The 54,335-nt window shown below is 65.5% G+C and carries 60 protein-coding genes (2 of these 60 cut by a window edge); 26 read left to right on the top strand and 34 right to left on the bottom strand.

Annotated elements, in window-relative coordinates; genetic code table 11:
- The 6 genes from OSH05_RS02865 to lpxK form a co-directional block, all read left to right on the top strand.
- Positions 1-321, top strand: the final stretch of a protein-coding gene (locus OSH05_RS02865) for a TldD/PmbA family protein (protein ID WP_104218748.1). 1,017 nt of this gene lie to the left of the window's left edge; only the last 321 of its 1,338 coding nucleotides appear in the window; its start codon lies beyond the left edge, outside the window; it ends in the stop codon at positions 319-321.
- On the top strand, positions 308-1,156 hold the full coding sequence (locus OSH05_RS02860; protein ID WP_104218747.1) for a 3'(2'),5'-bisphosphate nucleotidase CysQ: 849 nt from the start codon (positions 308-310) through the stop codon (positions 1,154-1,156). Before OSH05_RS02865 ends, OSH05_RS02860 begins: the two co-directional genes overlap by 14 nt.
- An 18-nt stretch (positions 1,157-1,174) precedes the next feature.
- Positions 1,175-1,414: a DUF4170 domain-containing protein gene (locus OSH05_RS02855; RefSeq protein ID WP_104218746.1), complete on the top strand. Its 240-nt coding sequence runs from the start codon at positions 1,175-1,177 to the stop codon at positions 1,412-1,414.
- 64 nt (positions 1,415-1,478) lie between these two features.
- Positions 1,479-2,213, top strand: a complete 735-nt coding sequence (locus OSH05_RS02850; RefSeq protein ID WP_323181348.1) for a lysophospholipid acyltransferase family protein — start codon at positions 1,479-1,481, stop codon at positions 2,211-2,213.
- The gene (locus OSH05_RS02845; protein ID WP_104218745.1) at positions 2,206-3,522 is read left to right on the top strand and encodes a 3-deoxy-D-manno-octulosonic acid transferase; all 1,317 of its coding nucleotides are present in this window, start codon (positions 2,206-2,208) and stop codon (positions 3,520-3,522) included. Before OSH05_RS02850 ends, OSH05_RS02845 begins: the two co-directional genes overlap by 8 nt.
- Positions 3,519-4,592, top strand: a complete 1,074-nt coding sequence (gene lpxK, locus OSH05_RS02840) for a tetraacyldisaccharide 4'-kinase (protein WP_104218744.1) — start codon at positions 3,519-3,521, stop codon at positions 4,590-4,592. Before OSH05_RS02845 ends, lpxK begins: the two co-directional genes overlap by 4 nt.
- Before the next feature lie 14 nt (positions 4,593-4,606).
- On the opposite strand, the gene OSH05_RS02835 is transcribed toward lpxK, so the two are convergent.
- From OSH05_RS02835 to OSH05_RS02805, 9 genes are all read right to left on the bottom strand, one after another.
- Positions 4,607-4,837 carry a DUF2093 domain-containing protein gene (locus OSH05_RS02835; protein ID WP_104218743.1) on the bottom strand — a complete coding sequence of 77 codons (231 nt, stop codon included), beginning with the start codon at positions 4,835-4,837 and terminating at the stop codon, positions 4,607-4,609.
- Positions 4,838-4,878: 41 nt separating this feature from the next.
- The gene (gene mutL / locus OSH05_RS02830; RefSeq protein ID WP_104218742.1) at positions 4,879-6,690 is read right to left on the bottom strand and encodes a DNA mismatch repair endonuclease MutL; all 1,812 of its coding nucleotides are present in this window, start codon (positions 6,688-6,690) and stop codon (positions 4,879-4,881) included.
- Positions 6,691-6,849: 159 nt separating this feature from the next.
- Entirely contained in the window at positions 6,850-8,118 is a 1,269-nt protein-coding gene (gene purD, locus OSH05_RS02825) for a phosphoribosylamine--glycine ligase (protein ID WP_104218840.1), read from the bottom strand.
- Positions 8,119-8,375: 257 nt separating this feature from the next.
- On the bottom strand, positions 8,376-8,855 hold the full coding sequence (locus OSH05_RS25165; RefSeq protein WP_104218741.1) for a toll/interleukin-1 receptor domain-containing protein: 480 nt from the start codon (positions 8,853-8,855) through the stop codon (positions 8,376-8,378).
- A complete protein-coding gene (locus OSH05_RS02820; protein WP_104218740.1) occupies positions 8,852-9,799 on the bottom strand; it encodes a caspase family protein in 948 nt (315 codons plus the stop codon). Before OSH05_RS02820 ends, OSH05_RS25165 begins: the two co-directional genes overlap by 4 nt.
- A gap of 18 nt (positions 9,800-9,817) precedes the next feature.
- The gene (locus OSH05_RS25160) at positions 9,818-10,222 is read right to left on the bottom strand and encodes a TIR domain-containing protein (RefSeq protein WP_104218839.1); all 405 of its coding nucleotides are present in this window, start codon (positions 10,220-10,222) and stop codon (positions 9,818-9,820) included.
- A gap of 1,136 nt (positions 10,223-11,358) precedes the next feature.
- Positions 11,359-11,745 (bottom strand): hypothetical protein, encoded by a 387-nt coding sequence (locus tag OSH05_RS02815; protein ID WP_133163096.1) that lies wholly within the window; start codon positions 11,743-11,745, stop codon positions 11,359-11,361.
- A gap of 42 nt (positions 11,746-11,787) precedes the next feature.
- Positions 11,788-12,072 (bottom strand): hypothetical protein, encoded by a 285-nt coding sequence (locus OSH05_RS02810; RefSeq protein WP_165801553.1) that lies wholly within the window; start codon positions 12,070-12,072, stop codon positions 11,788-11,790.
- 183 nt (positions 12,073-12,255) lie between these two features.
- Complete coding sequence (locus OSH05_RS02805; protein WP_104218737.1) at positions 12,256-13,659, bottom strand: hypothetical protein; 1,404 nt, start codon at positions 13,657-13,659, stop codon at positions 12,256-12,258.
- 336 nt (positions 13,660-13,995) lie between these two features.
- Here OSH05_RS02805 and OSH05_RS02800 point away from each other — a divergent pair, with 336 nt between their 5' ends.
- The 4 genes from OSH05_RS02800 (at position 13,996) to OSH05_RS02785 (ending at position 17,801) form a co-directional block, all read left to right on the top strand.
- Positions 13,996-14,466 (top strand): DUF2231 domain-containing protein, encoded by a 471-nt coding sequence (locus OSH05_RS02800; RefSeq protein WP_104218736.1) that lies wholly within the window; start codon positions 13,996-13,998, stop codon positions 14,464-14,466.
- A 94-nt stretch (positions 14,467-14,560) separates the two neighbouring features.
- Positions 14,561-15,436 carry a GNAT family N-acetyltransferase gene (locus OSH05_RS02795; protein WP_104218735.1) on the top strand — a complete coding sequence of 292 codons (876 nt, stop codon included), beginning with the start codon at positions 14,561-14,563 and terminating at the stop codon, positions 15,434-15,436.
- A gap of 59 nt (positions 15,437-15,495) precedes the next feature.
- The gene (locus tag OSH05_RS02790; RefSeq protein ID WP_104218734.1) at positions 15,496-16,266 is read left to right on the top strand and encodes an SDR family NAD(P)-dependent oxidoreductase; all 771 of its coding nucleotides are present in this window, start codon (positions 15,496-15,498) and stop codon (positions 16,264-16,266) included.
- Between the two features lie 173 nt (positions 16,267-16,439).
- Positions 16,440-17,801 carry an MFS transporter gene (locus tag OSH05_RS02785; protein ID WP_104218733.1) on the top strand — a complete coding sequence of 454 codons (1,362 nt, stop codon included), beginning with the start codon at positions 16,440-16,442 and terminating at the stop codon, positions 17,799-17,801.
- A gap of 6 nt (positions 17,802-17,807) precedes the next feature.
- Here the strand turns inward: OSH05_RS02785 and OSH05_RS02780 are convergent, their stop codons facing one another.
- Complete coding sequence (locus OSH05_RS02780) at positions 17,808-19,514, bottom strand: BTAD domain-containing putative transcriptional regulator (protein ID WP_104218732.1); 1,707 nt, start codon at positions 19,512-19,514, stop codon at positions 17,808-17,810.
- Positions 19,515-19,674: 160 nt separating this feature from the next.
- Between OSH05_RS02780 and OSH05_RS02775 the strand changes: the two genes are divergently transcribed.
- The 3 genes from OSH05_RS02775 (at position 19,675) to ubiA (ending at position 21,579) form a co-directional block, all read left to right on the top strand.
- Complete coding sequence (locus OSH05_RS02775; protein ID WP_104218731.1) at positions 19,675-19,947, top strand: DUF4242 domain-containing protein; 273 nt, start codon at positions 19,675-19,677, stop codon at positions 19,945-19,947.
- Positions 19,948-20,053: 106 nt separating this feature from the next.
- Entirely contained in the window at positions 20,054-20,560 is a 507-nt protein-coding gene (locus tag OSH05_RS02770) for a hypothetical protein (protein WP_165801552.1), read from the top strand.
- A gap of 98 nt (positions 20,561-20,658) precedes the next feature.
- Positions 20,659-21,579 (top strand): 4-hydroxybenzoate octaprenyltransferase, encoded by a 921-nt coding sequence (gene ubiA / locus OSH05_RS02765; RefSeq protein WP_104218730.1) that lies wholly within the window; start codon positions 20,659-20,661, stop codon positions 21,577-21,579.
- 4 nt (positions 21,580-21,583) lie between these two features.
- Here the strand turns inward: ubiA and OSH05_RS02760 are convergent, their stop codons facing one another.
- The 4 genes from OSH05_RS02760 to OSH05_RS02745 form a co-directional block, all read right to left on the bottom strand.
- Complete coding sequence (locus OSH05_RS02760) at positions 21,584-22,159, bottom strand: DUF6101 family protein (protein ID WP_104218729.1); 576 nt, start codon at positions 22,157-22,159, stop codon at positions 21,584-21,586.
- 183 nt (positions 22,160-22,342) lie between these two features.
- A complete protein-coding gene (locus OSH05_RS02755) occupies positions 22,343-23,518 on the bottom strand; it encodes an ATP-binding protein (protein WP_104218728.1) in 1,176 nt (391 codons plus the stop codon).
- Positions 23,519-23,624: 106 nt separating this feature from the next.
- A complete protein-coding gene (locus OSH05_RS02750) occupies positions 23,625-24,107 on the bottom strand; it encodes a hypothetical protein (protein ID WP_266352029.1) in 483 nt (160 codons plus the stop codon).
- Positions 24,108-24,239: 132 nt separating this feature from the next.
- Entirely contained in the window at positions 24,240-25,661 is a 1,422-nt protein-coding gene (locus OSH05_RS02745) for an FAD-binding oxidoreductase (protein WP_104218726.1), read from the bottom strand.
- A 182-nt stretch (positions 25,662-25,843) separates the two neighbouring features.
- Here OSH05_RS02745 and fabI point away from each other — a divergent pair, with 182 nt between their 5' ends.
- Together fabI and OSH05_RS02735 are read left to right on the top strand one after the other, a co-directional pair.
- On the top strand, positions 25,844-26,662 hold the full coding sequence (gene fabI / locus OSH05_RS02740; protein WP_104218725.1) for an enoyl-ACP reductase FabI: 819 nt from the start codon (positions 25,844-25,846) through the stop codon (positions 26,660-26,662).
- A 71-nt stretch (positions 26,663-26,733) separates the two neighbouring features.
- Positions 26,734-27,312 carry a histidine phosphatase family protein gene (locus OSH05_RS02735; RefSeq protein WP_104218724.1) on the top strand — a complete coding sequence of 193 codons (579 nt, stop codon included), beginning with the start codon at positions 26,734-26,736 and terminating at the stop codon, positions 27,310-27,312.
- Positions 27,313-27,398: 86 nt separating this feature from the next.
- Here the strand turns inward: OSH05_RS02735 and OSH05_RS02730 are convergent, their stop codons facing one another.
- Entirely contained in the window at positions 27,399-27,677 is a 279-nt protein-coding gene (locus OSH05_RS02730; protein WP_133163094.1) for a hypothetical protein, read from the bottom strand.
- 385 nt (positions 27,678-28,062) lie between these two features.
- Here OSH05_RS02730 and aroC point away from each other — a divergent pair, with 385 nt between their 5' ends.
- The gene (gene aroC, locus OSH05_RS02725; RefSeq protein ID WP_104218722.1) at positions 28,063-29,148 is read left to right on the top strand and encodes a chorismate synthase; all 1,086 of its coding nucleotides are present in this window, start codon (positions 28,063-28,065) and stop codon (positions 29,146-29,148) included.
- Between the two features lie 30 nt (positions 29,149-29,178).
- A complete protein-coding gene (locus OSH05_RS02720; protein ID WP_104218721.1) occupies positions 29,179-30,288 on the top strand; it encodes a DUF1176 domain-containing protein in 1,110 nt (369 codons plus the stop codon).
- 7 nt (positions 30,289-30,295) lie between these two features.
- Here OSH05_RS02720 and OSH05_RS02715 read toward each other — a convergent pair whose 3' ends face one another.
- Positions 30,296-30,904 carry a LysE family translocator gene (locus OSH05_RS02715; protein WP_104218720.1) on the bottom strand — a complete coding sequence of 203 codons (609 nt, stop codon included), beginning with the start codon at positions 30,902-30,904 and terminating at the stop codon, positions 30,296-30,298.
- 256 nt (positions 30,905-31,160) lie between these two features.
- Between OSH05_RS02715 and OSH05_RS02710 the strand changes: the two genes are divergently transcribed.
- A complete protein-coding gene (locus OSH05_RS02710; protein ID WP_104218719.1) occupies positions 31,161-31,631 on the top strand; it encodes a nucleoside deaminase in 471 nt (156 codons plus the stop codon).
- A 12-nt stretch (positions 31,632-31,643) separates the two neighbouring features.
- Here OSH05_RS02710 and OSH05_RS02705 read toward each other — a convergent pair whose 3' ends face one another.
- Both OSH05_RS02705 and OSH05_RS02700 read right to left on the bottom strand, forming a co-directional pair.
- Positions 31,644-32,873, bottom strand: a complete 1,230-nt coding sequence (locus tag OSH05_RS02705; protein ID WP_104218718.1) for a class I SAM-dependent RNA methyltransferase — start codon at positions 32,871-32,873, stop codon at positions 31,644-31,646.
- Positions 32,870-33,631 carry a TlyA family RNA methyltransferase gene (locus tag OSH05_RS02700; RefSeq protein WP_104218717.1) on the bottom strand — a complete coding sequence of 254 codons (762 nt, stop codon included), beginning with the start codon at positions 33,629-33,631 and terminating at the stop codon, positions 32,870-32,872. The genes OSH05_RS02705 and OSH05_RS02700 overlap by 4 nt, the downstream gene beginning before the upstream one ends.
- Positions 33,632-33,759: 128 nt before the next feature.
- Between OSH05_RS02700 and OSH05_RS02695 the strand changes: the two genes are divergently transcribed.
- Positions 33,760-34,134, top strand: a complete 375-nt coding sequence (locus OSH05_RS02695; protein ID WP_104218716.1) for a VOC family protein — start codon at positions 33,760-33,762, stop codon at positions 34,132-34,134.
- An 18-nt stretch (positions 34,135-34,152) separates the two neighbouring features.
- On the opposite strand, the gene OSH05_RS02690 is transcribed toward OSH05_RS02695, so the two are convergent.
- The 4 genes from OSH05_RS02690 to OSH05_RS02675 all read right to left on the bottom strand — a co-directional run bounded on the left by OSH05_RS02690 (position 34,153) and on the right by OSH05_RS02675 (position 36,756).
- Entirely contained in the window at positions 34,153-34,851 is a 699-nt protein-coding gene (locus tag OSH05_RS02690) for a YoaK family protein (protein WP_104218715.1), read from the bottom strand.
- Between the two features lie 95 nt (positions 34,852-34,946).
- Positions 34,947-35,885 carry a CDF family Co(II)/Ni(II) efflux transporter DmeF gene (gene dmeF, locus OSH05_RS02685; RefSeq protein ID WP_104218714.1) on the bottom strand — a complete coding sequence of 313 codons (939 nt, stop codon included), beginning with the start codon at positions 35,883-35,885 and terminating at the stop codon, positions 34,947-34,949.
- A gap of 65 nt (positions 35,886-35,950) precedes the next feature.
- Positions 35,951-36,217, bottom strand: a complete 267-nt coding sequence (locus OSH05_RS02680) for a metal-sensing transcriptional repressor (RefSeq protein WP_104218713.1) — start codon at positions 36,215-36,217, stop codon at positions 35,951-35,953.
- 137 nt (positions 36,218-36,354) lie between these two features.
- Complete coding sequence (locus OSH05_RS02675) at positions 36,355-36,756, bottom strand: hypothetical protein (protein ID WP_133163093.1); 402 nt, start codon at positions 36,754-36,756, stop codon at positions 36,355-36,357.
- Between the two features lie 235 nt (positions 36,757-36,991).
- Here OSH05_RS02675 and OSH05_RS02670 point away from each other — a divergent pair, with 235 nt between their 5' ends.
- Positions 36,992-37,894, top strand: a complete 903-nt coding sequence (locus tag OSH05_RS02670; RefSeq protein ID WP_165801551.1) for a c-type cytochrome — start codon at positions 36,992-36,994, stop codon at positions 37,892-37,894.
- Positions 37,895-38,026: 132 nt separating this feature from the next.
- On the opposite strand, the gene OSH05_RS02665 is transcribed toward OSH05_RS02670, so the two are convergent.
- The 3 genes from OSH05_RS02665 to dxs form a co-directional block, all read right to left on the bottom strand.
- Positions 38,027-38,548 (bottom strand): hypothetical protein, encoded by a 522-nt coding sequence (locus OSH05_RS02665; RefSeq protein WP_104218710.1) that lies wholly within the window; start codon positions 38,546-38,548, stop codon positions 38,027-38,029.
- Positions 38,549-38,617: 69 nt separating this feature from the next.
- Complete coding sequence (locus tag OSH05_RS02660) at positions 38,618-39,238, bottom strand: SCO family protein (RefSeq protein WP_104218709.1); 621 nt, start codon at positions 39,236-39,238, stop codon at positions 38,618-38,620.
- 140 nt (positions 39,239-39,378) lie between these two features.
- Entirely contained in the window at positions 39,379-41,301 is a 1,923-nt protein-coding gene (gene dxs / locus OSH05_RS02655; RefSeq protein ID WP_104218708.1) for a 1-deoxy-D-xylulose-5-phosphate synthase, read from the bottom strand.
- 120 nt (positions 41,302-41,421) lie between these two features.
- Between dxs and OSH05_RS02650 the strand changes: the two genes are divergently transcribed.
- Positions 41,422-41,712 (top strand): Dabb family protein, encoded by a 291-nt coding sequence (locus OSH05_RS02650; protein WP_104218707.1) that lies wholly within the window; start codon positions 41,422-41,424, stop codon positions 41,710-41,712.
- Between the two features lie 27 nt (positions 41,713-41,739).
- The gene (locus OSH05_RS02645; RefSeq protein ID WP_266352028.1) at positions 41,740-43,023 is read left to right on the top strand and encodes a chloride channel protein; all 1,284 of its coding nucleotides are present in this window, start codon (positions 41,740-41,742) and stop codon (positions 43,021-43,023) included.
- Positions 43,024-43,059: 36 nt separating this feature from the next.
- Here OSH05_RS02645 and OSH05_RS02640 read toward each other — a convergent pair whose 3' ends face one another.
- Positions 43,060-43,974, bottom strand: a complete 915-nt coding sequence (locus tag OSH05_RS02640) for a LysR family transcriptional regulator (RefSeq protein WP_104218705.1) — start codon at positions 43,972-43,974, stop codon at positions 43,060-43,062.
- Between the two features lie 198 nt (positions 43,975-44,172).
- Between OSH05_RS02640 and OSH05_RS02635 the strand changes: the two genes are divergently transcribed.
- Positions 44,173-45,480 carry an MFS transporter gene (locus tag OSH05_RS02635; protein WP_266352332.1) on the top strand — a complete coding sequence of 436 codons (1,308 nt, stop codon included), beginning with the start codon at positions 44,173-44,175 and terminating at the stop codon, positions 45,478-45,480.
- A gap of 10 nt (positions 45,481-45,490) precedes the next feature.
- Here OSH05_RS02635 and OSH05_RS02630 read toward each other — a convergent pair whose 3' ends face one another.
- From OSH05_RS02630 to OSH05_RS02620, 3 genes are all read right to left on the bottom strand, one after another.
- Complete coding sequence (locus tag OSH05_RS02630; RefSeq protein ID WP_104218703.1) at positions 45,491-46,570, bottom strand: aromatic ring-hydroxylating dioxygenase subunit alpha; 1,080 nt, start codon at positions 46,568-46,570, stop codon at positions 45,491-45,493.
- A gap of 125 nt (positions 46,571-46,695) precedes the next feature.
- A complete protein-coding gene (locus OSH05_RS02625) occupies positions 46,696-47,616 on the bottom strand; it encodes a pirin family protein (RefSeq protein ID WP_104218702.1) in 921 nt (306 codons plus the stop codon).
- 87 nt (positions 47,617-47,703) lie between these two features.
- Positions 47,704-47,949 carry an exodeoxyribonuclease VII small subunit gene (locus OSH05_RS02620; protein ID WP_104218701.1) on the bottom strand — a complete coding sequence of 82 codons (246 nt, stop codon included), beginning with the start codon at positions 47,947-47,949 and terminating at the stop codon, positions 47,704-47,706.
- A gap of 184 nt (positions 47,950-48,133) precedes the next feature.
- Here OSH05_RS02620 and OSH05_RS02615 point away from each other — a divergent pair, with 184 nt between their 5' ends.
- Positions 48,134-48,580 carry a baeRF12 domain-containing protein gene (locus OSH05_RS02615; protein WP_104218700.1) on the top strand — a complete coding sequence of 149 codons (447 nt, stop codon included), beginning with the start codon at positions 48,134-48,136 and terminating at the stop codon, positions 48,578-48,580.
- Here the strand turns inward: OSH05_RS02615 and OSH05_RS02610 are convergent, their stop codons facing one another.
- On the bottom strand, positions 48,581-49,516 hold the full coding sequence (locus tag OSH05_RS02610) for a histone deacetylase family protein (protein WP_104218699.1): 936 nt from the start codon (positions 49,514-49,516) through the stop codon (positions 48,581-48,583).
- Positions 49,517-49,573: 57 nt separating this feature from the next.
- Complete coding sequence (locus OSH05_RS02605; protein WP_104218698.1) at positions 49,574-50,323, bottom strand: enoyl-CoA hydratase-related protein; 750 nt, start codon at positions 50,321-50,323, stop codon at positions 49,574-49,576.
- 233 nt (positions 50,324-50,556) lie between these two features.
- On the opposite strand from OSH05_RS02605, the gene OSH05_RS02600 reads away from it, so the two are divergent.
- Positions 50,557-51,513 carry an L-threonylcarbamoyladenylate synthase gene (locus OSH05_RS02600; protein ID WP_104218697.1) on the top strand — a complete coding sequence of 319 codons (957 nt, stop codon included), beginning with the start codon at positions 50,557-50,559 and terminating at the stop codon, positions 51,511-51,513.
- Between the two features lie 5 nt (positions 51,514-51,518).
- On the opposite strand, the gene OSH05_RS02595 is transcribed toward OSH05_RS02600, so the two are convergent.
- Both OSH05_RS02595 and OSH05_RS02590 read right to left on the bottom strand, forming a co-directional pair.
- Positions 51,519-52,517, bottom strand: coding sequence for a DnaJ C-terminal domain-containing protein (locus tag OSH05_RS02595; protein WP_104218696.1), 999 nt, complete (start codon positions 52,515-52,517; stop codon positions 51,519-51,521).
- 140 nt (positions 52,518-52,657) lie between these two features.
- Positions 52,658-53,152 carry an RT0821/Lpp0805 family surface protein gene (locus tag OSH05_RS02590; protein WP_104218695.1) on the bottom strand — a complete coding sequence of 165 codons (495 nt, stop codon included), beginning with the start codon at positions 53,150-53,152 and terminating at the stop codon, positions 52,658-52,660.
- A 112-nt stretch (positions 53,153-53,264) separates the two neighbouring features.
- On the opposite strand from OSH05_RS02590, the gene pdxH reads away from it, so the two are divergent.
- Positions 53,265-53,867, top strand: coding sequence for a pyridoxamine 5'-phosphate oxidase (gene pdxH / locus OSH05_RS02585; RefSeq protein WP_104218694.1), 603 nt, complete (start codon positions 53,265-53,267; stop codon positions 53,865-53,867).
- A 61-nt stretch (positions 53,868-53,928) separates the two neighbouring features.
- Here the strand turns inward: pdxH and OSH05_RS02580 are convergent, their stop codons facing one another.
- Positions 53,929-54,335, bottom strand: the 3' portion of a protein-coding gene (locus OSH05_RS02580; protein ID WP_104218693.1) for a DUF308 domain-containing protein. 175 nt of this gene lie beyond the right edge of the window; 407 of the gene's 582 nt are visible here — the last part of the coding sequence; its start codon lies off the right edge, out of view; its stop codon occupies positions 53,929-53,931.

The raw sequence follows: 54,335 nt of genomic DNA, 5'->3' as shown, positions 1-54,335 counted from the left end.
GGCAGCCCGCATGCGACGAATCTGACCCTTCTGCCCGGCTCGATCAGTCGTGACGCGCTGTTGGCGCAGGTCGGTGACGGGCTCTATGTGACGGAGTTGATCGGCCACGGCGTGAACGGCGTCACGGGCGACTACAGCCGCGGCGCCGGCGGCTATCGCATCGTGAACGGGGAACTCGCCGAACCTGTCTCGGAAATCACCATCGCGGGCAATCTGCGCGACATGTTTGCTCGGCTCGTCGCGGCTGACGATCTGGAATATCGACATTCGGTCAATTCGCCGACGCTGGCGATCGAGGGATTGATGATTGCCGGTTCCTGAGCCGTCCGAGGATCGCCAAGCCGATCTTGCCCTTGTGGTGGACGCGGCGCGAGCCGCTGGGGAGATCGCGCTCGGCTATTTTCGCCGGTCGCCAAAGGCCTGGATGAAACGCGGCGATTCCCCGGTAACGGAAGCCGATATCGAAGCGGATCGCTTCCTGTTCGAACGCCTCCGGTCGGCGCGACCCGACTATGGCTGGCTTTCCGAAGAGACGACCGACACGCCGGAGCGCCTTGCGAAGCGGCGCGTTTTCGTCGTCGATCCGATTGACGGGACGCGCGGCTTCATCGAGGGCAATGCCGATTGGTGCGTCTCCGTGGCGATCGTCGAGGACGGCGTGCCCGTGGCTGCGGCGCTCGCGGTTCCGGCCCGGGAAGAATGGTTCGAGGCGACGGCCGGCTGTGGGGCGCTCCTGAATGGGGCTCGGCTCTTCGTTGCCGAGGCGGATCGAAGCCATCTGCGCTTTGCGGGTCCCGCCCGCTATATGCGGGCGCTGGCCGGGGCAGGGATCGACGTCGCCGATCGGCGTGTCACGCCCTCGCTCGCCTACCGCATCGCGCTGGTCGCAGCGGGACGGATCGACATAGCGACGGCAACTCCCAACGCCAATGACTGGGATCTTGCGGCAGCCGACCTTTTGGTGCACGAAGCTGGCGGAACGTTGTGCGCTGCAATGGGCGGGGCGATCCGCTACAATCGGACCGAACTCCGGCACCCCGCCTTGATTGCCGGAACGAGCGCGCTGGTTGCGGCAGCCGGGCCGGTCGTGGCAGCGGCCGAGAAGCGTTGGTGCGACGAGCGGTCGGCCATCGCCTCCAGTGGCGGGAACGGCTAGCGAAGAAGGGGCCGAAGATTGGCTGAAGCGAAGAAGCAATTGCTGCATCTGGTGTTCGGCGGCGAGCTCAGCGCCGTTGGTTCGGCGGAATTCGCGGATCTGTCCGCGCTCGACATTGTCGGGATCTATCCGGACTACAAGACCGCCTACGACGCCTGGAAGACGAAGGCACAGGGCACCGTCGACCACGCGCAGACGCGCTACTTCATCGTTCACCTTCACCGCCTGCTCGATCCGGACGCAACGCCGGCCGCATGACGAACGCGGATTCCGGCGGGCTTCGCCGGGAATGTGGCGAAGATGACGGGAATGACGATCGATCGTGACGAATGTGAAGAAGCCTCGGAGAATCAAGGATCTCCTGAAGCGGCTTGGTAACTCCGACCGGGTAATCCGGTTCGTAGGCCTCTCCGCGGTCGGCTATCTGCGTCTGGTTCGCTCGACCAGCCGCATCGTGTTCGAGCCCGAAAGCGTCGCCAAGGCCTTTGGCGACGTCCTGCCCGGCATCATGACGATGTGGCACGGCCAGCACCTCATGGCTCCGTTCGTCCCCAACAAGGGGATCGACCTGAAGGTGATGGTCTCGCGCCATCGGGACGGCGAGATCAACGCGATCGTGGCGGAGAAATTCGGCTTTGGCACGATCAGGGCGTCGGCGGCGCGCGATCCCAGTCGCGTCATCGAAAAGGGCGGCCTTCGCGGCTTCCTGGAGATGAAGGCAGCCCTCGCCGAGGGGACGACGGTCGCGATGACGGCAGACCTCTCCAATATGCAGTCGCGGCGTGCGGGCCTTGGCATCATCATGCTCGCCCAGAATTCCGGTCGCCCCATCCTCCCGGTCGCGCTGGCGACGAGCCGCCGCATCCGTCTTTCCAATTGGGACCGCACGACGTTCAATCTGCCGTTCAGCCGCGGCGCCTGCATCTTCGGCAACCCGATCTTCGTGCCGGCCGGCGCCGACGACGAGACGCGGGAGGCCAAGCGGCGCGAACTGGAGGACGAACTCAATCGCGTCAATGCCATCGCCTATGAGCGCATCGGCCTGAAAGATGACTGATCGGCTGCGCAGCCCGCTGCTGACGGCCTATGGCCTCGCGGGCCGCGCGCTGATGCCCTTCATCCCCATGCTGCTCTCCTACCGGACGGGCAAGGGCAAGGAGGATCCGGCACGCCGCCGCGAGCGCTATGGCTATGCATCGCGGCAGCGACCCGATGGCCCGCTCGTGTGGGTCCACGCCGCCAGTGTTGGCGAGACGAATGCTGTGCTGCCGCTGGTGCGGCGCATCGTCGGCGAGGGGGTAACCGTTCTGGTGACCACCGTCACGGTGACGAGCGCGGCGATCGCCGCCGCGGGCCTGCCGCGCGGCGCGTTTCATCAATATGCGCCGCTCGACATCGTGCCCTATGTCGATCGCTTTCTCGATAATTGGAAACCCGGTCTCGCTCTGTTCGTGGAATCCGAACTCTGGCCGACCATGATGGCGCGCCTCTCGGCCCGCGGCATTCCGGAGATCCGTATCAATGCCCGCATGTCGCCGCGGTCTTTCGGCCGCTGGCAGAGCTTCGGCGCCGCGACCCGTCCGCTGTTCGGCAGTGTCGAGATGGCGCTCGCGCAGTCGGAAGGCGATGCCGAACGGCTCCGGGCGCTCGGTCTTCACAAGGCTCGCTCGGTCGGCAATCTGAAGTTCGATGTCCCTGCGCCCGGAGTCGAGCCGCAGAAGCTCGAGGCCTTTGTCGTCATGGCTGCGGGCCGCGAGATCTTCGTTGCCGCCAGCACGCATGAGGGCGAGGAAACCATCGTCGCGGAAGCGCACCGCCAGGCACGGGCCGGTCGCCCGGCGCTTCTCACCGTCATCGTGCCACGCCACCCCGTGCGCGGGCCGGCGCTGCGCGATGCGTTGGTCGCGGCGGGATACTCGGTCGCTTTGCGCAGCCAAGGCGAAGCCGTAACGCCGACGACCGATCTCTATATCGCCGATACGCTTGGCGAACTGGGCCTCTTTTATCGCGCCGCCCCGGTAGCCCTGATCGGTGGCACGTTGGTTCCGGTCGGCGGTCACAATCCGATCGAGGCGGCCTTGCTCGATACGGCGATCCTTCATGGCCCGCATGTCCAGAATGCCGCCGAGATCTATGCCGCCCTCGATCGCGGCACCGGCACAGGCGCGATCGCCGACGCAACGGGCCTTGCCGCGGCCGTCGAAACGCTGTTGGCCAGCCCATCGGACGCGACGCAGCAGGCACGCCGCGCCGCCGCTTCGCTGGCGCCCTTTGCCGGTGCCCTGGAGGCCACCATCGAGGCGCTGGGGCCGTATCTCAAGCCGCTGGCAGCGCGGGCCGGCCAGCCCGGAGGGCCGCGAGCGTGATCGCCCCGCCGCATTTCTGGTGGCGCCCCCGCGCTTCGGCGATTGCGTTGCTGCTTTCGCCGTTTTCCCTCGTCTATGGCGCACTATCGGGCGCGCGGATGCGGCGGCCGCCCGTAGCGCGCGCCGAGGTGCCGGTGGTCTGCATCGGCAATTATGTCGTCGGCGGTGCCGGCAAGACGCCGACCGCGCTGGCGGTGGCGCGCATCGCGATCGCTCTCGGCCGGCGCCCCGGCTTCCTGACGCGGGGCTATGGCGGCAAGGTCCCAACCCCGGTTCTCGTCGATCCGCTCCGGCATGGCGCCGCCGAGGTCGGCGACGAGGCGCTGCTCCTGGCCGAACTCGGGCCAGTGGTGGTTTCGCCCGACCGGCCGAAGGGTCTGCCGCTGCTCGCGGAGGCCGGCGCCGACTTCATCATCATGGATGACGGCTTCCAGAATCCGTCGCTTTACAAGGATTTGCGGATCGTCGTCGTCGATGGCGCGACCGGCATCGGCAATGGTCTGGTCTTGCCGGCCGGGCCGCTCCGCGTAGCCCTCCGTACCCAGATTGCGCGCACCGACGCGGCGATCATCGTTGGTCCCGGCAAGGCCGGCGACCACGTTCTACGCCGGCTGGCGCGGGCCGGGAGGCCGATATTGCGGGCGAGGTTGCAGCCGCTGGCCCATCGCGATTGGGACGGCCCGCCTTTTCTCGCCTTTGCGGGGATCGGCCGGCCGGAAAAATTCTTCAACACGCTCGATCATGCCGGCGCGCCGATCCGGGAGGTTCGCGCCTTTCCGGACCATCATGTCCTTGCCGAGGAGGAGGCGCAGAAGCTTCTCTCGCGGGCCGAGCGCGAGGGGCTGCGTCTGATCACCACGACCAAGGACTATGCCCGGCTGTCGTCGGCCAAAGGTTCGGCGGCCTTGCTGCGGCAGAGGACCGAGATCTTCGAGGTCGGCATGGCGTTCGAGGATGAACGAAGGCTCGCAGCCCTCATCGAGACCATGCTGCGGCGCTTCGTGGCCGCGCCTCCGAACGGCGGGTTTGCCGGCTCGGATTCAAAAATCTCACCCAAAACAACTGGATAGAAAGCGTCCGCCGTTCAGCGAGCCGTCCAGGTAAGCCCCAGTGCCTTGTGGCGGGCGAGCGAGGTCGCCGGGTCGGCATAGGCTTCCTGATGCTCAACGTTCCAATAGCGCAGTTCGTCGAGCGGGATATGCGCGCCCGTGACCGCGCAGCGCACGAAGGCGCCGGGCGTCAGGATCTGATAGTCGCCGTCGAGATAGCGAATGCGAGCTTCGCCGCCGCGGCCTGGATGTTCCATGCGGTTCATAACTGCCTATATCGGCTCATTTTCGCCGTTTCGCAACGGATTCAACGCCTTCCGAACAACCTTTCTATGTCGGAGAGCTTGAGTTCGACATAGGTCGGGCGGCCATGATTGCACTGGCCGGAGCCGGGCGTCGCTTCCATTTCGCGCAGCAGCGCATCCATTTCCTCGGGCCGGAGGCGCCTACCGGAGCGAACCGAGCCGTGGCAGGCCATGGTGGCGGCGACATGGTCGAGCTTTTCCTTCAGCCGCGTCGTCTCGCCCCATTCGGCGAAATCATCGGCAAGGTCGGAGAGCAGCGCCGCGCTGTCGATCTCGCCCAGCAGCGCCGGCGTCTCGCGCACCGCCACGGCACCCGGCCCGAAACCCTCCAGCACAAGCCCGAACTCCGCCAGTTCGTCCGCCCGCGCCAGCAGGCGCGCGACATCTTCCTCCGGTAGATCGATGATTTCCGGGATCAGCAGCATCTGCGTCGCGATGCCCGAGCGCGCCAGCGCCGCCTTCATCTTCTCATAGACGAGCCGCTCATGCGCCGCGTGCTGATCAACGAGGACGAAGCCGTCGGCGGTCTGCGCGACGATATAATTCTCGTGCAATTGCGCCTTCGCCGCACCGAGCGGGCGATCGATGCGGTCCGCTTCGGGGATCGCGTCGGCCCGTGCATCGGCGGAGGGGCGATCGACGGCCTCGAACGCCGCCTGCCGGACCTCGGCAAAGCCGGAGGGGGCTTTCGGCGCCGCCCAATCTCGCCAGGAGGCCGCCATGGACGAAGAAGGGGTAGCGCCGGCGGACGAAAACCCTCGCGCCGCGGTCGAAGGCGCCATTCCCGACCGGAATGCGGTCACGGTCGCCCCTCCGCCAGTCGTCGTTGCGCGGTGGCCGGCCTGATGGATCGCCTGCCGAAGCGCGCCGACGATCAGCCCGCGCACCAGCCCCGGATCGCGGAAGCGCACGTCCGATTTCGCCGGATGGACATTGACGTCGACCTGATGCGGATCGAGTTCCAGGAACAACGCCGCAACGGGAAACCGGTCGCGACTCATGACGTCCATATAGCCGGCCCGGAGCGCGCCGATCAGTAGCTTGTCGCGGACCGGCCTTCCATTGACGAACAGATATTGCTGCAGGGAATTCGCCCGATGGAAGGTCGGCAGCCCGGCGAGGCCGGCAAGGTGGACGCCCTCGCGCTCCGCCTCGATGGCAATCGAATTGGCGACGAAATCCGCGCCCAGCAGATCGGCGATCCGGCCCTCGCGATTCCCGGCTGAAAAATCCGTACCGCTTCGATCCGAACCTGACAGCGAGAAGCGGATTTCCGGATGCGCCATGGCGAGGCGGCGCACGACATCGGCGACGGCGCTCGTCTCGGCGCGCTCGCCCTTGAGGAATTTGAGCCGCGCCGGCGTCGCGAAGAAGAGGTCGCTGACCTCGACCCGTGTTCCGCCGGAGAGACCGGCCGGCCGTGGCGCAACGATCCGCCCGCCCTCGACCGCGATCTCCCAGCCATGCGGCTCGCTTGCATGGCGCGACGCGATCCTGAGCCGCGCCACAGCGCCGATCGAGGCCAGCGCCTCGCCGCGAAAGCCGAGCGTGCGAATGTCGAGCAGGTCCTCGGCCAGCTTCGAGGTCGAATGTCGCTCGACCGAAAGCTCGAGATCGTCTCGCACCATGCCGGCGCCGTCATCGGTGACGCGGATGAGTGCGACCCCGCCGCCAGCCGTCACCACATCGATCCGCCGCGCCCCGGCGTCGATGGCGTTTTCGGTGAGTTCCTTGACGACGCTCGCCGGCCGCTCGACCACCTCGCCGGCGGCGATGCGGTTGATCATGTCTTCGGAGAGGCGGCGGACGATCATGCGAGCGACTCTGCCGGATTCGTGAGGGAGGGGGAAGCGTCGCGTTGAAGCGGTTTGTGAAGAACCGGAATCGGCGCGTGAGGACAAGGCGCTAAGGGATTCAGGCGATTCGGGTATGTCCCGCGCCCAATCCTCCATCGCTTCGCGTCTCGCCGTCTCCTACCGCCCGACCGCCCGCCAGCCGATATCCCGGCGGCAGAAGCCATCGTCCCAGCGGATCGCGTCGACACCTTCATAGGCGCGGGCCTGCGCTTCGGCGATCGTGGCGCCGACCGCGGCGACGTTGAGCACCCGCCCGCCATGCGCCACCAATTGCCCGCCCTTCGATGCCGTGCCGGCCTGGAACACCTTGACGCCCGGCAGCGCCTCGGCCGCCTCAATGCCGTCGATCGGCGTGCCCTTCTGGTAATCGCCCGGATAGCCCTTGGCGGCCAGGACGACGGCCAGCGCCGCTTCCTCGCTCCATTCGACCTCGACGCTATCCAACCGCCCCTGCGCCGCCGCCAGCAGGATTTCGACCAGATCGCTCTCAAGCCGCAGCATTAGCACCTGGCATTCGGGATCGCCGAAGCGGACATTATATTCGATCAGCTCCGGGCCCTTTTGCGTGAGCATCAGCCCGGCGAACAGCACGCCGGAAAACGGCGTGCCGCGCTCGGCCAACGTCGTCACGGTCGGGCGGATGATCTCGTCCATGATGCGGGCCTGCATCGCCGCGTCGATGCGCGGCGCCGGCGAATAGGCGCCCATGCCGCCGGTATTCGGTCCGGTATCGCCATCGCCGACCTGCTTGTGGTCCTGCGCCGCGCCGAAGGGGAGCGCCGTCGTGCCGTCGCAGATGGCGAAAAAGCTCGCCTCCTCGCCGACGAGCACCGCCTCGATCACCACTTCCGCCCCGGCCTCGCCAAAGGCGCCGTCGAAACAGGCATCGACGGCGGCCAGCGCTTCGTCGAGCGTCTGCGCCACCACGACGCCCTTGCCGGCGGCGATGCCATCCGCCTTGACCACGATCGGCGCGCCGACTTCGCGCAAATAGGCCCGCGCGCTGGAAGCCTCGTCGAAGCGCCGATAGGCGGCGGTCGGAATGCCGGCCTCGGCGCAGAGATCCTTGGTGAAGCCTTTCGACCCCTCGAGCGCCGCCGCCGCTTGGCTCGGCCCGAACACGGCGATCCCCTCGGCGCGCAGCGCATCGCCAAGCCCCGCCACCAACGGCGCCTCCGGCCCGACGACGACCAGGTCGATCGCGTTCTCGCGACAGAAGCGGATCACATTGGGAAAGTCATAAGGGTCGAGCGCCGCCAGACACGCCTCATGCGCAATCCCGGGATTGCCGGGCGCGGCGAACAATTCGCCGACGCGCGGCGATTGGGCCAGCTTCCAGGCCAGCGCATGCTCGCGCCCGCCGGAGCCGATCAGGAGGAGGTTCAGGGGGGAGGGTGTGCTCATGGCGCGGGATTAGGGGAGGTGAGGAAGGAAGGCAAGGGGCGCGCCTCAGTTCTGTGCGACTGCTGGCGAGTTGGCTGAGCCTTCAAATCAAACGCAACTGCTCAGGCCGAGTGCTCGCCATCTTCTCGACTGACCACACAATGGAAGGCATCGCGGGAAACGAGACTGATTTGGTGGCGTCCAGTAAGCAGCCATTTCACAAGACGGTCCCGTTTAAGATGGCATGATAAATTCCACCTTCACTGTCCAAGTTTCCCTCTGATCGCCGCATAGAATTGGCGCGTCGAGCGGATCCTTGCCACGCTCTCGCTAGCGATCTTTCGGCTTTCCGTAAGGTTCTCGGTGCTTGCTTTAGATGCGATTGCGTAAATGTCCAAATCGTGATCAGAGACTAGATACGGCCATTTACGAAGATATTCTGGAACTTCAGTAACATTACTCAGGTATGTAGCTAGTGGGTAATCTTTTTCAGTTGCGACCCCGATTTCCCAGGGCACCCACCATGATAGCCGTGTGCTGCTTGATACAACAGCCAGAAGATGAGTGCACTTGCCCATTTCCGCCTGTATGTGCATAGCGAGGTCTTCACCGCGCTTTATGCCAGGATCAATGACATCCAAGTAGGAATCAATCGAATGATTAAGTCGAAGACGTGATGAAATCCTGGTCGCCAAAGTCGAGTCCATCACTTGGTGCGAGATAAATATCTTCGTTGTCATAGCAAACCCTTTTCGACCAAGCGACGATAGTGTTCACCGAGGGCCGTTAACCTTACGGACTTGCTCTCCATCGCAGCATGATACATATGGGGGGCCCCGACCGGAACTAGAAGATTAACTCGATTGAATTTCTGAAGTACAGAGAATATGGCATTCTTGTCAGGGTCGGGATCGTGGCTTTCCGGTTCGTAGCTTGGGTCGAGTTTGAATTCAAATCCAGAAGCTGGAAAGAAGCCAGCAATCATTCGTAGATCTCTTAATTCTAGCGGCGGCTGCACTTGCCTTAACGAAACAAATGACTTAACATTTGTCTTGAACATAGGTCTCTGTGCCCAAGGGCCCAGCGACTGATCTATGTGGGCGTACACCCCGCCTGGTGTTACCGCTCCAACGAGGTTGGCGGCCGCGCCGCCGAGCGCATCTACCAAAAGGCTAGTAAAAACGCCGGATCCGTTCTGCTCAGACGCGTACTGTTCAGCAGTCGAAGCCGTTAGAATGGTCATGCCATCAGAAAGTTCAGACACATTCGGCACTACGGCGTTCTGTGCTATTCCGCCGCTATGGCAACTATCAAGAATAATGAACTTGTTGCGAGCTTTAGATTTTACAGCGAATGTCATTATGTCCGAAAGAGCTATACCGTCATCACCGGACATAGTGTCGGACGCACAAATATATCCGCCAGTTGGATCAATATAACCGTGACCAGCGAAGTAAAGTGCTGCGACGTCCGAATCGCCGTCGAATAATTCTCTGATCGAATCTCTCAGTCGGGACCTAGTTACGTGTTCTGTTGAGCTGGTTAAAATGTGGACGCCAAAATTAACGGATCCATCTGCGTGTCGCTCCAGCATGGCCTTAATATCATAGGCATCGTTAACGCATCCGTGAAGAGATGCTATAGAATCATAATCATTTATCCCGACGACCAGTGCTTTTCGCATGATAAAATCTCGGTCCTGTTAGGATAAGTCGCGTATACCTGATACAATACTATTTGTATTCCAGGATACGATCCTGTCAGCTGCGTTCTTGACGACCATCGATGTCCGCTGAGAACCGAACGGTTCAACAGCCAGAATAGGTTTCCTTGCCATGAATCCATTCATTGCAAGGTCAATTTCTTCATTGATCCAAGTACTATAAGTTGAATAGACGCCTGCCAAAATAACTATGACACTGGCAGGGCTCATCTGCGCGCGAATCGCCTCTCGTAAGCGAGCGGGACTGGGCGCATTGTGGATAGGGTTGCTCCGTGGAACCGAGTAATTTTTGTATTCGAACCATTGGGCATTGTTTAATAAGAATATAAGCCGATCATAGGAGTCTGAGTACGCCCACGAATGGCTGATAAACAGATTATACATCATAACAAATTATCCACAGTGACCGTTGTCTAGCGCGACTATATCTAGTTTGACAATTTAGAAGTTTAATCGCAGACGTACAAGCATGTAGGTCGTTGCGACCTATGGTGGAGCCTGTCGCAAAGTCTGGCTGACAAGCCGAGGGCGTTTCGGCGGATAGTGAAGCGCTCGCCGAGCGCATATTGAATTGGTCCGTAGTTTGGCAGCCCCGTGGTGCGGGGAGCGTCGGCCCCGGCCGAAGCGTCCTTGCCGACCGACGGCTGGCGCGCTTGCGCAGGCCGCGTGGCTCCATCTTCTGCCGTCAGACCCGGCCCGTCCCGAACATCCATGTCTTCGCCATCGGCGTCGGCGCAGCATTGGCACGACCAGCAGGTCGGCCATGACAGCGGTGGGTTTGTATTCCACAGACGCATCGCGCGCTTCGGCGTTGGGTCCCTCCCAACCCTCCCCCGCTGCGCAGGAGAGGGTTTTTCGGCCTGTGCGCTGCATTGGGGCTGAGGACAGGCGACTGCCTTTCTTCTCCCTCTCCCGCGCGGCGGGGGAGGGCTGGGGGAGGGGGCAGCTACTGCGAACTGGCTAATCCAGTTTCATGCCCGGCAACCCCCTCTCCAGCTCTCCCCCACTAGGGGGGAGAGGGCAGACCGGTGCGCCGCATCGGTGTCGTGCCCGTCACGAATTCCCGTTCCCAAGGCACGACGACGCCTTTCCCTCCCCCTTGCGGGGAGGGTCAGGGTGGCGGTCGGCGGCGTTGGCTGTGATGGCTGGGACAGCCGCCGGTGTCTTGCTTGCCGGCTTCGATCCTCCGCGGGACCCCCACCCCGGCCCTCCCCGCAAGGGGGAGGGAGACGGAAGCTCTCTTGGCGGTGTGCGCTGCATCGGCGTCGTGCCCCCGCCCCGAAAACGCCAAGGCGTTTTCGACCCGCCCTCCAGGGGCGGGTTCAAGGGGAGTCTGGGACAGGCGCTGCGGCTTCGATGATGCTGGCGTGTCTTCCGCTTCCGTCCAACAACGCACGGCCCCAACCCGCCCCTGGAGGGCGGGTCCGAACCGCGTCAGCGGTTTTGGAGCGGGGGTAGCTTCGGCGGTGGCCGAAGCGTTCCGGGGGGCATTTTCCCGCTTTCCGCAGCGGGCGTGGCGCCTACAAAGAGCCATCCTTGATGGCCGCGACGATCGAATGTCCCCTGCGCAAGAGGCCCTGGATCAATCCAGGCTTCGGGAGGGTCTGCTGCGGCGCTGGGCTGGCGTCTCGGTGTTGCAACGCTTGTTCCTTGGCCGCCACGAGGATGGGCGTCGCCGGGTCGATGCCATGCTCATGACAGAATGCGGCAATCCGGCTTTCGCTGCCCTCCCGGTCGCCCGTCGCCAGTTGCAGCATTCCCCAGGCAATATCTGTCTGCACATAGTTGGTGAGGTCGAAGCGCTGAAATTTCATCGTCGCTCTCTGCTCGAAAAGCTCGCGTAGGTCATGGAGCGTGCTGATCCGTGCGAGATCCCGCGATGCGAGTTTTCTGACGGCACGTGCCATTTTCTGGATGTCGCCCACGCGGTCGACGGAATTGAAAGAGCACTATTTCGGAATAATCCCCTCGACGTCGATAGGATCGATGCAAAGATCGAACCTGGCTGAAGCCGAGGTGCGCTTCCAGGCGAGGCCTCCTTTTGTGAGCCGCGGGACAAAATCGACCGAGAAGCCCCACCGCGCGGAGTAGTGCTCACCTCTGTAAGCCTGGAACTCCAAAATCTTCCGGATCCCTCCGGAGGTTTCGCCGATCCAGCGCCTGTCGGCAACGCGCTGCAATTCGGCTGGTGCGGCGTCGTGAAGGGCCAGGATGACTTCTTCTGAAAGCGCCATCATCCATCCCAATGCCGTTGCTGCGTCATCGAACTCTACCCGTGCGACGTGCAACGTCCACCTAAAACGGCCAGCCGCCGTGATCTGTCCGCGCTCGTTCCACGCCCGGCAACTTCCTATCCAGCTCTCCCCCAACAAAAGGGGGAGAGGGCCAGCCGGCGCGCTGCATCGGTGTCGTGCCCTCTACTTCGCCGCCCCACTCCTTGTCTGGCCGATGACGGCCCTCGTCTCCGGGTCGGCGGCGTTGCATTCCTTCGGGTAGGTGTCGTTCATGTAGCCGATGGTGACGTTCCATTTCTGGCCCGCGGCGTGGTCTTCCGAGCCGGCGCCGACGCAGCGGTCCTGGCGGGATTTGGCGATCGCCGCGATGCAGCGCCATAGCGGATAGCGGTCGTCTGCCTTGTCGGCCTCGGTGTTCAGCCATTTCTTGTAGTCGGCGACGGCGAAGAAGGCGCGGTCGTCGAAGAGCGTGCCATAGAGCTCGAAGCCCTGGCCGCAGACCAGCGTGTTCTCGAAGGCGACGGGGTTGTTGACGCCGTCGAAGCCGGAGACGCGCGCCTCGATATTGGAATAGCGGCTGGTCTTGGGGAAATATTTCGGCAGATCGTCGACGCCGATCGGCGTGCCGTCCGGCGCTGCCGGCTTCTGGATCGTCAGCGTGTTGGTGAACAGCATCCAGCGCCAGACGAAATCCTTCACCTGCGCGATCTGCTTGTCGCCAGCCGCCATATAGCCGCTGCCCAGAACCGCCGGCAGGAACTTGTCGACGAACAGCTTTTGCGGCACGGCATAGGTCGATTTCGCGCCCTTGTAGGAGAGTTCGAGGACGGCGATCTGCTTGTCGGTCAAAAGCTGATAGCGGGCATGCACGAAAGCGTCGCGATCGTCCGTCGCCCCTGCATGCGTGCGGAAGGCATAGCCGGCCGGTAGGCCGCCGGCGCCATTGCCGATCGACATGATCGGATAGCTGGTGAAGCCCTGGTGCAGCGTATCGTTGAAGGCGTCGTTCCAGGGCGAGTTCCAGGCCGTGGTCGGGCTGGCGTCGCCGACATCGAAGGCCGAATTGCCGGCCACGACCTCGAAATTGAAGCCGCCATTGGCCCAGACGGTCTTCGAACTGGAAAAGCCGCAAAAGGTCGGCGAAAGATCCGAGAAGACCGGCTCCGGCTGCAGGATCGACATCTGGTCCCAGAGGCTCTGCTGATTGAACGTCTCGGGCAGGCCACTCGCAGGCACGGGCATGTCGAAGGCGATTTCCGTGAAGGTCGCCTTGGCGAACATGTTCGGGCCGTCATAATAGCGCAGCCACACGGGCGGCTTGTCGTCGCCGGCGCAGCGGCGGATGGCGACGCGGAACGCATCGGATTTGCGCGTGGTGGTGAAATAGCGGTCGCCGACCAGGCCGGTGGCGTTTCCCTCGGCATCGACGTAGATGGCGGCCTCGTTGGCGCTGCCGACGCGGAGCTGCGGGAGGCCCGACAAGTCGGCGAGCGCGTCACCCCTGTCGGCCGCCGCGCAGGAAGCGGCAAGCGCAATCGAGCCGGCCAGCGAGAGCGCCAGCAGGCGGAGCCGTCTATGTGTGGCCATTTCTATCCCCGTCATCGTGGTGTCGTGAGGTTGAAGAGGTCGAGCGACCCGCCACCTGCCCAATGACCGGAATATCTTGAGAAAACCTGCGCCGCCGCCGCAGGATCGCTGCGTTGTGCTTCGCCTGGCGGCAGCTTTACCGACATCGGCCTTGCATGCAACGGCAAATGGATGCGTGCCGTGCCGCCTGGCCCCCGTCGGACGCGGCCGTTCGGGGCGGGCCAATTGCCGCAGATCAATTCAGGCCCGCCGCGGCCGTGCTAGCGTTTGAATCACGAGTGGGCTCGACATCCGCCCCGTCGGCCAGAGCGCCGGGGGCGACAGAAGGAGTCCTGCATGGTTCCCGTCCAGCATATCCACCCGATGCTCGTGCATTTCCCGATCGTGTTGATCTTCCTGCTTGCCGGCTTTGATCTCGTGGCGACCTTGCTCGGCTATAGCGTCACCGGCCGGACCGCGACCGGCAACGTCTCCGTGGGGCTCGCCGTCCTGGCGGCGCTCGCCGCATTGGCGACCTATTATTTCGGCGGCTTGGCGCTCGACTACGCCGAGGCCGGCGGCTTTTCCAGTGATGTGGCGGAAGTGCACGAGAGCCTCGGCGGCATGGTGGCGATCGCACTCACCGTTTGGGCCGTGATCCGCGCCGCTCTATGGTTCAAGGATGTCCGGCTCACGCGGCCTGTCGCCTTCCTCTTCCCGCTGGTTGCCATCGCCGGCGCGGCTCTGGTGGTTGTCACCGCGAGTTATGGCGGCCGCCTGGTGTTCGACCTCGGCGTCAACGTCGCTAAAGCCGCTTCGGGCGGCTAGAGGATGGGCCGCTGCGCCACGCTCGCGGCGCGGCGGCTGCCCCCACGAGCGGCACAGCTTGACCGGCCGATTTATCTGACTAAAGTCAGATATCATGTCATTCGACGCAGTCGCCCGCATCCGCCGCTTCAACCGTGCCGTCACCTCCGAGGTCGGCGCGCTCGATCATTCGTTTCTGGGACGAGGCCGGCCGCTCGGGTCGGCGCGGGTATTGAATGCAATCGGGCACGGGCGCGGCGATGTCGGGGAAGTGCGCGACTATCTTCGGCTCGATTCGGGCCTGATGAGCCGCCTGCTGCGCGGCCTTGAGGAGGAAGGCCTGGTCGAGACGGTGGCGAGCGCAGCCGATGCTCGGCGGCGGATCGCGCGGCTGACGGCGGCGGGAAATCGCGAATTCCAGGCCTACGAGACGATCTCGAATGAGCGCGCCGAGGCGTTGATCGAGCGCCATCCCCAGAAGGAGGCGTTGCTCGCGGCGATGGACCTCGTCGCGACGGCGCTCTGCCGCGACCGGATCGCCATCGAAGCGGTGGACCCGCGCGGCGCGGCGGCACGCGGGTGCCTCGAACAATATTATGCCGAACTCGCGCGCCGCTTCGAGCACGGCTTCGAGGTTTCACGATCCCGCGATCCGGAGGCGGCCGACATGATCGCCCCGCGCGGCGCCTTCCTGATCGCGCTCTCGGACGGCCTGCCGCTCGGCTGCGTCGGGCTGAAGGGAAATGGCGGCGCGATCGGCGAGGTGAAGCGCCTCTGGGTCGCGCCCTCGGCCCGCGGCCTCGGCCTCGCCCGCCGGCTGATGCAGGAGGCGGAAGCCGTGGCGCGCAGCCTCGGCATGGCGCGGCTGCGCCTCGATACCAATCGCGCGTTGCCGGAGGCGCGCCGGCTTTACGAGACGAGCGGCTGGACCGAAATCCCCCGCTTCAACGACGATCCCTATCCCGACGCCTTCTTCGAGAAGCGCCTCTGACGCCTCGCCTCCCTCTCGCATTGCCGTTAGGCTTGCGGCAACGAAAAGCGGAGGAAGCCATGACCGATCTGCCGAGCTTCGACCTTTCCGGGCGCGTCGCGCTCGTCACCGGCGCCGGGCGCGGGCTCGGGCGGGCCATCGCGCTGGCGCTGGCAGCCCAGGGCGCCGATATCGCGCTCGGGCTTCGCGACGCGGCCAGCGATGGCGGACTCGCGGCCGAGATCGAGGCGATGGGCCGGCGCGCGCTCAAGCTGCCGATGGATGTGATGCAGCTGCCGCAGGCCTATGCGGCGGTGGACACGGTGATCGCGCAGTGGGGCGCCATCGACATTCTGGTCAATAATGCCGGCGGCGGCGTCGGCTCGATGCTGACGGAGTCGAGCGAGGACGAGTTCGATTTCACCGTCGATTTCAACGTGAAGTCGACCTTTTTCCTGACCCAATATGTCGGCCGCCACATGCTGGCGCGGGGCGCGGGCTCGATCATCAATATCGGCTCGCAGGCCGGCGCCATCGCGCTGCCGGGCGAGGGGATCTACTGCCTCGCCAAGGCAGCGGTGGCGCATATGACCAAATGTTTCGCCGTCGAATGGGGCGCGCGTAATGTCCGCGTCAATTGCGTGGCGCCGACCTTCATCGAGACCGACGGTACGGCGGACATGCTCTCCGACGTGGATTTCAGGGCCGACGTGATCGAGCGCATCGCGGCGCTGCACCGCATCGGCGAGCCGAAGGAAGTCGCCGGCGCCGTCGTCTTCCTCGCCTCCGACGCCGCCTCGCTGGTGACCGGCCAGACGCTGCTCGTCGATGGCGGCTGGACGGCGCGGTAGGGGAATTCGCGCCGACGCCACCCGAAAACGCTGCGCCGGCGCGACAAAACGCTTGAAAATTGTGCTGTGGCGGCTCATCCCTCCGCCACGACGCTCGCCCCCTATGTGGGCTTATTGGATTGAGCCGGGCCGGTGGCGACCGTCCGGCTCTTCGTGTCAGGAGACGCGCTTTCATGTCCTCCCCCGCTGCCACTGCGCGCCGTTCCGCCGCCCCGGCCGCTCCTGCCAATCCGCGCTCTCGCGTGATCCTGGCGAGCCTCGTCGGCACGACGATCGAATTCTATGATTTCTACGTCTATGCTACGGCCGCGGTGCTGGTGTTCCCGCATCTGTTCTTACCAGCCGGCAATCCGACGACGGCGCTGCTCGCCTCCTTCGCGATCTTTGGCGCGGCGATGGTGGCGCGCCCGCTCGGCGCGATCTTCTTCGGACATCTGGGCGACCGCCGCGGCCGCAAGATCACGCTGGTCGGAGCGCTGCTCACCATGGGCGTCGCCACCTTCCTGATCGGCTGCCTGCCGACTTATCCGAGCGTCGGCTGGTTCGCCCCGCTGTTCCTCGTCATATTGCGCCTCGCTCAGGGCTTCGCGCTTGGCGGCGAATGGAGCGGCGCGGCGCTGGTCGCGACGGAAAACGCCCCGGCCGGCAAGCGCGCCATCTTCGGCACCTTCCCGCAGCTCGGCGCGCCGATCGGCTTCATCATCGCCAACGGCCTCTTTCTGATCATCGCCTGGCTGCTGCCTTCCGATGATCCGACGCGCCCGTCCGACGCCTTCCTCGCCTGGGGCTGGCGCATTCCATTCCTGTTCTCGGCCGTGATGGTGATCGTCGGCCTCTGGGTCCGCCTGCATCTCGTCGAAAGCGCGGCCTTCGAGAAGACGGTGAAGAGCGGCAAGGTGCAGAAGGTCCCGCTCGCGAGCGCCTTCCAGTTGCACTGGCGCGAACTGATCCTCGGCACGTTCTACATGCTGGCGACCTACGTCCTCTTCTATCTGATGACGACGTTCTCGCTCTCCTATGGCCGCGCCGCCATCGACGGCAAGCTTCCCGGACTTGGGTATAACTACACGACCTTCGTGATGATGATGATCATCGGCGTCGTGTTCTTCGGCATCTTCACGCTGGTCTCGGGCCCCTGGGCCGAGCGGCATGGCCGCCGCAAGACGCTGATCGGCGTCACACTCGGCATCATCCTCTTCGGCCTGCTCTGGGTGCCGATGCTCTCGGCCGGCACGATCGGCGTGATGGCCTGGCTCATTCTCGGCTTCACGCTGATGGGCCTGACCTTCGGGCCGATGGGCGCGCTGCTGCCGGAACTGTTCCCGGCCAATGTCCGCTACACCGGCTCGGGCGTCTCCTACAATGTCTCGTCGATCCTGGGCGCGGCGGTCGCGCCCTTCATCGCGGTGGCGCTGTGGAGCTATGGCGGCGGCAGCCCATTCTATGTCGGGCTCTACCTCTCGGCCATGGCGGTGCTGACGCTGATCGCGCTGCTCCTCGGCAAAGAGACGCAGCACGTCGACATGGAGGCCTGAGGCGTCCTAGCCGGCGGCGATGAACGCCGCCGCGCGGGCGACGTGGTGGTCCATGTGGGTCTTGGCGGCGAGAGAAACCCAATCGCGCGCCGTCACCTGCGCCAGTGCCCCATCCTCTTGCGCGGCGAAGATCTGGACCTGGCTTGCCAGGATCTCGACCTGCAGGGCGGCATAGGCATCCTTGTCGCGGGTGCAGCGCCGCCGCGCTTCGGCGAGCCATTCGGCAGCGAGCGTCAGATCGCTCGTCGCCGCATAGGTGAGGGCGAGCACGCGCGCGATGGCTGCCTCCCAGCATGGGTCGCCGAGCTGGCAGCTGAGCGCGAAGGCCTCCTCGAGCAGCGGCCGCAGCGTCGCCGGATTGCGGCCCTGCCGCAGGCGCGTCTCGCCGAGGACGGCGACTGGCCAGGGGCGGAAGGCCAGCCAGCGCTGCGCCTCGACCAGCTTCATGCATTCGGCGAGCCATCGATCGGCTTCGTCGAGCCGGCCGGCGCCGAGCATTCCCCAGGCGCCGAGACCGAGCGACCAGGCTTCCCGATGGCGGTTCTTGGCTGACCGGGCATGGTCGAGCGACAGCGCATAATGCGCGAGACCTTCATCCGTCTGGCCCCAATCGACCAGATTGAAGCCGATCACGGCGTGAATTCCGGCAAGCTTGTCGGGATCGCGGGTGAATTCGCTCGCCGTCGCCAGATAGCTGGCAGCGGACGGCCGCCGCCCCGCCATGGCCTCGACATAGCCGAGCTCGCGAAAGGCGGAGGCGGCGAGTCCCTCATAGCCCGATTGGCGGGAGAGCTCGGTACTCTGGCGCAGCAGCACGGAGCCTTCGTCGTCATAGCCGCGGACGGAATGCACCAGCGCAGTACCGAGTTCGAAAGTCGCGCTGGCGAGGAGATATGCGTCGCCGGCCTTCTCGGCGTCATAGGCGGCGCGACGCAGGCAATCGATGCCCGCGTCGGTCGCGCCGGCCGAAAGCGCCGCGAGGCCGGATTGCATCAGCGACTGGACGAAGGTGGCGGCCGAAATGCCGGCCGGCGGCGAGGACACGGTCCGCCGGGCGGCGCTGCGCAGCGCGGGAGAGGGCTTTTCGCCCAGCTCTTCGACGAAGACGGCCTCGGTCGCCTCGACATGCCTGAGCGCCGCCTCATAGCGGCCGGCGCAGGCAAGGCTCTTCACCAGCAGGACATGGGCGCTCTCATTATAGGGATCGCGCCGCGCACCGAGTTCGGCCAATCGCACGGCGCGGCCATGATCGCCGACCGCGATGGCGGCGATGGCATCGCGGCGGATCCGGGCGTCGATGACGCCCGCAATGCGCTCCCGCTCGACCAGCAGCCAGGTCGAGAATTCCGGGCTGCATCGCGGGTCGATGCCGCCGAGCAGCGGGCCGGCCTGCTCGACGTCGAAATCATCCTCGTCCAGGCGGCAGACGTCGATCGTGATGCCGGCCGGGAAATCCCGCTCAATCGGATCGCCGCGCAGGCATTGCGATGTGTCGAGCGCCTTGCGCAGCGAGGCGAGGCACCAGCGCAGCGCGCCGAGCGGATCGGCGGTTTCGGGAAAGAGTTCTTCGGCGAGGCGGCGCCGGTCGAGCGGTACGCGCGCCAGCACGACCCGCGCGAGCAGCGCCCAGGCCTGATGGCCGCGGACGGGCTGGCTGCGCGCATCGGCGTCGAGGATGGCGGGCTCGCCGAGCAGGCGGATCATCCGGTTCATGCGAGAGCCTCCGAAACCGATCGGCGTTCCGTTCCAGCAACACGGCGACCGTGTGACGGAGCGTTGGACGGAAAGTGCAGGTAAAATCCGCTGCCCGCGCGCGCCATCCAACGCCGGTCATAGAATTTGGCGGGGTCAGCCAACAGAAGGAGCCTGACCCATGCCAACGTATATCATCGAACGCGAAATCCCCGGAGCCGACAAGCTGAGCCCGGCCGAGCTCAAGGAGATCGCTGCCAAGTCGAACGAGGTCGTCAGCGGCCTTGATGTTCCCTACAAATGGATCACGAGCTATGTCGCCGGCGACAAGGTCTATTGCGTCCACGAGGCGGCCAGCGCGGACATCATCCGCCGTCACGCCCACGAGGCGGGATTTCCGGCGAACCGGGTGACCGAGCTCGCCGCGCAGATCGATCCGTCGACGGCCGGCTGAGCGCCCCGCCTCGAATGCACACGCGTTTCAACGGATGCGCCGCGATGGGACCGCGCAGCCTCGCTGCGCGGCGTCGCGGCATCCACTAAGTACAGGAACTCCAGAAATGACGAGCCGCTTTCGAATGATGCACCTTGCTGCAGGCCTTCTCCTTGCCGCCACGACGGCACCCGCCCTCGCGGACAGTGCCAATCCGCTGGCCGACAAGGTGCGCATGGCCAATGCGCGCTTTCAGGACGTCGCGGCCGCGACCGACGAGGGCTATGCGCCGATCCCCTGCGCCAGCGGCATCGACGGCGGCGCGATGGGCATCCATTATGTCAACGCCGCCTATATCAAGGACGATATCGTCGACATCGCCAAGCCCGAGGCGGTGATGTACGAGCCGAAGGCCGGTGGATCGCTCGAACTGGTGGCGGTCGAATACATCACGGCCAAGGGGCCGGCGGCGCTCGAGGACCATCTCTTCAGCTTCACCGGTGCGCCGAACCGCTATGGCCTCGGCCCGTTCTACGAGCTGCATGTCTGGGCCTGGAAGCCGAACCCGAAGGGCACCTTCGCCGACATGAACCCGGATGTCGCCTGCGACGCGGCGGGCGGCCACGACCACTAGGACGGATCGGGGCTGCCGCGACGGCGGCAGCTTCCGTCGAAACGAACCGCGTGCGGTGCTATGGTCCGGGCGATTCAGAGCCACCGGACCTTTGCCTCATGACCGACATTCGCGTCGCAGACGCCCAACGCGGAAACCTTACGGATCGCTATGCGCCGTCCTGGCTGAAGCCCTATGCGCGGCTGGCGCGCTGGGACCGGCCGATCGGCTGGTGGCTGCTGCTCATTCCCTGCTGGTGGTCGGCTGCACTTGCCAGCGCCTCGGCGGGTGCGGCGCTGCCCAACATCGTGCATCTCGTGCTGTTCTTCGTCGGCGCGGTCGCCATGCGCGGCGCTGGCTGCACCTATAACGACATCGTCGACCGCGATCTCGACGCCGGCGTGGCGCGCACCCGCTCCCGGCCGATTCCGAGCGGCGCTGTTTCGGTGCGTGCGGCGAAGATCTTCCTGCTGGTTCAGGCGCTCGTCGGCCTCGCCGTGCTGCTTTCGTTCAACGGCTTCACGATCCTGCTCGGCATCGCCTCGCTCGCCGTGGTCGCGGCCTATCCCTTCATGAAGCGGATCACCGATTGGCCGCAGAGCGTGCTTGGCCTGGCGTTCTCCTGGGGTGCACTGATGGGCTGGGCGGCCTGGCATGGCTCGCTCGCGCTTCCGCCGATCCTGCTCTTTGCCGGTGGCGTCGCCTGGACCATCGGCTACGACACCATCTATGCGCTGCAGGACAAGGAGGACGACGCCATCATGGGCGTGCGCTCCACCGCGCGCCTTTTCGGCGACCGCACGCCGCTCTTCGTCGGCCTCTTCTACGCGGTCGCGACGCTCTTCTTCGCGGTCTCCTTCTGGACGGCCGGCGTCGGCTGGATCGCTTGGGCGGGGCTGGCGCTCGGCACGCTGCAGCTAATGGTCCAGGTGCGCTCGATCGACGTGAACAATGGCGACAAGGCGCTGCACCTGTTCAAGTCGAACCGCAGCTTCGGCCTCGTCGTGTTCCTGGGGCTGGTGCTGGACGGATTTTTCTAGGCGCTCAGTCGCGTGCGATGATCTCGCGGCCAACAACCTGGCCGCGGTCGCCGGCGAGGCCGGTCTTGCGGCGCTTCAGGAAACGCGGGCGGCGCTTGGTGAGCGACGAGACCATGCGCCGCGCCTTGACCTCGCCGACGACGAGGCCGCCCATCTGCGACATCGCCTCGCGCACCGTGCCGTCACCCTCGACGATCAGAAGCGGCAGGCCGAGCGCCTTGCCCCAGGCCTGCCAGTCGGCGGCGACATCCTCGGCATCGCCGAGATCCTCGCGCGAGACCAGCGGCAGCGTCATGGCCGGATCGCGGTGCATCAGTTCGACCACCGTGCGGATACCGTCCGTCTCGGGATCGACGCTCATCCGCACCGCGACGCCGCGAAACGCCTTCAGCGGGCAGGTGACGGTGGCATCGACGCCGCCGAGCGGACGCTTCATCACGACACGGTCGCGGTCGAGAAGGATCGAGGCAAGCGCAGGGCGCGACGGGCCGGCAACGGGGGCCTGGAAGCGGACGGGCAGGCTCATCGGATCGAGCCGGATGTCGCGAACGGTTACGTTGAAATTAGCTGCCTGACGCATGATTTCGCCTCACTCTCGACTGGTTAACAAGACCTTGATCGACCAGCCGGACCCGGCCTCTCTCTCGTCTCGTTAAGGCGACAATGCCATGCGCAGAGCCGTTTTCTCCTTAAGGAAGATGGTTAAGATTGTCCGGGTTGGAGTAGGGTTAGCAGGCGGTGAGGGAAGAGGGTTGATGGAAAGTTAGAGAGAGGGCGCTAACGTGGCGACGCGCTGGGCGAGTCCGGCGAGGCTTATGGCTTCGATCCCGTCGCCGAGCGGGAAGCGTTCCTGGCCCGGATAGACGACATAGCTTCGCTCCGGCTCCAGGTCCGCGCGGGCGGAGTGAAAGCCCTTGCCCGGTTTCGGATCGAGACTGCGTTTGATCTCGACCGCCCAGCGCCGCCCGCCTGGAAAGCCGAGGACAAGGTCGATCTCCGCCCCGGCGGCGGTGCGATAGAAATGATGCTCCATACCCGGCCAGCTTGCCGCATGGAGAGTTTCGATGACGAAGCCTTCCCAACTGAGGCCCGCGACCGGATGGCCCAGGATCGCCTCCCGGTCGCCGAGGCCCAGCAGGGCGTGCAGCAGGCCGCTGTCCCGCACATAGACCTTCGGCGATTTGACGAGCCGTTTTCCAACATTGTTGTGCCAGGGCGCCAAGCGGCGCACGAGCAGAAGATCGACCAGCAGGTCCAGATAGGATGCGACCGTCTTGCCATCCATGCCGAGCCCGCGCGCAAGCTGCGCCGCGTTGAGTAAACCTCCCTGCGAATGGGCGAGCATGGTCCAGAAGCGTCGCAGCGTCTCGGCCGGGATGCGGAAGCCGAATTGCGGGATGTCACGTTCGAGATAGGTGCGGATGAAGTCCTGCCGCCAGCGGATCGAGCCTCCATCGCCTTCTGCGAAGAAGCTGTCCGGGAAACCGCCGCGCAGCCAGAGCTTGTCCAACTCAGCTTCCCCCACTTCGAGCAGGTCGAAGGGGCCGAGTTCTAGATAGGCGATGCGGCCGGCAAGGCTCTCGCCGCTCTGCTTGAGCAAGTCGATTGATGCGGATCCCAGCAGGAGAAACTGGCCCGAACGTCGCCCGGCGCGACGGCCTCGATCGATCAAACCTCGCAGGTTCTGGAAGAGGTCCGGCTTGCGATGCACCTCGTCAAGAATGACGAGCTTGTCCTGATGTTCGGCCAGATAGAGCTCTGGCTCGGCGAGCTTGGCGCGGTCGGCGTCGGATTCAAGATCAAGATAGATAGACGGACGCGTTTCGCCAACCTCCAGCGCCAGGGTCGTCTTGCCGACCTGACGCGGGCCAACGAGCGCCACGGCCGGAGATCGGTCGAGGGCGGAAATCAGGTCTCGCAGGAGGCGACGTTCAATCATCCTTGCAATTATGGAGATAGCCTCCAGATTTGCAAGGATGATTGCAACGGTCACCGTCCGGTGGGTCGGCTCCGGTCGAGGCTCGAGACCTGCGGCCAGTCCGTTCTCACATCGTCCGGCGCCGCCGGGTCGAGCGGCCGAGCGGCCGTGTCAGTTGCTCGTGATCCCAGTGCAGCCGATCGAACCCGACCGGCATATGAGGCGCCTTGGCCCAATGGGGACCATCCGTGATGAAGGTCTGGAAGCCGAAAAACAGATCGCCGTCAGAGTCCTCATCGCCGGCCCAGGCGCAGACGCCGCCTTCGGTCAAGATGCCATAGTGATCCGTCGGGCTCCGGATCTGGACAAAGCGGACGCCGTGAACCCTGCAGAAGCGTTCAATATCCCACTTCATCGTGCCACTGACGCGAAAACCATCGTCGAAGAAGTGAAGTCCTCCGGCGCCTGAGAAGCCGCCACGATCATCGGCATTCTCGACCTGAACGTAGTAGACGGGATCGAGCGCGGACTTCGCTCTGTTGAACCCGAACTCGATTGAATAGCCGGGCCCATAATACCATACGAGGTCCTCATGGGTCCCCCGCCTCATGTTCCCATTCATAGCCGGACCAAACGCCAGCACCATGTCCGCGCGCGTCGATCCGATGCCGATCGGCCCGATCTTTCCGGTCCGGAGGAAATCCGACAGGCAGACGTGAACCCGCCCCCGGTCCGCCCGCACCTACAGCACCTTGCCCGGATTCAGGATCCCGTTCGGGTCGAAGGCCGCCTTGATGCCGCGCATCAACGACATCGCCACCTCGCCCTTCACGCCGGGGAGCAGGTCACGCTTCAGGCGGCCGATGCCGTGTTCGGCCGAGATCGAGCCGTGATAGCGGCCGACAATGCCGTGGACGAGGGCGTTCATTTCTTCCCAGCGCGCGAGATAGGATTCCTTGTCGGCGCCGATCGGCTGCGAGACGTTGAAATGGATGTTGCCGTCGCCGAGATGTCCGAAGGGCACCGGCCGGCAGCCGGGTATGAAGGCTTCGACGGCCGCGACCGCCTCGGTCAGGAAGGCCGGAACCTGCGCCACGGGCACAGAGACATCGTGCTTGATCGAGCCGCCCTCGGGCTTCTGCACTTCGCTCATGCCGTGGCGGATGTGCCAGAACGCCTTGCGGTCGGCGAGCGATTGCGCGATCGCCGCGTCCGCGACGACGCCCGCCTCGAACGCGGTGGCGAGGATGTCCTCCAGCGTGGCGGAAGCGGCCTCGTCGGAATGACCCGACGAGATTTCCATGAGCACATACCAGGGCGAAGGGGCGGCCAGCGGATCGCGCGCGCCGGAAAGATGCTTGACGACGAACTCCATACCGATGCGCGGCATGAGTTCGAAGCCCGTCAGATCATGGCCGGCGCGGTCGCGCGCGAGGTTGAAGAGAGAGAGTGCCGCCGCCGGGTCAGCGATGGCGACGAAGGCGACGGCCTGCCCCTTCGGGCGTGGAAACAGCTTCAGCACGGCGGCGGTGACGATGCCGAGCGTGCCTTCGCCGCCGATGAAAAGCTGCTTCAGATCGTAACCGGTATTGTCCTTGCGAAGGCTCCCCATCCCCTCCCAGATTCGCCCGTCGGCGAGGACGACTTCGACTCCGAGCACCAGTTCGCGGGTATTGCCATAGGCGAGCACTGCCGTGCCGCCGGCATTCGACGAAATATTTCCGCCGATCCGGCAGGAGCCTTCGGCGCCAAGCGAGAGCGGAAACAGGCGATCGGCGTGTTCGGCCGCGGCCTGCACATCGGCGAGAATCGCGCCGGCCTCCACGGTCAGAGTGTAGCCCTCGGCATCGACCGCGCGGATCTTCGTCATCCGGTCGAGAGACAGCACGATCTCGTTGCCGCTCTTGTCCGGCACCTGGCCGCCGACAAGGCCGGTATTGCCGCTCTGCGGCACGATGGCGACGCGCGCCTCGTTGGCGAGCGCCAGAATCTGCGAGACTTCGTGGGCCGAACCGGGGCGAAGCACCATCGGCGTGGCGCCTGGAAAGCGCTCGCGCTGTTCGGTCCGGTAGGGCTCCGTGGCGTGCGCTTCGGTGAGCGCATGGGCGGGGCCGACGATCGCGACGAAGCGGGCGAGGAGAGCGGGGGAGGGGGGCTGAAGCATGATGGCGGGACTTTAGCGGCAAGCTTTGAGGCCGTCAGCCGGTCTTTCGCGGGATCTTTTGCCCCCTTCTTCGCGAAAGCCGTTCAGCAAGAGTGATGGGAGAGCGATCCGAGCCGCCTTGAAGCGGGGAATCGCCTGTGCGATACGGGGCCGCTTGTGATGCGACGAAGGGGAATACCGGCATGCCACTGACCGGCGGATTGATGAAGGGTAAGCGCGGGCTCATCATGGGTCTGGCGAACAACCGCTCGATCGCCTGGGGCATCGCCAAGGCCTGCCGGGAACACGGCGCGGAACTCGCCTTCACCTATCAGGGCGATGCGCTGAAGAAGCGTGTCGAGCCGCTCGCGGAAGAGGTTGGCGGCATCGTTGTCGGCCATTGCGACGTTGCGGACGGCGCCTCGATCGACGCTGCCTTCGCTGAACTCGCCAAGCATTGGGACCGGCTTGATTTCCTCGTCCACGCGATCGGCTTCTCCGACAAGGACGAGCTGACCGGCCGCTATGTCGATACGACCGAGGGCAATTTCACCAAGACGATGCTGATCTCGGTCTATTCGCTGACCGCGGTGACGCAGCGCGCCGAAAAGCTGATGACCGATGGCGGCTCGATCCTGACGCTGACCTATTACGGCGCCGAGAAGGTCATGCCCAACTACAACGTCATGGGCGTCGCCAAGGCCGGCCTTGAGGCTAGCGTCCAATATCTCGCCGTCGATCTCGGGCCGAAGAACATCCGCGTCAACGCGATCTCGGCCGGTCCGATCAAGACGCTCGCCGCCTCGGGCATCGGCGACTTCCGCTATATCCTGAAGTGGAACGAATATAACGCTCCGCTTCGACGTACGGTCACGATCGAGGAAGTCGGCGATGCCGGCGTCTATTTCCTCTCGGATCTCTCGCGCGCCGTCACCGGCGAAGTGCAGCACGTCGATTCCGGCTATCACGTCGTCGGCATGAAAGCGGTCGACGCGCCGGACATATCGGTCATCAAGGACTAAGGTCTGCCGATATTCAGGCCGGCCTGACCTGAACCTCGACCGACCTCGACGAATTTCCTGGAGCATCGATCGTGCCGACCATCGTCTTCATCCGGCATGGCGAAACCGACTGGAACGCCGTCGGCCGGTTTCAGGGTCAGCAGGACATTCCGCTCAATGCTCGCGGTCGCGGCCAGGCGCGCCGCAATGGCCGCACGCTGCTGGAAAACCTGCCGCAAGCCGCCGAATATGATTTCGTCGCCAGCCCGCTGCTGCGAACGCGCGAGACGATGGAGATCGTGCGCGGTTCGATGGGGCTCGATCCGGACGATTACCGCGTCGATCCGATCCTGAAGGAACTCACCTTCGGTGATTGGGAAGGCTTCACCGAGGCCGAGTTGAAGCAGAACTGGCCCGACGGCGTCGTCGCGCGTGAGGCCGACAAATGGGGCTTCACCCCGCCTTCCGGCGAGAGCTACGAAATGCTCTCCGAGCGTATCGCCCGCTGGCTGGAATCCGTCGATCGGCCCAGCGTCGTCGTCTCCCATGGCGGCGTCTGCCGCGTTCTGCTCGGGCTGCTGCAAGGCCTCGGCCCGGAGACGACGCCGATGCTGGACATAAGGCAGGACCGCTTCATGATCTGGAACGGCCGGGATGTAATCTGGGTTTGAGGCCCACAAGCGAAACGGCGCCCGGTGGGGTCACCCGGGCGCCGCTTTCGGAGGTCGGTCCGATTTTCCCGAACCTTCGCGCGGGATTAGTGCGGCCACTCGATTTCAGAGCCGGCCGGATAGCGATTGAACGTGCGTATGCCCTGGCCCTCGCCGAAATAGTCGACACCGATGGCCTGGCCCGGCGTCAGGTGGCGCAGGCTGTCGCCATTGGCGAAGACGAAACTGCGCCCATCGACGAACACCAATACGCCGGCTGTCGGATTGACGGCTGCCACCGTGCCATCGGCGCGCCCGGCGGCGAAAGCGGTTCCGCCGATGGAAAACAAAGTCAGCGCTGCCACGGCGATGATAAGGTTGCGCATGGCATTCTCCCGGAAAAATTTCATTCGGCGCAGCCTTGAGCTGCGTCTTCAGGCGGAACATAGCGATGCGAAATGGCCATGCAATGGGCAGGCAGCTCCAAAAGCGATCACAGACTTGTTACAGTTGGATAAACTGAAGATAGCGTTGCTTATTATCAACAGATCATGACCGGAGAACGCCCTGGAGACGTGCCCGGCGATGGCTTGATATTCCCTCCCGACCCTCTCGCGGCGCACCGACCGGGGCCGACTCCGATCCTCGGCACCCTTCGTCGGACGAAGCGGGTTTCCCCTTCGCGCCAAAACGCTCTAGAACCGCATCCGCCGCGTTCTCGACCCTTCTCAGCTTTGAAGGACAGGCGCGCGTTCAAGCCAGGGTCTCGCCATGTCGCATAATAGTTTCGGCCATCTCTTCCGCGTCACCACCTGGGGCGAGAGCCACGGACCGGCGCTTGGCGCCATCGTCGATGGCTGTCCGCCGCGCATCGAGATATCGGAAGCCGAGATCCAGACCTGGCTCGACAAGCGCAAGCCTGGCCAGTCGCGCTTCACCACCCAGCGCCGCGAGGCGGACGAGGTGAAGATCCTCTCCGGCGTCATGCCGCAGGAGGATGGGCGGCTGCTCACCACCGGCACGCCGATCGCGCTCGAGATCCAGAACACGGACCAGCGCTCCAAGGACTATGGGGACATCAAGGATCGCTACCGGCCCGGCCATGCCGATTTCACCTATGACACGAAATATGGCATTCGCGACTATCGCGGCGGCGGCCGTTCCTCCGCGCGCGAAACGGCGGCCCGCGTCGCGGCGGGGGCGATCGCGCGCAAGGTGGTGCCGGGCGTTTCCGTGCGTGGCGCGCTGGTCCAAATCGGTCCGCATGCGATCGATCGCAGCCGCTGGAACTGGAATGAAATCGACAATAACCCCTTCTTCTGCCCCGATGCGGAGACGGCGAGGCTCTGGGAGGGTTATCTCGATGGCATCCGTAAGGCCGGCTCGTCTGTCGGCGCGGTGATCGAGATCGTCGCGGAGGGCGTTCCTCCCGGCCTCGGCGCGCCGATCTATGCCAAGCTCGACCAGGACATCACCTCGCTGCTGATGTCGATCAATGCGGTGAAGGGCGTCGAGATCGGCGAGGGGTTCGCGTCGGCGATGCTGACCGGCGAGGAAAACGCCGACGAGATGCGCATGGGCAATGATGGCAAGCCGCTGTTCCTGTCGAACCACGCCGGCGGTATTCTTGGTGGCATCTCGACCGGCCAGCCCGTCATCGCGCGATTCGCCGTCAAGCCGACCTCGTCGATCCTGACGCCGCGCCATTCGATCACGTCCGGGGGCGAAGAGGTCGAGGTGATGACCAAGGGCCGCCACGATCCCTGCGTCGGTATCCGCGCTGTGCCGATCGGCGAAGCCATGGTCGCGTGCGCGATCGCGGATCACTACTTGCGCAACCGCGGCCAGAACGGCTGATATAGCGCGCGTCGGGTAGCAAGGGGACGAATGATGCGGAATCCGGTGATCCGGCGGCAGCGCCGAAATCTGATCGCGAGCCTGGGCCTGTCGTTTGCAGCCATGCTGACGCCGGCCGCCGGTCATGCGGGCGAGGGCCAGTCCGCGATCGGCATGCTGGTCGATTACAAGGACTGGGAAATCGGCTGCGACAACACCCGTTCCTGCGTGGCGATCGGCATGACGTCCGAGGACGGTACGATGAGTGCCTATTTGCGCATTGTGCGCGATGGCGGCGCCGATGACGCGCCGCTGGCCGATTTCGTCATCTATCCGCCGGATGATTCCAGCGAGAAGCTGAAGCAGCCGCTGCTGCGCCTTTCCTTCGATGCGCACAAGGCCGGCGGCCTACCCAAGGGCGCGCTGACGCTGGAAGAGGCTGGCGATCTTTACAGCTACCAGCTCGCGGAGGATGCGCTTCCCGATCTCATCGCGGGGCTGCGCTCGGCGACGACGATCACCGCCGATCTCTACGATGGCGACCGAAAGCTCTCCTCGCAGGTGATCTCGCTCGCCGGCTCGGTCGCCGCGCTGCTGCAGATGGACGATGCGCAGCAGCGCATCGGCACGGTCACGGCGCTGATCAAGAAGGGCGATGCGGCGGCGGACACGATCCCGCCCGTGCCTGCGCTGCCGGTCGTCAAATCGCTGCCGGTCGCCGATATGCCCGATCCGCTGCCCGCGACGCCGCACGGCCTGCCGAAGTCATCGCCGGACGATTGCGGCGAGGGACCGGCGCCCTACATCGCCTATGACCTCGGCGACGGCGCGCAACTCTGGGGCGTCTGCGCCTCGGCCGGCGCCTATAATTACGCCTATGATTTCCGCATCGTGAAGGGCGGCGCCGTCGACCCGGTGCAGTTCCTCGTTCCGGACCAGACGGGTGACGATGCGAGCCAGCTCTGGAACAGCTATGTCGACGACGAGAACAACCGGCTTAGCTCGTTCTTCAAGGGCCGTGGCCTCGGCGATTGCGGCGGCAGCGATGCATGGGCCTGGGACGGCAAGGCGTTCGCGCCGGTGCTGCACATGGGCATGGGCGCCTGTCGCGGCGTGATGATGGAAGATTGGCCTGTGCTCTACCGCGCCGAGACGGAGTAGCGCGGCCTCAGCGCGCGGCCACGATCGCGGCGCCGCCGATCAGCGTCGCGCCGGCCATGCGGTTGACGCGGCGGATCGTCTTCGGATCGCTCAAGGCGCGCCGCGCGCGATGTGCCGCAAGGACGTGGCCGCCGACCACCACGATCTCGACGAGGACGATGACGAGCGCCAGCTCCGCCACCGTTCGCGTGGTGAGCTCGGCATGCACGACATTCGGCAGCAGCGCGACATAGAACAGCGGCATCTTCGGATTGCCGAGATTGAGCGCGATTCCGGTGAGAAATCCGGCACCGAGGCCCTGACGGCGCGTGACGGCCGCGCCCGGCGGCACGGGCGCGGCGGTCCACAGCTTCACGCCCATATAGACGAGGTACGCCGCGCCGCCATAGCGCAGCAGGCTCATCGCCAGCCCCATCTCGCTCGCCAGCAGCGAGAGGCCGAAGGCGGCGAGCACGAGGAAGATCAGGATGCCCGCGACGGTCCCCGCGCCATAGGCAAGGCCGGCGGCCGGCCCCTGCGCCAAGGTCCGCGCGACGATGGTGACATTGTCCGGCCCAGGGCTCGCCGCGAAGACGAAGAAGGCGGCGGCGAAGGCGAGGAGGGTGACGAAGGGCATGGCAGGTTCCGTAGGGGCGATTTCACGCCGCAGTCCGGGCATGCGGAGCTGCAGTGGATTCGATTGTTTCTCAGTGTGACGACCGAGGCGATGAAGCAGCGTCAGTGTCGCCCGGCGTCCAGGCAAGGACAAGGCCAAGCGGTCGATGTCAGGCGGCACCGCTGATCGCCGGCTATCAATCTCGCCAGCAGCCCCTTGGAAGTCCTTACGATTCAGGAGAGGATCGCCAGACTATAGAGTTTTCAGGGGGCCACTGATGGACATCCACGAGCCGTTTCTGCGCGAAGCGATAGGGCTTTCGAAATCCGCGATGGAAAATGGCGACGAGCCGTTCGGCTCGGTGCTGGTGAAGGACGGCGAAGTCATCCTACGCGCCGAGAACACCGTCTTCACCGGCCACGATATGACGAACCATGCCGAGTTGAACCTGATCAAGCTGGCGGCCCAGCATTACGATGGCGCCTTTCTCGCTGATTGCACGCTCTACACAAGCACGGAGCCATGCGCGATGTGCTCCGGGGCGATCTACTGGTCAGGCGTCGGGCGCATGGTGTTTGCCTGCTCCGAAGCGCGGCTTGGCGAGATCGCCGGGATCGGCCTGAACGTCCCGAGCCGCGCTGTGTTGCAGACCGGCGCGCGCGTCGTCACCGTCATCGGTCCGATCATCGAAGAGGAAGCGGCCGAAATCCATCAGGAATTCTGGCCGAAGCATCTGGGCAAGACTTAGCCTCTGGATCGATCAGCCCTTCTCGAACGCCGCCACTACTTCCACATGGCTCGACCACAGGAACTGGTCGACCGGCGTCACCCGTGTCAGGCGGTAGCCACCGTCGATCAGGATGCGCGCGTCGCGGGCGAGCGTCGCCGGGTTGCAGGACACGGCGACGATGGTCGGCACGGTGGATTTCGCCAGCATCTCGCATTGTGCCTTGGCGCCGGCGCGGGGCGGGTCGAAGACGACGGCCTTGTAGGGCTTCAGTTCCGGCGGCGACATCGGGTTCAGGAACAGGTCGCGCTTGCGCGTCGTCACCTGCCGGATCCCGGTCGAATAGCGCATCGAACGATCGAGCGCCTTGAGGAGCTCGCCGTCGCCCTCCACGGCCAGAACGGGGAAGCGGCGGGCGAGGCGGAGCGTGAAGGTGCCGATGCCGGAGAAGAGGTCGACGACGGGGCCTACCTTGCCGATAGACGCTTCGACCAGGTCGCCGAGCGAGGCCTCCGACGGCGCCGCTGCCTGCAGGAAGCCGCCGGCGGCGGGATACATCACCAGCGTGCCGGTGCGCAGTTCGGGCACCCGGCTCGCAAACACCTCGTTGCCGCCCACGGTCAGCCGCGCCACCGGGCCGCCTTCCGCGCTCTGGCCGAGCGATTCGAAATCGCGCCGGCCGAGTTTGCGGCCACCGTCGATGCTGACATCGAGGCCGGTGTCGGTCGACGTCGCGGTCATGCGGGCGCGCTTGCCCCGTTCGGTGATCGCGCCGGCCAGCAGCGTCAGCTCCGGCAGCCTCTTTTCGATCGCCGGAACCAGCAGCGGGCATTCTTCGATCTTCAGCACGTCATGGCTGTCGCGGCGGTTGAAGCCGAGGGCGATGCCGTCATGATCCTTTAGCACAGTGAAGACGGCGCGCCGGCGCGTATGGGGCGCGAGCGGCACCAGCGGCTCGACCCCCACCTCGATTCCGCGCTGCGCGAAGGCGTCCGTGACGAGGCCGCGCTTCCATTCGCGATAGGCGGCGGGCGCCATATGCTGCACGGCGCAACCGCCACAGACGCCGAAATGACGGCAGGCGGCCGCGATACGGTCCGGGCTCGGCTCGATCACTTCGATCAACTGGCCGCGCTCGCCGCCGATATCGGCCTCGATCGTCTCGCCGGGCAGCGTGAACGGCACGAAGATGCGACCCGTGGCGGTCTCGGCAATGCCGTCACCCTCATGGCCGAGCGCGGTGATGGTGAGGCGCTCGTTCATGATGGGACCTTTCGTGCACCGAGCAGAAATTCATGGTTGCCGTCGCCGCCGGTAATGGGGGAGGGGGCAAGTCCGTCGGTGATCCAGCCGGCTTCTACCTCGATCCAGCGGACGATCGCCGCGGCGGCGCGTTCGCCTTCCAATTTGTCACGGACGATGCCGCCCTTGCCGATGCCGGCGCGGCCGACCTCGAATTGCGGCTTGATCAGGAACACGCCCCAGCTTCCCGGCGCCGCAAGCGTAAGCGCCGGCATCAGGGCGAGCTTCAGCGAAATGAAGGAGAGGTCGCAGACCAGGGCGCTGAACGGCTCACCGACATCCTCGGCCTGCAGGTCGCGCACGTTCAGCCCCTCGACGACACGCACGCGCGGATCGGCGCGCAGGCGCGGGTGGATCTGGTCATGGCCGACATCGAGCGCGTGCACGCGCTTGGCGCCGTGCTGGAGCAGGACTTCGGTGAAGCCGCCGGTGGAAGCGCCGAGATCGACGGCGACGCGTCCCGCCGGATCATAGCCATAACGCTCCAGCCCGCCGACGAGCTTCAAAGCCGCGCGCGAGACATAGGCGGCGGCGGGGTCGTCGAGGGCCAGCGCCGCTTCCGCGCGCACGGCAAGGCCCGGCTTTTCGGCGCGGCGGCCGTCGACCGTCACATGGCCGCGCAGCACCGCATCGCGCGCCCGCGCCCTCGTCTCGGCGAGGCCGCGCGCGACGAGCGCTTGGTCGAGGCGGAGTGTGGTATCATCCGTCATAGCGTTCATGGCGGATGGATGGACGCTCAGTCGGAGGAGCGCAAGACTTATCGCTTCCAACCGACCGAAACCGGTCGGCGCCCGCGCTCGCCGAAAGGCGCGCGGATCGCGCCGCTCCGATCCTAGGGAGGATCACCATGCTCGGAACTTACGACGTGACCCCGACACTTGCCGTGCGCGATCTCGCGGCGGCGCGGGCCTTCTACGAGGGCAAGCTCGGCCTGACGGTGGCCGATGACGGGATGGACGGCGCCATCGTCTACAAAGCCGGTGCGACCGCGCTCTTCGTCTATGTCTCGGAATTCGCCGGCACCAACCAGGCGACCGCGGTGAGCTGGGCGGCGGGTCCCGCTCTGGTGACGACAATCGCCGAGCTTCGCGCCAAGGGCGTGGCCTTCGAGCATTACGACCTGCCGGGCCTGCACCTCGAAGGCGACATCCATGTCGGCGGCGGCATGCGCCTGGCCTGGTTCAAGGACCCCGACGGCAATATCCACGCGCTCTCCGGCTGATCGGCACGAGTCGCGACGTCACATCAGCATGCCGGTCTCGGCCGGCGGCTCGGTCGCCTTTTGCAGCGCGATCGCGCCAGCGACGATGACCGCGATGGCGAGGCAGTGAAGGCCGACGAGATGATAGGTGGCGGCGGCAGTCATCGCACCGGCGCCGAAGCTCAGGATCGCGCGCGCCAGCGCCAGGAAGCGGCGCTTCGCCTCTGCCGAGGCTACGCTGCTGCGCCCCATCAACCTGTCGGCGAGGTCGATCGCGAACTGGGTCGTCGTTCCGGTCAGGATGGTAGTCGGCGGGTCCTTCGCCAGATGGGCCCGCTGCACGGCATTCTGGATCGACATCGCCATGACGCCGACAAGCCCGGTGATGACGGCGGCTGGCGCATCGCCATTCGGGAAGGGCCCGAGTATCACCGCGAGCCCGAAGAAAGCCGCCAGCAGCACGGCCTGGACGGCGAACAAAATCGGTATCGGCTTGTAGCCGGCGTCGCTCAGCCGGTTGTCGGCGATCTGGATCGTCACCACCGAGGCGATGAAGACCGGGATCGCCAGCAGCTTGGCGACCGCCCCCGTGGTGCCCAGCACGAGCGAGGCCGCGAGCGTCACGAAATTACCGGTGACATGCGAGGTGAATAGCCCCTGCAGCCCGAGAAAGCCGGCTGTATCGACGAAGCCGCCGTTGAAGCCCAGCAGGACGGCAATGGGAAGGACAGGCCGCATGGGAACTCCAGGCTGTGGCGTCCCCCGATCCTACGCAAGGAAGGAGCGGGCGTCACGGGCCTCGCGGTGCACGATGTTTCCAGCGTGACTCAACGTTAGGCCGCCGTCACCTCGATCGTGACATGGGAGAGGCCGTGCAGCCCCGATAGCGCCGTCTTGTAGCGGGCCGGGGTCTGGGGCTCGTCGGCGGATACGCTGATCACCGCCGCATTATGGCCGGGGCCGACGCGCCACAGATGCAGATCGGTGACACGGGCGCCGTGCCGCTCCAGTCGGTCCTCGATCGCATGGGCGAGCTTCGGGTCGGCGACGCGGTCGACAAGCACGCCGGCACTGTCGCGCATCAATCGGATCGACCAGAGCGCGATCATGACGGCGCCAAGAACGCCGGCCGCCGCATCGAGCCAGACCCAGTCAAAGGTGCGCCCGGCGACGAGCGCCGCGATCGCCAGCACCGAAGTCAGCGCATCGGCGGCGACATGGACATAGGCGGCGCGGAAATTGTGGTCGTGATGATCATGGTGATGACCGTGATCATCATCGTTGTGGTGACTATGGCTGGGATCATGGTCGTGCCCGTGCTCGCCGTCATGAAGCAGCCAGGCGCTGATTAGATTGACGCCAAGGCCGAGCACGGCGACGAGAATCGCCTCGTCGAAGCGGATTGGCTGCGGCGAGGCGAGGCGGTGCAGTGAATCCACCGCGATCAGCAACGCGATCATGCCGAGCACGATGGCGCTGGCGAAGCCGGCCAGATCGCCGATCTTGCCGGTGCCGAAAGTGAAGGCCGGGTCGTCGGCATGGCGGCTTGCATAACGATAGGCGAGGGCTGCGAGCAGCAGCGCCCCGGCATGGGTCGACATGTGGAAGCCGTCGGCCAGCAGCGCCATCGACCCGAAGGCGTAGCCGGCGGCGATTTCGACCACCATCGCCACAGCGGTCAGAGCGACGACGATCATCGTCCGCCTTGAATGGCGGTCGTGCCGCTCGCCGAGAAAGAAATGGCTGTGCGAAGCGCCGCTCGCCGCGTTCATGGCGTTCTCCTGAAGTTGATCCGCACACTTGGCGCGGATCGATCGCGCCGCGCTCGAAAGCGCTCTCAGAGATACTTGGCGAGTTCTCGGATTTCCGTTCGCAGATCCCGCCCGCTTTCGCCCTTCACCGTGTCGAGCGGGCCGAGATGCTCGTCGATGTGGTGATGGATCAATTCACGCTTGCTGCCCTCCAGCGCCTTGATGACGGCCTGCAGCTGCTGCGTGATCAGAAGGCAGTCGCGCCCGTCCTCGACCATCGTCATGACGCTCGAAAGATGCCCGGCCGCGCGCCGCAGCCGCATCAGGATCTCGGGGCTATTGGCGTGGCTCATGTTTCATATCCTATCCAGGGGGAGGGGATAAGGCAAGGCTCGCATTGTCGAGGGCAGGGCGTTGCGGCGGTGTCGCTATTGGAGGGCTTCGCGGGGAACGAGCCGGACGAGCCTGGCGGCTCGTCCGGAATCGGCCGTCAGGGCGCCGTCGTTACGGCGTCAAGCTTGAAGCGTTCGACCTTCAGCGGCTCGCTGCGCATGGGCTCGAGCTTCTTGAGCAGGTCGAGCCGGCCCATGAAGGCATGCCAGGCCTCGACGCTGGAGCCTTTGTCGAAATAGGAGATCAAGACGATCTTGTGGTTGGCGCGGTCCACCAGAATGTCGTTCTTGCGCGTCTGCCCGGCTGCGGCCTGAGCGGCGGTGAATCCTTCGGTCGTAAGCTTCAGGCCCTCCTCGAAATTCTCCGGCTTGAAGACATGAGTGTAGATGACGACCTCGTCGCCAGTCGCAGGTTCATAAGCGGGCTTCTGGTCGGCGAGGGCGGGGGCCGCCCATGCGAGAGACACAGCGACGACCAACGCAGCCAATGCAGTTCGCATATCTATTCTCCGGATCGAGGATCGGTTGCATGCCCTGATTTCAAGGCGCTCGATCCTAGCTCGCTATCGGCGGCGAAGCATCCAGAACATTGTGCCATTCCGCGTTACTTTCCGGATAATATGATTACCAATGGCATATTTAATGCATACAATTATTTGTTGCCAGACCTTCACGGCAGCTCCGCAACTGCTAGAGTGGCCGGCAGAGTGGGGAAGGTTCTGCGGGGAGGAATGCATGAAGTCGTCGGGATCCATCATGGCACTGGCGGTAGCGCTGGTTGCGTTATCACCATCCCTGGCCGGCGCTGCGACCAAGGCCGAAATCGCGCGCGGCGACTATCTGGTGAACGGACCGGTCGCCTGCGGCAATTGCCACACGCCCCGCGACGCCAAGATGCAGCCAATCGAAGACAAGGCCTTTGCCGGCGGCTTCCCATTCTCCGATCCCGGTTTCCAGTCCTTCTCGGCCAATATCACGCCGGACAAGGAAACCGGCCTCGGCAACTGGACCGACGCGGAGATCATTCATGCGATCCGTGAGGGCGCCAACAAGGACGGGCGCATCATCTTCCCGCCCATGCCGGTGCCGACCTACAACAACATGTCGGATGACGACGTGAAGGCGATCGTCGCCTATCTGCGGACGCTGAAGCCCATCAAGAACGAAATCCCGATGGCGAAGTACAGCATCCCGCAAGCGACCATGCCGCCGGCAAAGGGCCTGCCGGCGCCGCCGAAGACCGACAAGGTCGCCTATGGCGGCTACATCGTGAACGCGCTGTCGCATTGCTTCGAATGCCACACCTCGCCGGGTGCCAATGGCGCGCCGGACTTCAAGAACGGCCTCGGCGCCGGCGGCTTCGAGATCGTGCTCGGGCCGGGCGTCAATGTGCGCACGGCCAATATCACCTCCGACCCGGAGACCGGCCTCGGCAAATGGACGGATGCCGAGATCAAGACGGCCATCGTGGACGGCATCGGACCGAAGGGCGGCCATCTCGCCCCGCCCATGCCGTATTCCAACTTCAAGAAGATGACGAACGAGGATCTTGACGCGGTCGTCGCTTATCTCCGCACCGTCCCGCCGATCAAGAATAAGGTCGAGCGCACGGACTTCCAGATGAAGGCGTTCCCATAGGGTGACTGAGGTCGAATTGCCGGCGAAAACCTCCGCCCAAAGCCCCCCGCGTTCGGACAGAGGTGGGGTTCTTCGCCGTCTTTCTCGTTGCTTACGCCCTGCGGGACGCGGTGTTCGATCGCTGGATTGCCCTTAGGGAACGCGGGTCTCGCCGGACCTGGCTACGTGCTGCGAAGGGTTGACCGACGCGACGGGCTCCGTCTCCGTCTGCCTGCCCACGGAGCGAACCGTGTCGAAAGACCTTCGTTCGGCGTCGTGGACATAGAAGCGCTGGACCTCCGATGCTGACCACATAAGGCAGAGGACGATCATGAATGCGGCGCTTTGGCGAACTTGCCGGGCCGTTCCGACCGGATAGGCGCGAAGGGCGCGCTGTTCCTCGAAGTAGCGATCATCATCTTCCGCCATCCGCTTTTCCACCGCCCGGACCGCGCGTTCGGGCCTGATGAACAGTCTGACCGCGAAAGATAGGAAGGTCAGGCTCGCGACCGGCGTCGCCGGCCAGACAAAGAGCCATACGCTCCACAGGACCAGCAAGTAAGCGGTGAAGATCAGGTCGGCACGTGTGAGGCTGCGGACCGCGCGGGCAAGCGCGCCGGCTACCGCTTGGGCGTCAGCGCGCCACCAGGGGTTGTCACCCTCGTCCGATTCCATGCAGCAACTTATCGTTGCGCCTCGACACGGGCAAGACCGTAGCGGCGATGCAACCCGCCGCACCTGGCCTCACCCCGCCACCAGCCGCTTCAGCTTGGCCAGCGCGTCCTCGTCCTTCTCCTGATAGTCGACCGTGCCGGTGAAGCGGCCTTTCGAGTCAAGGAGATAGACCGCGGCAGTGTGGTCCATCGAATAATCGGGGCCGTCGCCGACCTTCTTCGAATAGACGCGATATTCCTTGAGCATCGCGTCGATCGCCGGCCGCGAGCCGGTCAGCCCGACGATGCGCGGGTCGAAGGCGCCGAGATAGGCCGCCATCTGCGCCTGCGTGTCGCGCTCGGGATCGACGGTGACGAAATAGACCTTCAGCTTGTTGCCGTCAGGCCCCAGCGCCTTCAGCCAGTTGGTTGCGGCGAGCAGCGTCGTCGGGCAGACATCGGGGCAGAAAGTGTAGCCGAAGAACACCGCCGAAGGATGGCCGTCGAGCGCCGCCTGCGTGACCGTTTCGCCCTTCTGGTCAACCAGCGTGAACGGCCCCCCGATCCCGCCTGTGCCAACTCTGTGCTGATCATAGGCATAGAACGCTACAACGACGAGGACCATCGCCACGACGGCCCAGAGGCTGTAGCGAAGGATGCGGAGCGGGCTGGCCGGCGCTCTGCCGGGCTGGGCCTTGCCTTTCCGGGTCATGGGCGGCACCTGGCATCGGTGCAACGCAAACAGGTCGAGACGACGGTGGCGCGGGTGCGCAGAACGGTGCTCATATCCCTCCCATAACGCCCGGACTCGCCCGGCGGAAGGGCAGTTCGCCTCGGCTCATCGTGTTGTGATCACGCCCGGCGCATCGCGGCGGCTTCTTCGCCTCGGCCAAGTGCTTCGAACACCGTTGCGACGATGCCGCGCGCATCGAGGCCGCTGGTGGCGATCATCGCCTCGGGCTTGTCCTGATCGAGGAAGATGTCGGGCATGGCGAGGGTGCGGATCTTGAGGCCGCGATCAAGGGCGCCGGCCCCGGCGAGGAAGGCGAGCACCTGGCTGCCGAAGCCGCCGACGGCGCCTTCTTCTATCGTCAGGAAAACCTCGTGGTTGCGCGCGAGATCGAGGATCAGCGCCGTGTCGAGCGGCTTGGCGAAGCGGGCATCGGCGACAGTCGCCGAAAGGCCGAACGTGTCGAGTTCCTCGGCCGCCTTCAGCGCATCGGCGAGCCGCGTTCCGAACGAGAGGATCGCAACCTTCGAGCCCTGGCGCAGGATGCGGCCCTTGCCGATCGGCAGGACGAGCCCCTTCTCCGGCATGTCGACGCCGACGCCCTCGCCGCGCGGATAGCGGAACGAGGAGGGTGCGTCGTCGATCGCGACCGAGGTGGCGATCATGTGAACCAGTTCGGCTTCGTCGGCGGGCGCCATCACGACCATGCCGGGGAGCGCGGCGAGGAAGCCGGTGTCGAACGAGCCGGCATGGGTCGGCCCGTCGGCGCCGACAAAGCCGGCACGGTCGATCGCGAAGCGCACCGGAAGGCTCTGGATCGCGACGTCATGCACGATCTGGTCGTAGCCGCGCTGCAGGAAGGTAGAATAGATCGCGCAGAACGGCTTGTAGCCCTCGCTGGCGAGGCCCGCCGCGAAGGTCACGGCGTGCTGCTCGGCAATGCCGACGTCGAAGGTGCGGGTCGGGAAAGCCTGGCCGAACAGGTCCAGTCCCGTGCCGGTCGGCATGGCGGCGGTGACGGCGACAATGGTCTCGTCCGTCTCGGCTTCTTTGATCAGGCTTTCGGCGAAGACGCGGGTATAGGAGGGAGCATTCGGCGTCGCCTTGGCCTGCTTGCCGGTGATGACGTCGAAGCGGTTGACGCCGTGATATTTGTCCGGCGCCGCTTCGGCGGGGGCATAGCCCTTGCCCTTCTGCGTCACGACATGCAGCAGGATCGGCCCATCCGGCGCATCGCGCAGATTGCGCAGCACGGGGAGCAGGTGATCCAGATTATGGCCGTCGATCGGCCCGACATAATAGAATCCGAGTTCCTCGAACAGCGTGCCGCCGGTGAAGAAACCGCGGGCATATTCTTCCGTCAGCTTGGCCTTGTCGTGGAAGAAGCGCGGCAGCTTGCGGGCGAGCTGCTTGGCAACTTCGCGGATCGAGCGATAGGTCCGGCCCGAGACGAGCCGGGCGAGATAGGCCGACATGGCGCCGACCGGCGGCGCGATCGACATGTCGTTATCATTGAGGATGACGATGAGGCGCGAGCGCAGCGCGCCGGCATTGTTCATCGCCTCATAGACCATGCCGGCCGACATCGCGCCGTCGCCGATCACGCAGACGACGGCGTTGTCGCCTTGCGAAAGGTCGCGGGCAACCGCCATGCCGAGGCCGGCCGAGATCGAGGTCGACGAGTGGGCGGCGCCGAACGGATCATATTCGCTCTCGGCCCGCTTCGTGAAGCCGGAGAGACCGCCGGTCTGGCGCAGCGTGCGGATGCGCTTGCGGCGCCCGGTGAGGATCTTGTGCGGATAGGCCTGGTGGCCGACATCCCAGATGATGCGGTCGCGCGGCGTATCGAAGACATAGTGCAGCGCCAGCGTGAGTTCGACCACGCCGAGCCCGGCACCCAGATGCCCGCCGGTCACGGAAACGGCGCTGATCGTCTCGGCGCGCAATTCCTCGGCGAGCTGGGGCAGCGCGCTTTCCGGAAGTCGCCGAAGATCCTCGGGGAGGGGAACGCTGTCGAGAAGGGGCGTGTCGGGCTTGCCGGTCATGTGCAATGTGCGAGAGATTACAAAGGAGCACGGTTACACGACCGGCATGCAGGTGGCAACGCGCCGAAAAGCGCTCCGGGCCGCCTGTCCACTCGACCCGTAGGCTGGGAGCCTTCCTGCATGATCCGCCACACCGTCGCCTTCCGCCTCAGACATCCGAAGGGATCGCCTGCCGAGGCCGCGTTCCTGGCCGATGCGCTTGTCCTCGCAGCGATCCCCGGCGTCACCCGTTTCGAGCGGCTGCGGCAGGTCAGTCCCAAGAACGAGTTCGATTTCGGATTCTCGATGGAATTCGCCGATGCGACGGCCTATCAGGGCTACAACGAGCATCCGGATCACGTCGCCTTCGTGCGGGATCGCTGGGTACCGGAGATCGAGACCTTTCTCGAGATCGATTACGTCCCGCTCTGAGCGCGGACCCGCAGCCTGGAGTGGATCGTGCGAGCGCGCCGACAGTGGAGAATCCACCGCCAGCTCTGGCTTTCCCGCCGGCTGTGGTCGAAGCGACTGGTGTTCTGGGGCGGGGCGCTCGCGATCGGCCTCGTCAGCGTCGCCTTCGCCAGCGCGGCGGACGGAGCCCGCATGCTGTTCGACCGGGCGCATGCCGTCGGCTGGTGGGTGCCGCTGGTCCTGACGCCGCTCGGCTTCGTCGTCTCCGCCCAACTCGCTCGCACCGTCTTCCCCGGCTCGCAGGGCAGCGGCATCCAGCAGGCGATCGCGGCCATGGAGATTGCCGAGCCGTCGGGACGGTCCGGCCTCCTGTCGTTGCGCATCGCCGTCGGCAAGATCGTGCTGACGCTGCTCGGCCTGGCTTCCGGAGCCTCGATCGGCCGCGAGGGTCCAACGGTTCAGGTCGGCGCCTCCATCATGCTGGCGGCAGGCCGGCTTGGCGGCGTCGGCCGGCCGCGCATGCTGATCCTCGCCGGTTCCGCCGCCGGCATTTCGGCGGCCTTCAACACCCCGATCGCCGGCATCGTCTTCGCGATCGAGGAGATGGCTCGCTCCTTCGAGCTGCGCGCCAGCGGCTTCGTGCTGACGGCGGTGATCATCGCCGGACTGGTGTCGCTCGCGCTGGTCGGCAATTACGATTATTTCGGTGCGGCGAGCGGCCGCGTCGTCGGGACGGAAGGCTGGCTGTTGGTCGGCGTCTGCGGCCTGCTCGGCGGCGCGTTCGGGGCAATCTTTTCCGCCGCCATGCTCACCGGCGTCCGGCGCCTGCGCGCCTTCATAGCGCCCGCGCCGCTTGCCCGCAGCCTGATGATCGCCTTTGCCGCCGGCCTCGCCAGCGCGCTGATCGGCATCGCCACCGGCGGCATCACCTTCGGCACCGGCTATGACGTCGCCAAGGCGGCGCTCCAGGGCGCCGCGACACCGTGGTATTTCGCGCCCTCCAAGCTGGTGGCCACGCTGCTCGCCGCCTTCTCGGGCATTCCGGGCGGCATCTTCGCGCCCTCGCTCGCGGTCGGGGCCGGCTTCGGCGCCCTGATCGCCTCGGTCTTCGGCACGGTTGTGGCGCCTGCGGCTCTGCTCGGTATGACCGGCTATTTCGCCGGCGTCGTCCAGGCGCCGATCACCGCCTTCGTCATCATCCTCGAAATGACGGCCGATACGAGCGACACCGTGCCGGTCATGTGCGCGGCGCTGATCGGCTATGGCGTCGCCCGGCTGGTATCGCGCGAATCGCTCTATCACGGCCTGGCGAAGGCCTATCTGAAGCACTGATCGTCGAGATCAGCGTTGGAGGCCCCGTCGCGGCGGCTAGGCAGGATCCGCCGCCATCTTGATCCGGAGCGTGTCGAAGACAAGCCCGCGCAGCCAGCGATGGCCGGGATCGGCATCCATGCGCGGATGCCAGGTTTGAACGATGGTGAAGGGCGGCGTCGGCACCGGCAGTTCGAACATCACCGTCCGGCTCGCCATGTCCACCTTGCAATAGGATCGCGGGGCGATGCCGAGAAGATCGGACGTCGCCGCGACGGCAAGGACGGCCGGATAGCTCGCCACGACGAGGCTGACCGTCCGCGAAAGACCGAGATCCGCGAGCCCCGCGTCGACCGGACCTTCGAAATGGCCGCGGCGCGACGACATGACATGGCGACATGCAGCATATCGTTCCGCCGACATCGGGCCCTCGCGCAAGGCAGGATGCCCCTTCCGCGCCACGCCGACGAAGTCGTCCACGAAAAGCGTTTGTCCGCGCAATTCGGCGCCATCACCGGCCAGGACGCCGATGTCGAGATCGATCGTGGCATCGCGCAGCGGCTGGATCGCCTTGTCCGGCTTGGGTGCGAAGCGCAGCCGCACCCCGGGCGCGACGGCGGCGACGGCGGCACTCAAGTCCGCCGCATGAATCAGCACGAAGGCCTCGTTGGCGCGGATGGTGAAGTCGCGCCGCAACTGACCGATGTCGATATCGGCGGCAGGGCTCAACACGGCATGGACGGCGCGGGTGAGCGCGCGCACCTCGTCGGCGATCGCTTCCGCGCGCGGGGTCGGCACCATGGAACGGCCCGCCGGAACAAGAACGGGATCCTCCAGTGCCGTCCGCAATCGGGACAGCGTTCGGCTCATCGCCGATGTGCTGAGCCCAAGCCCGCGCGCGGCGGCCGAAACGCTCCGTTCCCGCAGCAGGGCATCCAACGCCACCAGGAGGTTCAGATCGAGATCCCGCATGCCCCCACCTAGCGAGGCAAGGCGTCAGACGCAAGGGTATGTTCCGCTCGTTGCGTCTGGTGCACATCCCTGAACCGTCCTATCCAAGGGGCTCAACCAAACGGGTCCACCCAATTGTCAGCCATTTCCACTCTGCATCCAGTCCCGCATGCCGAGGACGGTCTATCCGTTCCCCGGCGATATTGGGCTGTCGCTGTCCTGCTCTTGACGTTGGTGCTCGTCGTGCTCGACGGCGCCATCGCCAATGTCGCGCTGCCATCCATTGCCGTATCGCTGGGCGCGCATGCCAGCGACACGGTATGGGTGGTGTCGAGCTACCAGATCGCCGTGCTGGTCGCGCTGCTCCCCTGCGGCGCCCTTGGCGAGATCCATGGTCCTCGGCGGGTCTTTCTCATCGGCGTCGCGATCTTCACCGCGGCCTCCGCAGCCTGCGCCTTTGCCGGAAGCTTGCCCGTGCTCGTCGCCGCCCGGTTCGTGCAGGGAATGGGAGCCGGCGCGATCATGGCTCTCGCGGCGATGAATCTGCGCTTTGCCGTGCCGCAGCGCCTGCTCGGGACCATCATCGGCTTCAACGCGATGACGATTGCCATTTCCGCGGCGGCCGGTCCCGCGATCGCCGGCGCGATCCTCTCCATCGCCCATTGGCCCTGGCTCTTTGCCGTCAACATCCCGATCGGGATCGTCGTCTTGCTCAGTGGCCGGCTGCTCGGTTTCCGGCAGGGCGTCCAGCGACCGTTGAACCGGGCAGCCCTCCTGGCCAACACGGTCATGTTCCTGCTGTTCTTTGCCGGCGCTGATCGGGTCGCCACGGCGCCGGCCAGCGGCATGGCCCTGATCGCCGGCGCAGCTCTGTCCCTTGCCGCGCTGCTCTATCTTGAACGCGGCAGCGCTGCCCCGATCGTGCCCACCGACCTGTTGGCGGAGCCTGCCTTTCGCATCGCCGTGATCGCGTCGGTCAGTTGCTTCACCGGGCAGATGCTCAGCTATGTCGCGCTGCCCTTCTATCTGCAACACACCCTGCAGATGAGCCCGGCCCTCGCGGGGCTGTACATGATGCCCTGGCCGATCGCGACGATCATCCTTGCCCCGATCTCAGGGCGGCTCGCCGACCGAATCCGGACGGCGTGGCTCTGCGCGGTCGGCGGTGGTCTGCTCGCGATCGGCCTGCTCATAGCGGGGTTGTCGCCGCCGGACCCTCGGGCCATCGCCTTCCTGGCCGGAACGATCCTGGCAGGCGCCGGTTTCGGGCTGTTCCAGACTCCGAACAACCGCATCCTGCTTCTTTCCGCGCCCAAGGGTCGAAGCGGCGCCGCAGGCGCCATGCAGGGCACGGCGCGCCTTCTCGGGCAGACGCTCGGGGCGATTTCGATGTCCATCCTGTTCCAGACGGTCCCCGTCGCCACGGCGCCGACTCTGGCGCTGGTCCTGGCCGGCCTATGCGCCGCCGTCGCCGCCCTTGTCAGCCTGACCCGGGCGCGCCATGAGCGGCCCGGCGGATCGACCTAGGGCGCCGGCCTTACGGCCCGATCTCGCCGCTCGCCTGCTGGAAGGCCGGCATGTCCGGCATCGCCACCGCCGGCCGCGCCTCGGAGATTTCCTCCTCATCGTGGTCGCGCAGCAATTGCAGCAGGCGGCGGCGCATGATCATGCCGGGGCGGTCGGAGGGCATGTGCGCCTCGACCTTGCGCTTCATGTCGACCGTGGCGTCGAAATCCGTCGCTTCGAGAATGTCGCGGTCTTCCTCCAGGATCGCGGCATCCCAGGCGATCAGCGCGTCGGTCGGGCAATCCGCTTCGCTGTCGTTGCGATAGAGGATCTGCGCCAGGTGCAGCGTGCCGTCGTCGACGGGCGTCGCGCAGTTGAAGATGATGTGGCGCAGCCCCGAGGGATATTCGATGTCGAGCCGGCGGCAGAACGGCATGAACCATTTGTTGCGCATGTGGCGCTTCGTCGTCGGCGCGTCGGTGCCGGTGATGCGGTAGGCCGGCGGCGGATTGTTGATCTCGACGATGGTCTCGGCCTCGAAGCCGTAGTCTGTCTCGCTGATCTCGTATTTCTCCGGCACGGGCTGGCTGATCTGGCCGAAGGTCGATTTATGCACGAAGGAGAAGTGCGCGTTGTCGAACGAGTTCTCCATGAGGCGCAGCGGCGCCGTCTTCCAGACCTCATGGAATTGCTGGATGCGGCGATAGCCCGGATTGGCGTCCTCGGGCATTTCCGGAATGTCGCCAAGCGGCTCGCCGAGGCAAACCCAAGCATAGCCATAGCGGGCAACGCAGTGAAACGCTTGCACGCCGATGCGCGGCACGATCTGCTCGGGCGAGAATTGCGGCACCTCGATCAGCGCGCCGGTACGGTCATAGGCCCAGCCATGATAGCCGCACACGATCAAATCGCCCTTGCACCAGCCCTTGGAAAGCCGCGCCGTCCGATGGCAGCAGCGATCCATCAGCGCCGCCGGCTCGCCGCTCGAATCGAGGAAGAGCACGATCTTCTCGCCGAGCAGCGTGAACGGCTTCGGCCCGCTTGCGAGATCATCGATGCGGTGCGTCGCATACCAGAAGCGGCGAAGGACGGGTTGGCGCGTGGTGAGCATGGGCGTCCCCTTCGAGAGAGGCGGCGCCCGAGAGGGGGGGCACCGCGAGCGCCCATCTTGAGCGCACGCATCCATGCCTGAGAAGCATCAATTTCAGGCTGGCCTGCTCGCTTCGATGCAATGTCTCAATCCGGCAGCGGGATGAACTCCTTTTCGTCGCCGAACACCTTGTCGAAACGGCCCGCCTTCCAGTCGGCCTTGGCCTGGTCGATGCGCTCCTTGGAGGAGGAGACGAAGTTCCACCAGATGTGGCGCGGGCCGTCCATCGGGGCGCCGCCGACGAGAAGGGCGCGGACCGGCGTTCGGGCCATGACGGTGATCGGATCGCCCGGCCGCAGCACCAGCAACTGCGAACCCTCGAAGACGTCGCCGCCGATCTCGATCGTCCCTTCATAGAGATAGAGCGCCCGCTCGATATGGGCGGCGTCGATCGGCACCGACGCGCCGGGCTGGAGCAGCAATTCGGCGTAGATCGTGTCGGTGAAGGTCTCGACCGGCGAGGTGGCGCCGAAGGCTGAGCCGAGGATGAGGCGAACCTTGGCGCCGCCGTCCTCGATCTCCGGCAGCGCGGCGCTGTCATGATGATGGAACTGCGGCGGCGTTTCCTCATGATCCTTGGGCAGTGCGACCCAAGTCTGGAGCCCGGCGACGGTCCGTTTGTTGGCGCGATGGCGGAATTCCGGGCTGGACCGTTCGGAATGGGCAATGCCGCGTCCAGCTGTCATCCAGTTGACGTCGCCCGGCCGGATCGTCGCCTCGACCCCGGTCGAATCCCGGTGAACGATCTCGCCGTCGAAGAGATAGGTGACGGTCGCGAGCCCGATATGCGGGTGAGGGCGTACGTCGAGGCCCTCGCCGAGCGCGAGTTCCCCGGGCCCCATCTGGTCGAGGAAGATGAACGGGCCGACCATCCGACGCTTTACGGTCGGCAAGGCACGGCGAACGGTGAAGCCGCCGATATCGACCGTGCGCGGAACGACGACGAGTTCGATCGCATCGCTCGATGCGGCATCGCCGAAGACGGGGTCGGGATCGATGGAGGTCATAGTGTCTCTCCTTGTGTCAGGAGAGAATAGGCCGATGGCGGACCCGTCGGAAGGCCGACGAATGGCGACGGCCTGTTCAGCGTTTCGTCACTCGACGTCGAGCGGTTCCGTGCCGATCGCCTCGCCGCCGGCGCCGGTGCGGATTTTCTCGACCTTGGCCTCGGCCTGCTTCAACAGCGCCTCGCAGTGCTTCTTCAGCACCTCGCCGCGTTCGTAGATCTTGATCGATTCCTCGAGCGGCACGTCGCCGCGTTCCAGATGGCCGACGATCGTCTCCAGTTCGGCGAGCGCCTTTTCGAAGGAAAGGCCGGAAGTCGCGGCGGCGTCGGACATGGTTCGTTCTCCGGTTCGTTGGGCCTCTTTTCGGCGATCTCGCGGGCGGGCGCAAGCTAGAGCGAGCCGGCGCGCCAACGGGCTTGATGGAGATCAAGGCGAACGATTGCCCTTGAGCAACGTTGTTTCGTCATGGCTTGTCCCGGGTAGCGGCGGCAGGCATTGCAGAAGGAAGGATGCCGGGATGGAACAGGTCAAGGTGCCGAGGCACGCTTATGTCCTCGTTTGCGATGGTGGCAAGGCGCTGCTGTTTCGCAATGATGGCGATGCCGAGCTGATCAATCTCACGGCTATCGAGCATTTCGCCGAATTCGAGCCGGCGACGCATGATCTCGGAACGGATCGGCCCGGCCGGGTCTATCAATCGCATGGCACCGCCCGCAGTGCCGTCGAGCAGCCGGATTATCACGAGGCCGGCGAGGCGTCGTTCCTCGGTGACGTGGCGAAGGAACTGGGCCGGCTCGTCGAGGCGGAGAAGACCCAGGCCATAATCGTCATCGCCCCGCCCAAGGCGCTCGGTATCCTCCGACCGCATTTCAGCCCGGCGGTGAAGGCCGCAATCACGGCCGAGATCGGCAAGGACCTCGCCCATCTGCCAACGAACGAAATCGAGAAGCATCTCGCGGGGTGATCAACCCGAGCCAGCCGCCATCAGCGCCTCGACATGGACGGCGACCGATTGCGACAGCGCCTTGAGGTCATAGCCGCCTTCCAGAACGCTGACGACGCGGCCGCCGAAATGGGCCTCGGCCCGGTCGACCAGCGCCTTCGTCACCCAGGCGTAGTCCTCTTCGACGAGTTCGAGCCCGCCGAGTGGATCGCGCTCATGGGCGTCGAAGCCGGCGGAGACGATCAGGAGGTCGGGCGCGAAATCGTCGAGTGCCGGCAGGATGATCGCCTCAAAGGCAGCGCGGAAGGCCTCGCCATCGGCACCAGGCGGCAGCGGCGCGTTGAAAATGTTGCCGGCGCCGGTCTCGGACGTGGCGCCGGTGCCGGGATAGAGCGGCATCTGGTGTGTCGAGGCGTAGAGGACCGAAGGATCGTCCCAGAAGATCGCCTGCGTCCCATTGCCATGGTGGACATCGAAATCGACGATCGCGACGCGCTTCAGTCCGTGCCGGTGCTGGGCGTGGCGCGCGGCGATCGCCGCCTGGTTGAAGAAACAGAAGCCCATGGCGCGCTCCGGCTCGGCATGATGTCCGGGCGGTCGCATGGCGCAGAAGGCATTGCGAACCTCGCCGGAAAGCACCGCGTCGACCGCGTCGCAGGCGCCGCCGACGGCAATCAGCGCCGCCTCCAGCGTCTTCGGCGAAAGCACCGTATCGGCATCGATGCGCGCGAGTCCCTCGGATGGGCTCGCATGGCGCATCGCCTCCAGATGGGAGAGCGGATGGCAGAGGAGCACCGTGTCGACATCGCACATTCGCGCCTCGCGGCGTACGAGCCCATCGAAACGCGGTTCCGCCAGGATCGCCTCCACGGCGAGAATGCGTTCCGGCCGTTCCGGATGTCCGAAGGGAACGAGGTGTCTCGCGAAGACGGGGTGATGAATGAGAAGCGTCGCCATCGTCTCTCCCGAAGCGCCGGTCTGCGGCCCGAGCGGTTGTAGCAGGCGGCGCGCGGCTCAGCGAGCTTTCCGCATATAGGCGACGATCGTGTCGCGGGCGATCGGTGATCGAAGGCGTTCGCCATTGGCGCTCGCCTCCTGGTCGATCCGGGCAAGAATCTCGCGCCGGTCGCCTCGGATTAGCCGCCGCGCCGCGCCGACGGCCTCCTTCGGCCGCGAGGCGAGACGGCCGGCGATCTCCAGGGCCGTCGGCTCCACCAGCTCCGCCGCGACGATGCGATTGACGAGGCCGGATTCCTGCGCGCGCTGCGCGTCGAAGCGCTCACCGAGCACGAGGAATTCGAAGGCGCGCTGCTGGCCCATCGCGCGTGGCGCCAGAAGCGTCGATGCCGCATCGGGGATAAGGCCAAGCTCGACGAACGTCGCCTCGAAGGCGGACCATTCGCTGGCGACGACATAATCGCAGTGGAGAAGGACGGTCGCGCCGAGGCCGATGGCGAGGCCGTCGACGGCGGCGACGATCGGCTTCTCGACGGTGGCAAGCGTCTTGAGAAACCGCGCGACGCCGTCGTCCATGCGGCCGGAATCGGCAAAGCCGAGCAGCTCGCGCAAGTCCGAGCCAACCGAGAAGCAGCCGGGCGATCCGGCGAGCACAAAGGCCCGGATCCGGCCATCCCGCTCACCGAGCACCAGCGCATCGGCGGCGGCTGCCAGCATAGCCACCGTCAGAGCGTTCTCTGCCTCCGGCCGGTCGAAACGAATGACCGTAACCCCGGCGCGCGTATCGACTTCGATCGCTGCGCTCATGCGATCTTCCGTCCCACCACCATGATTCCGTCCGCGTTCGGTCGCCTTCCGCCCCGTGCCCCCCGGCCAAGGCTCCCAAGGGGCGGCACGCTGCGGCAATACGTCAATCAATTCAAGTCGCAAAAAAGCAATAGAGGCTGGAACACGCTTGACGCGCGGCCCCTGACGGCGCTTTGACGGGTTTCCGCCAAGAGTTGGATGGAAAACGCGTGGCTATCACGATCCTGAGAGCAATGGACGAACCCGAGGCGATCGACGCGGCCGTGGCGGCGCTGGCGCGCGGCGAACTCGTCGCTATGCCAACCGAGACCGTCTATGGGCTGGCAGCCGATGCTGCGAACGGCGAGGCGGTGGCGCGCATCTATGCCGCGAAGGGGCGGCCGCGATTCAATCCGCTGATCGCTCATGTCGCCGACTTCGCGGGGGCCGAGGCGCTGGTCCATTTCGACGTACTGTCGCGCCAGATCGCCGAAGCGTTCTGGCCTGGGCCGCTGACGCTCGTCCTGCCCAGGCGCGAGGGCGCCGCGGTTTCCGATCTCGTGACGGCCGGCCTCGACACGCTGGCGATCCGCATTCCGGCCCATCCGGTCGCGCATTCCCTTCTTGCTGCCTTTGGCGGTCCGCTCGCAGCTCCAAGCGCCAACCGCTCCGGCCATGTCAGCGCTACCACCGCGGCGCATGTCGCCGCCGATCTCGGCGACGCCGTCTCGGTCGTGCTCGATGCCGGCCCGAGTGCCGTGGGTGTCGAGTCGACGATCCTGAAGGTCGAGGGCGATGAGATCTATCTGCTTCGGGCCGGCGGCGTGCCGCGCGAGGCGATCGAGGCGCTGACAGGGAGGGCCGTGCACGTCGCCGCGCTTGGCGAGGGGCAAGCCCCGACGTCGCCTGGACAATTGCTGTCGCATTACGCACCCGGCGCTGCAGTCCGCCTCGACGCCGGCGATGTGCGGCCTGGCGAGGGGCTGCTGGCCTTCGGGCAGGACTTGCCGCCGGGTTCGGACAAGGCGGCAGTGATCATCAATCTCAGTCCGCGCGGCGACCTGGTCGAGGCAGCCGCGCGCCTCTTCTCAGCCTTGCGCGAACTGGACGGCAAGGCCGAGACGATCGCGGTCATGCCGATCCCTGCTACCGGGCTAGGGGAGGCGATCGCCGACCGATTGAAACGCGCCGCCGCGCCGCGAGCGACTTAGCCGCTCTACTCCCCGAATTCCGGGCCTCTGGCTGAATAATGCTTCTCGTCGCGCCAGCGTTTCATCATCGCTTCGAGTTCCGGATCGATGATTTCGGGCAGCACGATCCGCAGCGTCACCAGCAGATCGCCATGGCCGCCGGAGGCGGTCGAGAGGCCCTTGCCCTTGAGGCGAAGGACGCGGCCACCATTGGAGCCGGCCGGCACGGTCAGCGTGACCGAACCGCCGAGCGTCGGCACGCGCACCTTGGCTCCGAGGACCGCCTCATCGAGCGATATCGGCAGATCGACCCGCAGATTGTCGCCTTCGACCTTGAATAGCGGATGCGGCACGAAGTCGACGGCAACCACCGCGTCGCCGGCCGGTCCGCCATCCGGACTGGCCCAGCCCTGGCCACGCAGGCGAATCTTGCCGCCGGATCGCGTCCCGGCTGGAACGGCGATTTCCATCGTCTTGCCGGTTGGAAGCTCGACCCGCGCCTTCTCGCCATTGACGATCTGCTCAAGCGTCACCGCGACATTGGCGGCCACGTCCTCGCCGCGGCTGCGGCGCGGCGCACGGCCACCCTGGCTGCCGAAGGGCGAGCCACCGCCGAAATCGGAATGACCGCCCCGGCCGCCGAAGCCGCCAAAGCCACCGAGAATATCGTTCAGGATATCGTCGCTGCCGGGCGCGGCGCCCGGCCCGCCGCTGGACCAGCGAAAGCTGCGCCCACCTGCACCGGCGCCGGCCGCGCGAGGATCGAAACCGGAGAAGTCCTCGAACCCGCCCTGGAAGCGCGGCTTGCCGTCCGCGCCGATTTCGCCGCGGTCGAACTGACCACGCTTGTCCTTGTCGCCGACGATTTCATAGGCCGAATTCACCTCGGAGAATTTCTCCTGGGCCTTCGGGTCGTTCGCGTTTCGGTCGGGATGATAAGCTTTGGCGAGGCGGCGGAACGCCTTCTTGATGTCCGCCTCGCTCGCCGTCCGACCGACGCCGAGCACCTCATATGGATCACGCATGAAAACCCCCTCGAAGGGCAGAATTCATCCCGGTCGAAACGACCCGGGACAGTCTGACATGTAGGATTGGACGATGTTGAATTAAAGAGCGGCGGGCGATGGGACGAGTCGTTCTCGCCATTGTCGGATGTCGGTGACGGCTATAGCAAGGCGCCGTCTTCCGGCGTCACGCCAAACAGCTGCCACATGCCGTCCGCCGTATGGCAGGCATCCCCGCGATAGCGCCGGATTCCCCTCAGATCGCTGATCGTCAGGGCGAAGGCGCGGCATTGCCGATCACCCTCGGCACGGCTCGCGGCAAGCGGCGAGAGCGTTCCATTCGATCCGGTATCCGTATTGGTCCAGTCAAGAACCTCGCCGATCTTGGCCTGATCGACATTCGTCGACGCGAAGAGGCGGATGCGTTCCCAATCGGAGGGGGCGACACCGTCGATTACGCTCTTCAGCTTCGCGGCGGGGGAGGGCGATGCATAGCCAAGCGGCGGCGCGTCGGGCACTGTGGGGGCCGGCGCAGCGGGCGTGATCGACCCCGTCGTCATCGTATCAAGTTCCGCGCGGCCGCCGACAGGCGACAATCCGCAGCCGGTCAGGCCGACGAGCGCGACAAGTGCGAGGGCCAGACGGCCAAAGCTCATGCATCCATCCGTCTGGCCAGAGGCGGCGTGGTCGTTATATGTCTTTGCGAATGCGACATGAACCGCCCCGGGAGTCCCCCCGAGGGCCTAACATGAGAAATGATGATTAAGAATGAGTGACTTCACCGAGGCGGCTGATCCCTTTGCGCTGTTCGCCGGCTGGCTGCTGGAGGCCGAGAAGTCCGAGCCCAACGATCCGAACGGCATGGCGCTCGCCACGGTCGACGATGACGGGCTTCCGAACCTGCGCATGGTTCTCATGAAGGATTTCAACGAAACCGGCTTCGTCTTCTACACCAATTTCGAGAGTGCCAAGGGCCGGGAACTGCTGGCGCACTCCAAGGCCGCGCTGCTCTTCCACTGGAAATCACTTCGCCGCCAGGTCCGCGTGCGCGGCCTCGTGGAGATCGTGACCGACGAGGAGGCCGACGCCTATTACGCGACGCGGCCGCGCCAGAGCCGGCTGGGCGCCTGGGCTTCCAAGCAGTCTCGGCCACTCGAATCCCGCTTCGCGCTGGAAAAGGCGGTGGCCACCGTCGCCCTCCAATATCCGCTCGGCGACATACCGCGCCCTGCGCACTGGTCGGGCTTCCGCATCGCGCCGACGGAGATCGAGTTCTGGAAGGACGGCGCCTTCCGCCTGCACGACCGCGTCGTCTTCCGCCGCGACGTGCCGGGGGAGGGGGAATGGAGCAAGGAACGGCTGTATCCGTAGGCCCCGGCCGCTCCTGCCGATCGATGCGGCCAGCCGCGCAATTCCCTGTGGTGGTCCGGCGCTATTGCCGGGCCTCTCGGGTGGCACGGCTCTTCCGTGCCAGCCTGACGCTCAGCCAGATCGCCGAGATGAGGAAATAGAGCGCGCCGAAAGCCGCGTAGGGCGCGATATCCGCAATGCCCGGGACGGATAGATCGCTCGCGCGCTTGAGGAAGAAGCCGCCGGCCAGCGCCGATTGCGCCCCGCTGAGGACCATCGCCCATTGCGCGCCGGTTCCCCACCGGCGGACGCCGGTAACCAGTTGGAACAGCCCGGCGAGGATGGCCCAGACGCCGAAGGCGGCGAGCACCGCATGCGGGCTCCGGCCGAGGGCGACCGCGACGGCAAGGGTCGTGACGGCGCTGATTGCGGCGTTGAGCGTCTGGCTGGGATTGGCCTTGAGGCCGCCGTTTCGACGCGCATCGACGA

The organism is Kaistia algarum, assembly GCF_026343945.1.
Lineage (GTDB): Bacteria > Pseudomonadota > Alphaproteobacteria > Rhizobiales > Kaistiaceae > Kaistia > Kaistia algarum.
The sequence above is the reverse complement of the archived record's forward strand: the minus strand, read 5'-3'. Positions and strand labels throughout refer to the sequence as shown.

Coding starts and splice junctions, on each gene's coding strand:
- fabI (WP_104218725.1), top strand. CDS start 25,844: ATGCCACTGACCGGCGGATTGATGAAGGGTAAGCGCGGGCTCATCATG.
- dmeF (WP_104218714.1), bottom strand. CDS start 35,885: ATGAACGCGGCGAGCGGCGCTTCGCACAGCCATTTCTTTCTCGGCGAG.
- OSH05_RS02745 (WP_104218726.1), bottom strand. CDS start 25,661: ATGCTTCAGCCCCCCTCCCCCGCTCTCCTCGCCCGCTTCGTCGCGATC.
- OSH05_RS02610 (WP_104218699.1), bottom strand. CDS start 49,516: ATGGCGACGCTTCTCATTCATCACCCCGTCTTCGCGAGACACCTCGTT.
- OSH05_RS02715 (WP_104218720.1), bottom strand. CDS start 30,904: ATGCCCTTCGTCACCCTCCTCGCCTTCGCCGCCGCCTTCTTCGTCTTC.
- OSH05_RS02695 (WP_104218716.1), top strand. CDS start 33,760: ATGCTCGGAACTTACGACGTGACCCCGACACTTGCCGTGCGCGATCTC.
- OSH05_RS02675 (WP_133163093.1), bottom strand. CDS start 36,756: ATGCGAACTGCATTGGCTGCGTTGGTCGTCGCTGTGTCTCTCGCATGG.
- OSH05_RS02730 (WP_133163094.1), bottom strand. CDS start 27,677: ATGCGCAACCTTATCATCGCCGTGGCAGCGCTGACTTTGTTTTCCATC.
- OSH05_RS02820 (WP_104218740.1), bottom strand. CDS start 9,799: ATGCGAAAAGCACTGGTCGTCGGGATAAATGATTATGATTCTATAGCA.
- OSH05_RS02590 (WP_104218695.1), bottom strand. CDS start 53,152: ATGAGCTTTGGCCGTCTGGCCCTCGCACTTGTCGCGCTCGTCGGCCTG.
- OSH05_RS02770 (WP_165801552.1), top strand. CDS start 20,054: ATGACGAGCCGCTTTCGAATGATGCACCTTGCTGCAGGCCTTCTCCTT.
- OSH05_RS02700 (WP_104218717.1), bottom strand. CDS start 33,631: ATGAACGCTATGACGGATGATACCACACTCCGCCTCGACCAAGCGCTC.
- mutL (WP_104218742.1), bottom strand. CDS start 6,690: ATGATCGTCCGCCGCCTCTCCGAAGACATGATCAACCGCATCGCCGCC.
- OSH05_RS02615 (WP_104218700.1), top strand. CDS start 48,134: ATGGAACAGGTCAAGGTGCCGAGGCACGCTTATGTCCTCGTTTGCGAT.
- aroC (WP_104218722.1), top strand. CDS start 28,063: ATGTCGCATAATAGTTTCGGCCATCTCTTCCGCGTCACCACCTGGGGC.
- OSH05_RS02705 (WP_104218718.1), bottom strand. CDS start 32,873: ATGAACGAGCGCCTCACCATCACCGCGCTCGGCCATGAGGGTGACGGC.
- OSH05_RS02710 (WP_104218719.1), top strand. CDS start 31,161: ATGGACATCCACGAGCCGTTTCTGCGCGAAGCGATAGGGCTTTCGAAA.
- OSH05_RS02805 (WP_104218737.1), bottom strand. CDS start 13,659: ATGGCCACACATAGACGGCTCCGCCTGCTGGCGCTCTCGCTGGCCGGC.
- OSH05_RS02720 (WP_104218721.1), top strand. CDS start 29,179: ATGATGCGGAATCCGGTGATCCGGCGGCAGCGCCGAAATCTGATCGCG.
- OSH05_RS02835 (WP_104218743.1), bottom strand. CDS start 4,837: ATGAACCGCATGGAACATCCAGGCCGCGGCGGCGAAGCTCGCATTCGC.
- pdxH (WP_104218694.1), top strand. CDS start 53,265: ATGAGTGACTTCACCGAGGCGGCTGATCCCTTTGCGCTGTTCGCCGGC.
- OSH05_RS02595 (WP_104218696.1), bottom strand. CDS start 52,517: ATGCGTGATCCATATGAGGTGCTCGGCGTCGGTCGGACGGCGAGCGAG.
- OSH05_RS02785 (WP_104218733.1), top strand. CDS start 16,440: ATGTCCTCCCCCGCTGCCACTGCGCGCCGTTCCGCCGCCCCGGCCGCT.
- OSH05_RS02810 (WP_165801553.1), bottom strand. CDS start 12,072: ATGGCGCTTTCAGAAGAAGTCATCCTGGCCCTTCACGACGCCGCACCA.
- OSH05_RS25165 (WP_104218741.1), bottom strand. CDS start 8,855: ATGACAACGAAGATATTTATCTCGCACCAAGTGATGGACTCGACTTTG.
- OSH05_RS02790 (WP_104218734.1), top strand. CDS start 15,496: ATGACCGATCTGCCGAGCTTCGACCTTTCCGGGCGCGTCGCGCTCGTC.
- ubiA (WP_104218730.1), top strand. CDS start 20,659: ATGACCGACATTCGCGTCGCAGACGCCCAACGCGGAAACCTTACGGAT.
- OSH05_RS02690 (WP_104218715.1), bottom strand. CDS start 34,851: ATGCGGCCTGTCCTTCCCATTGCCGTCCTGCTGGGCTTCAACGGCGGC.
- OSH05_RS02600 (WP_104218697.1), top strand. CDS start 50,557: ATGGACGAACCCGAGGCGATCGACGCGGCCGTGGCGGCGCTGGCGCGC.
- OSH05_RS02625 (WP_104218702.1), bottom strand. CDS start 47,616: ATGACCTCCATCGATCCCGACCCCGTCTTCGGCGATGCCGCATCGAGC.
- OSH05_RS25160 (WP_104218839.1), bottom strand. CDS start 10,222: ATGTATAATCTGTTTATCAGCCATTCGTGGGCGTACTCAGACTCCTAT.
- OSH05_RS02665 (WP_104218710.1), bottom strand. CDS start 38,548: ATGGAATCGGACGAGGGTGACAACCCCTGGTGGCGCGCTGACGCCCAA.
- OSH05_RS02640 (WP_104218705.1), bottom strand. CDS start 43,974: ATGCGGGATCTCGATCTGAACCTCCTGGTGGCGTTGGATGCCCTGCTG.
- OSH05_RS02795 (WP_104218735.1), top strand. CDS start 14,561: ATGTCATTCGACGCAGTCGCCCGCATCCGCCGCTTCAACCGTGCCGTC.
- OSH05_RS02845 (WP_104218745.1), top strand. CDS start 2,206: ATGACTGATCGGCTGCGCAGCCCGCTGCTGACGGCCTATGGCCTCGCG.
- OSH05_RS02605 (WP_104218698.1), bottom strand. CDS start 50,323: ATGAGCGCAGCGATCGAAGTCGATACGCGCGCCGGGGTTACGGTCATT.
- OSH05_RS02750 (WP_266352029.1), bottom strand. CDS start 24,107: ATGAGGCGGGGGACCCATGAGGACCTCGTATGGTATTATGGGCCCGGC.
- dxs (WP_104218708.1), bottom strand. CDS start 41,301: ATGACCGGCAAGCCCGACACGCCCCTTCTCGACAGCGTTCCCCTCCCC.
- OSH05_RS02670 (WP_165801551.1), top strand. CDS start 36,992: ATGAAGTCGTCGGGATCCATCATGGCACTGGCGGTAGCGCTGGTTGCG.
- OSH05_RS02630 (WP_104218703.1), bottom strand. CDS start 46,570: ATGCTCACCACGCGCCAACCCGTCCTTCGCCGCTTCTGGTATGCGACG.
- OSH05_RS02650 (WP_104218707.1), top strand. CDS start 41,422: ATGATCCGCCACACCGTCGCCTTCCGCCTCAGACATCCGAAGGGATCG.
- OSH05_RS02660 (WP_104218709.1), bottom strand. CDS start 39,238: ATGACCCGGAAAGGCAAGGCCCAGCCCGGCAGAGCGCCGGCCAGCCCG.
- OSH05_RS02800 (WP_104218736.1), top strand. CDS start 13,996: ATGGTTCCCGTCCAGCATATCCACCCGATGCTCGTGCATTTCCCGATC.
- OSH05_RS02815 (WP_133163096.1), bottom strand. CDS start 11,745: ATGGCACGTGCCGTCAGAAAACTCGCATCGCGGGATCTCGCACGGATC.
- OSH05_RS02620 (WP_104218701.1), bottom strand. CDS start 47,949: ATGTCCGACGCCGCCGCGACTTCCGGCCTTTCCTTCGAAAAGGCGCTC.
- OSH05_RS02780 (WP_104218732.1), bottom strand. CDS start 19,514: ATGAACCGGATGATCCGCCTGCTCGGCGAGCCCGCCATCCTCGACGCC.
- OSH05_RS02680 (WP_104218713.1), bottom strand. CDS start 36,217: ATGAGCCACGCCAATAGCCCCGAGATCCTGATGCGGCTGCGGCGCGCG.
- OSH05_RS02755 (WP_104218728.1), bottom strand. CDS start 23,518: ATGATTGAACGTCGCCTCCTGCGAGACCTGATTTCCGCCCTCGACCGA.
- OSH05_RS02775 (WP_104218731.1), top strand. CDS start 19,675: ATGCCAACGTATATCATCGAACGCGAAATCCCCGGAGCCGACAAGCTG.
- OSH05_RS02760 (WP_104218729.1), bottom strand. CDS start 22,159: ATGCGTCAGGCAGCTAATTTCAACGTAACCGTTCGCGACATCCGGCTC.